This window comes from Thalassotalea fonticola, from assembly GCF_032911225.1.
Classification (GTDB): Bacteria; Pseudomonadota; Gammaproteobacteria; order Enterobacterales; family Alteromonadaceae; genus Thalassotalea_A; species Thalassotalea_A fonticola.
Genome location: NZ_CP136600.1, coordinates 4,440,705 through 4,498,375 on the forward strand (window position 1 = coordinate 4,440,705; position 57,671 = coordinate 4,498,375).

The following is a 57,671-nucleotide window of genomic DNA, read 5'->3' on the forward strand; positions in this document are numbered from 1 at the left end:
AATAGGTTTATTGATATTAACTAACCTAAACATACCACTTTTAGAGCAAATTTTCCAAAAAACAATTCCACTATTTGAAATATCTACTAACTTAATGGTTATATTATAGTAAGTATTTATTAAAAATTAGCCGTTACCATGAACCAAACTTTTGTCGTATCGGTTGCATAATCGTCAGAAGAGTAACTTGCAGCTTTTAATAAACCAGATACTTGCTTGTTAAATTTATACCCTGCAGCAATGTTAATTTCGCTGCCGTATTCATCGTTACCTTCATCAGCTTCATAAATGTGGTATGCCGCAGATAAACCAACAGGACCAACTTTAGTTGCCGCTTTTAAATAAGTATCAACAATACCGTCAGCTGGAGTGCCTAAGAACTTATCAGCAAAACCTTGGAATTTATGTAGGGTTGCAAGCGGAGTAGAAAATGCAACGTTGCCATCATCGCTACCTAATACTTCATAACCACCACCAACACTAAAGCTTTTGAATTTCGCCATAGCTTCTAAAACCATATAACTCGCTTCAAAACTTGTTGGGTTATCCCCAGCATCTTCCTGGTTAGCAAAACCTGCTTTAACAGCTAAGCCTGTGCCACCAAGGTCGAATTTACCATTATAGGTAGCCCCTATAGTGTTGCTAGAAGTACCAGCTGCAGCGCCATCAAACTCAAGACTATAGTTGAAAACCGTTAAAGCATGTTGCTTGTTGAATGCATACTTAGCGTTTACTAAAATTACATCACCATGTAAGTCAGATTTTTCGCTGTCTTCACCAAAAATACGGTTCACGTTATATACATAACTGGCGTCAAGTGTAAGGCCATCGATAGGTTTAGCCTGTAAACGATAACCATCGTAAGTTTGTTCATTTTGACGCCATGCTACACCACCAACAAAACGTTGATCGTCTAGTACAATGCGTTGGCGACCGGCAGTTGCTGTAAGCATGTCATTTGAGTATTGCAAATAAGCTTGATTAACTTCACTACCTTCAGGATCAGCAACCGTTGGGTAATCTGTTTTACCATTAACCGTTGAGTTATAGCTGTCATTGCCTATAGCCGTTACATCATCAACTTCTACTTTAGCGCTGAAATTAGAAACTTTTCCTGTAGTTACCGTTAAACGACTTTTAAGTGTTGATGCCATTGCATCTTCGCTTACACCATCTTGATCAACAGTTTCTACGCGATAACGTAAAGATACATCAACTTTTGAATCTTTTACTGCTTTAGATACATCTTCACCAATATTGGCTGATACATTAAAGCTGCTCGCCACTGCTAATGATAAAAGGCTAAGCTTGATTGTGTGAGTTAAATTTTTGTTCATAGTTTGCTTGTTCATTTTATTATCCTTACGGGCTTATCTTCTAAGAGTTAATGCCCAGATTTAATGTCAATTGACTAAAGTTGTATTGTAATTTTAATGGGGTAATGATCGGCTAAAAATTGAAGCAAAACATTGATTGAAATCATAGTTTGTGATTTTTTGTAAACAATTATTGAAAAAATGTTTGGAATTTTATGAGTATAGATTAGGATTGATGAAAATACTTTAAATGGTTCACTATTTTATGTCTGATTGTTGCTCTGCTCCCGGATTAATGCCTTTTGAAACTGCCTTGGGGCAGTTACTTGATAACGTACAAGCTCCTAGAAAAACTCAACTTATTGCAATTGAAGATTGTTTAGACCGAGTGTCAGCTAAAACGATTATCTCTCCTATTTTTGTACCGCCGAATGATAATTCTGCAATGGATGGTTATGCATTTTCTTTTGCATCGATTAATGAAATTTCTAATACTGAATTAGAAATCGTTGGCCGTTCTTTTGCCGGAGAGCCTTTTACCGCGAGTACTAAAATAGGGCAATGTATTCGTATTATGACCGGCGCGAAAATGCCTGATTGTTGCGACAGTGTGGTAATGCAAGAAAATACCAAAGTTGTTGATGGCAAACTTACTTTTACAACGTTACCAACAGCAAGCGGTAGTAATGTGCGCAATAAAGGTGAAGATATTAGTGTTGGCCAACAAGTGTTTGAGCAAGGGCATAAATTTGCTGCCATTGATATTGGTTTATTGGCTTCTTTAGGCGTGGCTAACGTTGAAGTATATGCACCAGTGACAGTCGCTTTATTATCAACTGGTGATGAACTTCGCCGCCCAGGAGAATGTTTAGGGGATGGTGACATATTTGAAAGTAATCGCTATGCGTTAAACGCGCTGTTACAACGCTTGAATGTTAATGTAATAGATCTAGGTATTATTCGCGATGATAAACAAGCCATACGAGAAGCATTTATTAAAGCGGATAAAGAAGCTGATGTTGTTATATCAAGTGGCGGCGTTTCAGTAGGTGAAGCTGATTACACTAAAGATATTTTAACTGAACTGGGAGAAGTCGGCTTTTGGAAAATAGCAATGAAGCCTGGCAAGCCCTTTGCCTTTGGTAAGCTCCCTAATAGTGTATTTTTTGGATTACCAGGTAACCCTGTTTCAGCTTTAGTTACGTTTTATAAGTTGGCTATTCCGGGTATTGAGAAAATGCAAGGTATGCCATTTAAACAGGCGGCAAAATTTGCTGCAATTACCACTACTAGGCTGAAAAAATCACCAGGCCGAATGGATTTTCAACGGGCAATTTTTACTTATGATGAGCAAGGTGTTGCTCGAGTTACATCAACTGGAACCCAAGGTTCAGGCGTGTTATCTAGTTTAGGTAAAGCCAACTGTTTTATCGTGTTAGAAGAAGAACAGGGTAATGTTGAGCAAGGTGATACTGTATTTGTTGAACCATTTGATTTTGCATTTCAATAAATTGCTTTTTTTGCAACTTTGCCATTTATTAGCCAAACTATTAATACTAGTTAAAGTGTTAATCGTTTGTTTGGCTTAATTAAATTTGGAAATCCCATGAAATTCATCCCATTACTTGTTTGCTTATTTTTTTTAAATCCTACCTTTGCTGTAGCCCGTGACAAGCCGCAAGATTTTGCTGAACCATTAAGAATGTTTAGTAAGTTTATTGGTACTTGGGAGTCAGCTTTTGCAATGATGGATGGCAATCCCCACGTAGTGGATGTAGCTATTTGGGAAAGGGCTTTGAACGGTAAAGCTATACGATCATTACATTCCATTAATGACGGCATGTATGGCGGTGAAATGCTGATGTTTTGGGATAAAGAGCTTAATTCATTAGTTTTTTATTATTTTACTACTGCCGATTTTTATACCAAAGGAACCATTGAGGTTGTTAACGAAAACAGCTTCATAGCTTATGAAGATGTCAGTGGCTCTGATGATGGTATTAGCAAGGTTAAATCTACCAGCACTTTAGTTGATGGTAATATTAAAGTGACAACGGCTTATCTAAAGCATGGAAAATGGACTGAGCCAGAAGCAAGAACCTATACCCCAAGTACAAAAACGGTAAACTTTAAATAGACGGAATCATTGAAAATGAAATCTCCTTTAGTAATTGATTACTATACTGATATTTTATGTATTTGGGCCTGGATAGCACAACGGCGCATTGATGAATTAAATAATCAGCTTGGTGACAGTATTGAAATTCGTTATCACTACATGGACATTTTTGGCGATGTTGAAAATAAAATGACTCATCAGTGGGGAAAACGAGGCAAATACCAAGGGTTTGCTGAACATGTAAAGCATGCTGCTAGTCCATTTGATGATGCTATCGTCAGTGATGATATATGGCAACATGTGCAGCCGACAACATCTGCCAATGCACATTTATATATTAAAGCCGTTGAGTTGGCTTTTGATGCTAATGTCAGTAGTGATTTTGCTTTAGACATTCGTAAAGCTTTCTACATTAATACGCTCGATATATCGAATTTAAAAGTTTTAAGTGCTTTAGTGGTAGAACATAAGCTCGACTTAGAAGCCGTGCAATCGAAAATTGAAACTGGCCAGGCCATGGCAGCCTTAATGAATGATTACAAGTCAGCCAAAGATTTAGCGCTAAAGGGCAGCCCTTCATATATTATCGACAACGGCAGACAAGTACTGTTTGGTAACGTTGGTTTTCGAGTGTTATTGGCCAATGTAGAAGAGCGCCTAAAACGGCCGAGTAATGAAGCCAGTTGGTGTTAACAACAGCAATCAAAAAAATCAAAATTACCGCCCCATTAACTACTTTCTGAAACTCTATGGGGCCAGTTTGTGTCATAAACAGTCGTTTATTAAATTTGTGAATTTAGGGCGCTACTAATTTACATAACCCTACACGTAAAGTATGCCCATAATTTATCAATTACCTATGGTCTACACATTTTACATAGTGTTAGCGCGATAAGACTTATTCACCACTTCTAATGAAATATTATTGTTTCTATTCTGACCAACAATGCGATTAATTTTTAATTGTTTATTTCGTACAAAATCAATGAATAATTTGCTGTAACTTGGAAGTATATTTGCAATCGTATTATCGTGAGCTACTTCCAAGAAGTCTGACTGATATATTGTTCCGCTTTGTTTAAAATATGCAAAACTTTGGCGCTTTGAGCGTGAGTTTTCTAAAACGTAAAAGTGAACACCATCAATCGCTTGCTCATGGCTAATTGTTTCAAACGTAAATTTTTCAATTTTCTTTGCGAAACGAGGGTATGCTTTTATTGCTTTAATCGTATAAATATCAGCATAAATTTTAATGCCTTGTTCTACATACGGTAATAGGCCTGCTATATGCTCACTATATGGATGAGTGACAAAAACTCCATGTATTGATTTGTTTGGAAACTTTTTATTGATTATTTCGAGTGTTGCTTTAGATAAATTACTATTCGAAGGTGCTCCAAAAATCATAATGTTGTCACCATTAACTTTGAACAAAGTATTTGTTTTTGCTGACGCATCCGTAACTAAATAAAGGTCTTGTGATATTTTTGTTGAAGCAAGTGTTAGATTTCTTTTCGGAAGTGTTTTTTGATAGGTATTTGGTATAGTTAACTTTTCTGGCTCTATTTGCTCAATAACATCAAATTTCTCTATTAGAGTAATAAAGCTAGGAATAGAATCTCCATTGTAGTGCTTAATCAATGAGTGAGCAAAATGGAAACCGTTACTTGTTTGGTAATCGCTATAAAGGTAAATTCGCTTTCTAGCTCTATTATTAATTGATTCTAGTTGCAATGGAGCTGTATTAAAAACATATTCCATGACTTTATTATCAGAGTATTGATGAGTTAACGTGACTCTTCCCGACTCTTTGTCTAATTGGTAGTCAACTTTCCCATTTATATCAGTTTCTTGTAACAATGGTCTAACAGCAAAAAAATCCAAATTCATAAAAGTCAGATTTTTAAACCGAGTAAAGCTATTCATGTTCTGCTCAATGGCTCTTTTACCTAAAGAAATTCCATTACGTTCATATCGCACACTTTCTTCACCATTTTGAAAATGGACTTCATCAAAATACAAGCCACCTGTGTAGTGGTGTACGACATTTTGATAGTAATACTGTTTTTCTAAATCAATATCTGTAACCTTAAAAGCCTTATATCGACTGGGAGCTTCGAAATCCCATGATTGATAAGGTTCACTCCTGCCTAAGTAGCTATGTGTTAGTGAAAAAGCTTTAATTGATGAAGTTTGTTTGTAGTGCTTATTGAGCAGTTCAATAAATGGTATTGCATCATTGATGTGCGTACTTGAAGCAAAGGCTACATGAGATAAAGCAAGTAAAACCGTAATGATATAAATTCTCATAATAAATCCTTTTTAAATTCGTGCGAGTTTGTTTAGAAAGACCTAAAAAATTTAATTGAAACATCTTTCCACACAGTCTGTATAAAAGTCAACGACACTCTTTTTTTTAATTTTATTATCAAGTGCTTACAACTTTTTTACTAACTAAGTCTTTTCAAAAATACAAGTTACTAAATTTATGTGGTTCAGCGCAAAACAAATACTCGACTATTGCTAAAATAAGCCTTAGATATTTAAGGCACTTGAGCGTCTGTTGAACTCACAGCGAGCAGCGGTCGTTGAACGCACAGCTCGAAACAGTCTTTATTAAAAATCGGATTTACTTACCTTTTAAACTAAGCCAAAAACAAGAAAAAGAAATAAGAAACCAATAGTATGTGCATTAAACACCATGTGATAGATGATATCCTCAGATTGCATTGCAGATTCTTTAATTATTTTGATGCTTTCAATATCAGATATTTCGATTTTTAGTTCTTTACGAGTTTTGCTTTTATCGATTGCTTTGGTGTTTGATATATGTTCAGAAGTTACTTCTCTAACCCAAAGCTCTATAACCTCTCCATCAACTCTTGTAATGCTAACTTTATTACCAGCTTTAACGGAATCAATAATGATATTTGTGAATTGAGTATTGTTTATTTTACCGCGCTTAAATGTTGGTTTATTGCCGTTAGTAGCACACCCAGCTATTAGCGTTAAGGCTATTAATAATATTAAATGTATATAAAGTGCATGTTTCATAAGTTATGATTTTCATAAGGGCAGTAGTATTACTTTAGTTCATTTCATAGATAAGGGTAGCCTCAGATATTGAAGGGGTATTTAGGTATTCCTATTTCCGCTATTGGCACAAAGGAGCCGAAATAATGGATTCCCGCCTTCGCGGGAATGACGGTGTTTTAGCACATTCAATAGATCCTGAAACAAGTTCAGGAAGTCGAGATTTTTATGTTATCAATGCACTTAATGAGGTCCCGATGTGGCTTGTTCTCCTCGAGGATGGTGTTCATAGAAGCACTAATATCGTGATGCCAAGGATGGCAAAGAGCGATGACGGTGTACTTTCTCTACTTCTCCTTGTGGCAATTTGCATTCCTTCTCCATGAAGTAAAAAAAAGGGCTAACTTCATAAAGTTAACCCTTTTAAATTGCTCTAGTTTCTAGTTTCTAGTTTCTAGCTTACCAACCTTCAACGCCTTCCATATCCGGCAGCTCATGAGCAATACCTTTATGACAATCGATACAGGTTTTTTCACCACTAGCTAACGAGGTAGAATGCTGTTCTTCAGCCCGAGTGCTTTGTGCAGTAAAGTCCATGTAGTCAAAGTTGTGACAGTTTCGACATTCGAGCGAGTCATTGGCCTTTAACCGTGTCCATTCATTTTCAGCTAAATGACGGCGCTTACCTTCAAATTTTTCACGGGTATTAATAGTGCCGAATATTTTGCCCCAAACCTCTTTTGAAGCTTGCATTTTACGGGCGATTTTATCAGTCCATTTATGTGGTACATGACAATCAGGACATGTAGCACGAACACCTGAGCGATTCGAAAAGTGAATCGTGGTTTTTAACTCTTCATAAGGGTTATCTTCCATTTCATGACAAGAAATACAAAACTCTTCGGTGTTGGTTATTTCTAAGGCGGTGTTAAAACCACCCCAAAAGATGATCCCGGCAACGAAACCGCCAATAACTAAAAAGCCTAAGCTGTAATGAACGCTGGGTTTGCGCAGTGTAGTCCAAATTTTAACTATTAAATTTTTCATAACCAAATCTACTCTTTTTCAGCTTTAGCTTTTTGTGCTTTTTCTTTCATTAGAGTATTCATGTCTTCAAAGGTGTTTTCAACTAACGGATCTGTATCTAGTTGAGGCACATGACATTGACTACAAAAATATCTGCGTGGTGACACTTCTGCTAAAAAGTTGCCATCTCTATCCATGTAATGGGTCACACTCACCATAGGAGCTTGTGATTCCTCAGTACGATTACGAGAGTGACAAGACATACACTTATTTACTTTTAAATCTACTTGATAGTTACGCACCTTATGTGGAATAAGAGGCGGCTGCATAGGGTAGTTTCGCTTTTGTTTAATATCGGTATTGGCAACGTTCGGCATAGCTTTAGGTTGCTTTTGCTGCTCAATACTAGTGTTATCTCTTAGCGTTGCTACTTCCGCTGCGTGGCTAAACGCAGCAATGGTAGAAAGTAATACACTTGCAGAGAATAAGGCCATAATTGATTTTTTCATTGTTATTCTCCTTACGCTTTAACTATTTTAATGGCACATTTTTTGAAATCCGTTTCTTTTGAAAGCGGGTCGGTTGCATCTAATGTGACTTTATTTACAAGGCGGCTTGCATCAAACCAAGGCATAAATACTAAGCCTCTTGGTGGCTTGTTTCTGCCTCTGGTTTCTACTCGGGTTTCAACTTCACCACGACGGGAAATAAGTTTAACTAAATCGCCACGACGTAATCCGCGTTTTTTAGCATCATCTGGGTTCATGTAAACAACGGCATCTGGCATCGCTTTATAAAGCTCAGGTACACGTTGTGTCATTGAGCCTGAATGCCAGTGCTCTAATACTCGACCGGTTGATAACCATAGATCGTACTCAGCATCAGGAAACTCTGCAGCTTGTTCGTAAGGTAAAGCAAAAATAACTGCTTTACCGTCTGGTTTACCATAAAAGTCGTAATCTGAGCCCGGTTTCACATATGGATCTGAACCTTCTTTGAAGCGCCATTTGGTTTCTTTACCATCAACCACCGGCCAACGTAAACCACGCTCTTTATGATATCGGTCATATGGAGCTAAATCATGTGCATGGCCACGACCAAATTCTGCATACTCTTCAAATAAACCTTTTTGAATATAGAATCCAAAATCGCGAGATTCCTGGTTTAATCTATCGTCTGGAATTTCTGCTAATGGGAATTCATTAACATTGCCATTTTCATACAAAACGCTAAACAGTGATTTACCACGATGCTCTGGCATTTTCGCCAATAACTCTTCAGGCCACACATCTTCAATTTGGAAGCGTTTTGAAAATTCAACCAATTGCCATAAATCTGAAAATGCTCCTTCTGGTGCGCTAACTTGTTGATACCAAGATTGAGTACGGCGCTCAGCATTACCATAAACACCTTCTTTTTCTACCCACATAGCGGTAGGTAAAATCAAATCTGCAGCTTGCGCGGTCACTGTCGGGTATGGGTCAGAAACAACGATAAAGTTTTTCGGGTTGCGATAACCAGGTAAACCTTCCTCGTTAATGTTCGCACCGGCTTGCATGTTGTTATTACATTGCACCCAGTAGAAATTTAATTCTCCATCTTTAAGCTTACGTGTTTGTAAAACTGCATGGTAACCAGGTTTTGGTGGAATAGTACCTTCAGGTAATTTCCAAATCTTCTCAGCGATTGCCCTATGTTTAGGGTTAGCCACAACCATATCTGCAGGTAAGCGATGAGAGAATGTGCCAACTTCACGGGCAGTACCACAAGCAGAAGGTTGCCCTGTTAATGAGAACGGACTGTTACCTGGAGTAGATATTTTACCGGTTAATAAATGAATGTTATAAACCAAATTGTTCGCCCAAACACCACGGGTGTGTTGGTTAAAGCCCATGGTCCAAAGTGACGTTACTTTAGTTTTTGGATCAGCATATAGCTCAGCTAAAGCGTTTAGTTTATCAACCGGAACTGTAGATAGTTCTGATACATACTCAGCAGTGTAAGTGCTAACGAACTTCGCGTACTCGTCAAAGTTAATTGGTTTAGAACCACCAGCTGTTGAACCATTGTTCTTTGCTTTCTTCTCAAGCGGATGCTCTGGTCGTAAACCGTAACCGATGTCAGTGTTACCTAAACGGAAGTTGGTATGCTTATTAACAAAATCTTTGTTAACTCGGTCTGTTTTAATAATGTAGTTCGCAATAAAGTTTAAAATTGCTAAATCAGTTTGTGGAGTGAAGATCATACCGTTATCAGCAAGATCAAAACTGCGATGTTCAAATGTTGATAACACTGCAACCTTAACATGCGGTGCACTTAAACGACGATCAGTTATGCGAGTCCATAAAATCGGATGCATTTCAGCCATGTTTGAGCCCCACAGTACAAAGGCATCGGCCGCTTCAAAATCATCGTAACAACCCATAGGCTCGTCGATACCAAAGGTGCGCATGAAGCCACCAACCGCTGACGCCATACAGTGACGGGCATTTGGATCAATATTGTTGGTTCTAAAGCCTGCTTTCATTAGTTTAACTGCAGCGTAACCTTCTTGTACTGTCCATTGACCAGAGCCAAACATGCCAACCGCTGTCGGGCCTTTTTCTTTCAGGGTCTTTTTAGCTTTTTCAGCCATGATGTCAAACGCGGCATCCCAAGTGATTGGAGTGAAGTCACCGTTTTTATCATATTTGCCATCTTTCATTCTAAGTAATGGCTTAGTTAAACGGTCTTTACCGTACATTATTTTTGATAAAAAGTAGCCTTTAATGCAGTTAAGACCTTTGTTTACCGGTGAATTAATATCGCCATGGGTAGCAACAACTTTGTTATCCATAGTGGCAACATTAACACTACAACCAGTACCACAAAAACGACATGGGGCCTTGTCCCATTTTAATTTGGTCATTTCGCTACTGGTAATTAAATTTGATGCAGTTGCAGGTACTGCTACACCTGCTGCGGTTGCCGCAACAGCAACAGCATTAGCCTTTATAAATTCTCTGCGATTAAGTTTCATAGCAATTCCTACTTATTCTTCTAAATATTGGTGGTAAACCGGAGCAAGTGTAAAAATGCCCGATTGATCTTTGATTTGGTCTGCATAGTTACCAATAATTCGTTGATTATCTGCTTCTATGGTAAATACTATTTTTCCAGTGTCGTTACTGGCATGAATTTCTGCGCCAGGTGTTGCTTCGATGCTTTTTCTTACTGCATCTTCTTTACTAACATCAACTTGCGCAATAAAGCTTGCTACATGATATTCAGTTGTTTCAGTCATTATTTAAGTTCCTTAAAAAGGAGTAATTCAGTTGAATTTGTTGGACAAGGTTTGATGCATGCACCACAACCTGTACATAAATCTTGAGTTATTTGTGGTTGCGGAATTGCACTATCAACATAGGCAAAGGATATTGCCCGGCTTTCACATACATCTTTACAGCTTTGACAATACACATTGTTTTTAGCCAAGCAGTTGTCTTTAATATTAAATTTACTTGGCCACGCTTGGCCTGTTTTATCTGCTTTAAAAAATGGCTGACTACAACTGGTGATGCAATCTTGACAGAATGTACATTCACCTTGCTCAAAATCAATTCTCGGATAGCCATCGCTGCCTTTAACTATAATGTTTTCAGTGCAAGCTGATAGGCAATCATTACACTTTGTACAGTCATTTATAAACGCACTTTCACTCGTGATCCAAGGCAGTCTGAAGGCTGGAGCGATAGTTGGTTTTTTACCTCTTAAAAAGTTACGACGTGATTGGTCGACATAAATTGTCATAAAACTTACTTAAACTCCTGGAGGGCCCAATATCAATTGACTGATCCAAATGGCAAATCCCAAACCACCAACAATAGCAACGGCTAAGATGGGAGCTAGGAAAATTGTAAGGAATAAAAAGGTATTGCGTTCATCTTTTTTTTGTTGCTCTGAACTTGCTATTTCACTCATGTTAATTCTAATATTTCTGTAACGTTTAAATGAGTATAGTAGCTGCTCAAAAAAAGGTGTTGATTTGAGTCAACTTTTAAAAAAAAATTTGTTAAAAAAGTATGTTTTTATGCTTGTAGTTAAGAAATTCACTTGATGAATATAAATTTTTTACTATTACCTGTTAAACTGATAAAAATATTTATAAATATGAAATGGTTAGTCAAATTAAATATCAGCAGTTATTCACCCAAATTCAGCAGATAACATTAGAAAATAAAACTCGCAGTTTGCTTGTTTTATCAGGTGATTATCAATGGCTTGAACAGCAGAAAAATTTAATGATTAAAGGGTCATTATCTAAAGGATTATATTTTTCTTTTTCCCCTGTATTGGATGAAAATTTAGACACCATTTATGTCAACAATAAAACCTATCGTCAGTACCTTGGTACTGAACAAAAACATGTTATTTTCGATGCTGAGAATACCTTTAATGTTGATGCATTTGCGGCTTTGTCAGGCACATTGGTTGCGGGTGGACAATGTGTGTTGCTGCTAACTAAAACGCAATTAGAAAATAGCCGTTTTAGTCAGAGGTTACTTACATTCTGTGATAAGTTTGAGCAAATTTATCGCTACCAACAATCAGATAAAAAACTTCCTTTAATACAAACATTTAACTCTGTAGTTACAAAAGTGGTTGCTGCTGAAAAGCAGCAAAACCGTTTTGGTTGTATTACCAATGAACAAGAAATTGCGGTCGATAAAATTATTAATATCGTTAAAGGTCATCGTGATAGACCATTGGTTATTACAGCGGACAGGGGGCGGGGAAAATCAAGCGCATTGGCCATTGCTGCAAGTGAAATCCTAAAACAAGATCAAAAGAATATTATTATTACCGCACCGCATCCTGATGCAGTTAATATATTTTTTAAGCAGCTGAAAATAAGCTTACCTGATGCAGTACAAACTGGCTTAACGGTTAACTACCAAAATTCTAAACTATTATTTTTACCGCTAGATGTGTTGATTAAGCAGCAACCAAGTTGTCACTTACTATTGGTAGATGAAGCGGCAGGCGTTCCACTGCCTTTACTGACAACATTGCTGCACAATTATCACCGGCAAGTTTTTGTTTCTACCATTCATGGTTATGAAGGGGCGGGGAGAGGCTTTAGCGGTAAATTTTTAAAACAACTGAGAAAAGCTCGCCCTAACGGTAACCACTATCACATGCATGAGCCTATTCGCTGGGCAAACAATGACCCTTTGGAGCAGTTTACTTTTGCCAGTTTATTGTTAAATAGTGAATTACCAATAGCTCAGTTTTGTGAGAGCACTGCGATTCAATATAAAGTACTCGCCAGTATAGATTTAATTAGAGATGAAGAACTTTTAAATCAGGTGTTTTCCTTATTGGTAACAGCTCACTACCAAACAAAGCCTAGTGATTTAAGAATGTTACTTGATGATCCGAATGTGAGCGTGATCATAACGCAGCAAAATGAACACATTTTAGCTGTAGCTTTATTACTCGCTGAAGGTGAAGTTGACAGCAGTTTAGCAATTAAAGTGAAGAACTCGTTAAGACGACTGAAGGGGCACTTTATTCCTCAATCATTGTTAGTGCACTGCGGGGTTGAAGATGCGTTTAATTATCGTTTTCTGCGCGTGATCCGAATTGCGGTTCACCCTGAATTACAAGCTAAAGGTTTGGGCTCAAAATTGTTAGCTTATTGTGTTTTTGAGAGTCAAAAACGGGGTTTTGACTTTATTGGTTCAAGTTTTGGCGCTAATCAACAATTACTCTCTTATTGGTTTAAAAGTAAATTTCACTTAGCGCGCATAGGGTTTAGCAAAGATGCTGCCAGCGGTGAACATTCAGCATTAGTCTTAAAACCGCTGAACTGTCGGGCCGAGCAATTAAGTAAGCAACTCAAACATCAGTTTTACCAAGACTTAAATTATTTTGCTAGCGATGAATATAAATATTTAGATACACAATTAATGTCTGAAATATTTATACATGCTGATAATCTAGATTCCCATTTAGCGCAAGATTTACAAGCGATAAAAGATTTTGCTGAAGGTAACCGAGTATTTTCCTGTTGTGCACCAGCGATAAAACGTTGTTTAACGACGACGCTTTCTCAGAATGATAATGTATCTCAGCTTGCCTCGTTAGAATTAGATGTTGCAATCAGAAAAGTAATTCAACAGCAAAGCATTAGCGAAATTTGTGTGGAATATAAGTTAACCGGCAAGAAAGCTTTGTTAAAGTTATTACAGAAACTATGCTCTGGATTGTTAACGCTAAAATAAGTAATTGAAGGCTCATTTATTATGAAGATAATTACGGTAGAGAATTTAACTAAACATTATAAGGATGTGAAAGCAGTAGATGATGTAAGCTTTGACATTATCAAGGGGCATTGTTTTGGTCTGCTTGGGCCTAATGGTGCAGGTAAAACTACTACTATTGAAATAATGGAAGGCATCATTAATAAAACTTCAGGCGAGGTTAAATATAATACTCAGGCAAATGCTGATGTAAGCCAGTTGATTGGTATTCAATTTCAAAGTACTGCCTTACAAGATTACCTGACTGTAACCGAAACGCTCAATTTATTTTCCTCGTTTTATGAAAAAACATTAAGCAATGAAACATTAATCGAGCTGTGTGATTTAAGCGAGTTTGTCAATCGTGATAACCGGCTTTTATCAGGTGGGCAAAGACAACGCTTACTACTGGCTTTGGCATTAATAAATGATCCTGAAATTGTCTTTTTAGATGAGCCTACTACCGGGTTAGATCCACAATCACGTCGACACTTTTGGCAGTTAATTAAAAACATTAAAGCACAAGGTAAAACAGTAATTTTAACTACCCATTATATGGATGAAGCCGAACAGCTTTGTGACAATATAGTGATAATGGATAATGGTAAAATTATCGAACAAGGCTCTCCTAAACAGTTATTAACCCGCCATTTTAAACAGGTTTTTATTTACCTTCCTGTTGAAAATGTTGGTAATGAACTTGCAACTAAACAACGGTGGAATATTGAAGAAACCTATGTTGAAATTAAGTCAGTTAACGTTGAGAAAACGGTTAAAGAGTTGATCGAACTAGCTGTGCCATTAACCGGTTTACATATTAAATCAGCTAATTTAGATGATCTATTTTTAAAGCTCACTGGTCATTCGCTCGGAGGCACATCCCATGTTTAAATTTTCACGATTTGCTGCTGTGGTTAAAGCCCGTAATTTAGAGTTTTTTCGGGATAAATCATCATTAGCATGGAATTTATTATTCCCGGTTTTGTTATTGGTTATTTTTTCATTTGCCTTTTCTGGTGATGGCAGAGCCGTTTACAAAGTCGGTGTTGTAACGCAACTAATTGAAAATATGAATGATTCCCATCCATTTATGCAAACCAAATATATTGATTTTGTCCAATACCAACAGCCTGAAAAAGCAATGATCAAGTTAGAGCAACATGAAATTGATATGATCATTGACTTAGCCAATAACCATTATTGGGTGAACGAGCAATCACCAAAGAGCTATATGGTTGAAAAAATATTTTTGCACGATGCTGGTGGCTTAAAACGTATGGTAACTACCGGCGAACCTATCCGTTATATTGACTGGGTTTTACCGGGGATTTTTGGTATGAATATGATGTTTAGTTGCTTGTTTGGTGTCGGGTATGTCATTGTTCGGTATCGAAAAAACTCAGTATTAAAGCGCTTAAAAGCCACGCCATTATCGGCCTTGGAGTTTATTTCTGCACAGTTGCTTTCTCGTTTGTTTATTGTGTTGTTTATGGTTTCTGTTGTTTATATAGGCTGCAATTTCTTCTTCGATTTTATTATGTTGGGTAGTTATTTAAATTTATTCCTAATCGCGGTCGCAGGAGCTATGAGCCTGATAAGTCTTGGCTTATTAATCTCTACTCGCAGTAAATCAGAAGAGCTGGTTGGCGGGTTATTAAATATGGCAACATGGCCAATGATGTTACTTTCTGGTGTATGGTTTTCATTGGAAGGTGCACCACAGTTTGTGCAGAATATTGCAGAAGTATTTCCTTTGACTCACTTAGTTAGCGCTGCGCGAAGTATAATCACTGAAGGCGCAACGTTACAAGATGTGAGCTATCAACTTACGGTTCTATTATCTATGACCGCAGTATGTTTATTATTGAGTGCTAGGTTGTTTAGTTGGGATAGTGAAAGATAACAGCGAGCAGGTAGAGTCTCTGATTTTATAAAGCAAAAATGAGCTGTTAAGCTCGTTTTTGCTTTATATAAGCTGAAAAAATGGTTAAGAATTATTAGTACAATGTTTAATGGCAACGGCTAATAACTCTTTTGCTGTTTTATCAACGTGTTGCTCTTCTTGGATGTAGTCATTTTTAGGCGTGACATTATTCCCCCATTTTATGTAACCCGCCCCCCAAGTAAGGCCAGCCCCAAATGCTGCTGACATAATAGTGTCGCCAGGTTTTACTTTTCCTTGTTCTAATGCTTCACAAAATGCAATAGGAACGGTCGCTGCAGAGGTATTGCCGTAATTTTGAATATTGACCATACATTGCTCATCTTTTAATTTTAATTTGCTCTGCAAGGTTTCAATTATTCTTAAATTCGCTTGATGGGGTACAAGTAAATCAATATCTTCAATGGCTAAATTTGCTTTTTCCATGACGGTTTCAGTGGCTTTGCCCATACCGCGAACGGCGCGTTTGAAAATGTCAGGCCCTGAGAAGGTGATTTGCAGTGCACTTGGGAAATTTTCATAGCGGTCGATGTCAGTACCAAAATTATCAATACTTAAAATTTGTCGTGATTTTGAGTCACAACCAAGTTTAGCCTGTAATAACCCACACTCTTTATCTGTTGCTTCCAAGACCATGGCGCCAGCGCCATCGCCAAACAGTACTGCAGTATCTCGAAGTGACCAATTTATAAACCAACTCATGCGCTCGGCGCCAATCACTAATGCTTTATTAATCATACCCGCTCTTATTTGTGCGGTAGCACTTTGCAGTGCATATAAAAAACCAGTACAGGCTGAGCTTAAATCAAAACATGCGCTGTTGTTGGTACCTAACAAGTTTTGTACTTTCGATGCGGTATTTGGCACTAATGTATCTGGAGTACAGGTGGCGACAATTATTAAATCAATGTCATCGGCATCTACACCAGCTCGGGCAAGAGCTTGCTTACCGGCCAGTGCTGCCATGTGAGCGGTATTAATATGAGAAATACGGCGCTCTTTTATACCGGTGCGAGATGAAATCCATTCATCACTGGTATCGATAAATGTTGCTAAATCATCATTGCTAAGTTTGGCCGGCGGGGTGTATTTCCCCCAGCCGGTAATGTCGGCATATTGCATAGTTATTCCTGAAAAAGGTTTGTTGTCACCGGATAAAAATTATTCTTAATTTTAAACAGGTGTTTAATTTATTCACTTTACCTTAGCTGACTAATTTATTCATTGCTTTTTATCGACTAAATAATCAATTTTTAAAAGGGAAGGTTATTCTATGACGTACAAGTATATCGCTAAAAAGTGGCAGATGCTGCCGGCTAAAACAAAGACGTGCCAAATGGCATGGTTGAAAGGGATTTTTTTATAGGCGTAAAATATGGCGCCTAAACTGTAAGCTGCGCCGCCACTGGCTAGCAAAATTAATCCTCCAGTTGCGACATTAGCGATCATTTGAGGTGCGGCTATAACAATTAACCACCCCATAGCTAAATAAGTAAATAGCGATACTTTAGGAAAGCGCTGTTTATAAACAATTTTGAAATATATCCCTATAATCGCCATTGTCCACACGATTGACAAAATGGAGTAACCCCAAGCACCTTTGATGCTAATTAACATAAAAGGAGTGTAGGTGCCGGCAATTAATAAATAAATGGCGCAATGATCGAGAAGCTTAAGAACCTTTTTAGCTGATGCGTTGGTAACACTATGATAAAGAGTCGAAGCTAAAAACAAGATGATCATACTGCTGCCATAAACAATCGCACTGGTAAGTTCAAAGGCATCGTTAGCCACAATAATCATTAACGTTAATGCAGCAACGCTCAACATCGCTCCTACGCCATGGGTGATAGAGTTTAGTAATTCCTCAACGAATGAATATCCTTGGGAAATCTTCTGTTTAATTACTTGTGTAGCCATTGCGCGTTTACTTTATATTTTATCGAGTTGTGTAATTTTGATGAACTAGTATGACCAGTTAAAAGAACTAATTCAATCAAAAAATGTAAAACAAGTGTACACTGAAATCTCACTCTAGTCATTCGAATTGCTTTATTTGATATGATCCATTTGAAATCAGTGGCTTAAAGGTTATGTTGTTTGGTTTTGTGACTTTTTGGTATGATTTGTTCTTGTTTTTAATTATGTTTTAATGGTTATTTGTGTACGTGTGTTCACTGGAATTTGTAGGTGTTATATAAAATAATCATTCATTTATGGGCATTAAAAAACCCCGTAAACGGGGTTTTGAATAATAAATTTTATTAACGAAGGTTACTTGTATTAATATTCTTCTAGTAAGTGCTCTAGAGAACCGTCATAAAATTCAATTTGTTTTTCTAGTTCTAATTTTTCTTTAAGTTGCTCAATCTCACGCCATTTGCATTTTGCTTTTGTTGTTTTGGCTTTCGATTTACCTTCAATTAACTGAATTAAATTATCAATTGGATCCATGTTAAAGCTCCTTATTTATTATTATTTTTTAAAACGCCTCTTCTTAATATCACAGCAAATTTAAAAATGGAACACTTTAGTAACAAAAAAACAATAAAAAAGTCGCACTTGGCGACTTTTTGAGCAGGTGTTGTTTTTTGAAGGTAAAAACAACAGATATCGAATTAAATTAAAACAAATCGGCGAGTTTATCTTCAAGTTTAATTTGATCGACAGTAAACCCGCGGATACCTTCGGCCAGTTTTTCGGTAGCCATAGCATCTTGGTTCATCTGCCAGCGAAACATTTGCTCGCTTAAGCTTTGTGGACGTTGTGTTGAAACCTCGCCTGCAATTAGCTTTTGTTTAACTGCCTCATCGCTTTGCTCTAGCTCTTCTAATAGTTGCGGGCTGATAGTTAAGCGGTCACAGCCAGCAAGCTCTAATATTTCGTCTTTATTTCTAAAACTTGCGCCCATGACAATTGTTTTATAATCAAACTTTTTGTAATAGTTAAAAATGCTTGTTACTGAAACAACGCCAGGATCTTCTGCTGCAGGGTAGCTATCTTTACCGCTACTTTTCTTATACCAATCAAGAATTCGGCCTACAAATGGAGAAATTAAAAATACGCCTGCTTCGGCGCAAGCTTGTGCCTGACAAAAGCTAAATAACAGTGTTAAATTGCAATTAATGCCTTTACTTTCTAATATCTCTGCAGCTTTGATGCCTTCCCAAGTTGACGCCATTTTGATCAAAATTCGATCTGTAGCAATGCCAGCATCATTATATAAAGATATTAACTTCTCTGCTTTTGCTACGGTAGCGTCTACATCAAAAGATAAACGTGAGTCTACTTCGGTTGAAATACGTCCTGGTATCACTTTTAAAATTTCTAAACCTATTAGCACTGATAACTTATCGCCAGCATCAATAACTTGCTGCTGTTTATCGTTTGATTGTGCTTTTGCCCACTCTACAGCTTGAGCAAGTAATGGTTGGTAACTTTCAATGCTTGCTGCTTTTAACAAAAGAGAAGGGTTAGTTGTTGCGTCTTCTGGTTGGTATTGTGCAATTGCGCCAACGTCGCCTGTATCGGCAACTACTGTTGTCATCGCTTTAAGCTGAGATAATTGAGAGGTCATGAATGCCACCTAATAAGAATAAGTTGTAATAAAATTTCAGTAAAAGCCAAAGCTTGCGTTGTATAATGCGGTAAATTGCGATTGTACTTGCCTATTTGTAACAAAATTACCAGATATGGCAAGAGCTAAATTGCTTTTTAGAGTAAATAATCGAATATATTTTAATAATCTCGGTAAAAAAGTTAATTTTGTTAGTTAAAATAAGTGTTCTATACATGATATAGTTTTAGCAGTTATTTTAATAAAACTTGTGAATTATTATGTTATTAGTTGTGTCTCCGGCAAAAAACCTCGATTTTGAATCTGAACTTCCTACCAACGAGTATAGTCAACCTGAATTATTAGACCATAGTGCTGAGCTTATTAAACGCTGTGTAACTTTAACACCAGCTGATCTTTCTTCACTAATGGGAATTAGCGATAAACTAGCAGGTTTGAATGTGGCAAGGTTTACCCAATGGCACATGCCTTTTACCCCTGAAAATGCAAGACCCGCAGTATTAGCTTTTAATGGTGATGTTTATACTGGCTTAGATGCAAAATCATTTACTGGCGCTGATTTTAAATTTGCTCAACAGCACCTCAGAATTTTATCTGGTTTATATGGCGTGTTAAAGCCGCTTGATTTAATGCAAGCTTATCGCCTTGAAATGGGTACTAAGTTGGACAATACTCGCGGCACAAATCTGTATCAGTTTTGGGGGAGTGTGGTAACTGATAACATTAATGCAGCATTAAAAGCGCAAGGTGATGAGATATTAATTAATCTTGCCTCTACTGAATATTTTAAGTCGGTTAAAAAGAAAGATCTTAACGGCACAATTATTACACCTGCATTTAAAGATTGGAAAAATGGTCAATATAAGATGATCAGTTTTTTTGCCAAAAAAGCGCGTGGATTTATGGCGCGTTATATTATTGAAAATCAAATTACCGATGTAGAGCAACTGAAATCTTTTGATGTAGCAGGCTATGGCTATAACGAAGCTTTATCTACCGAAAGTGTACCTGTATTTACGCGTAAGCAGGTGTAAAGTTAACCACGAAAGACAAAGATAAATTTTTAATTTATACCCGTTACCATTCAATATGCAGGTTTCAGAGCTCTTGAGCTTCTTCGATGGGTTTAAAAGCAATTTATGTCGCGTTATTAAATTGAACAATGGAACAACCATTCTCTAAATTTAATGCCTTACCTAAATTGCTTTTAACTCCCACTGAAATCCCGCACTTTGAATGGCAGCGGGTATGATATATGCTGTATAACAAAGAACAAGGATGAATTAAGGAGTTCAATTGTTAACCCTACTAGCAAAATTATTCAAAGCGTTAAATTCTGAAAGCTCACCAAGGCAAATTGCATTGGCAATTGCCCTGGGGATGATCATCGGCTTAAGCCCAACACTCAGCTTGCATAATCTTATGGTGTTGTTTATCGCTTTTATTGTACGAGTAAATTTAAGTGCGTTTTTTGTCGCATTTGCGGGTTTTAGTTTATTGGCGTTGGGATTATCACCAATATTTGCCAGCGTGGGTGAGGGGGTACTTACCAATCCTGGATTAGCAAGTTTGTGGCAGGGTTTTTATCAATCCAATATATTTAAGCTCGCTCATTTTCATAATACCCTGACGCTAGGATCATTTATTTTTTCGCTAGTTTTATTTATCCCTACGGTCTTTATTAGCCAATATCTTATTAAACGTTATCGTCACCATGTAAAAGCTTTTATTGAGAAGTTTAAAATTGTACAGGCATTAAAAAGCTCTCGTTTTTACCGTATTTATCAAAGTTTAACAAACTCGGGAGTGGCGTAATGACAAAGTATTTTCGTTGGCAAGGTATTCTTGGTTTTATTGCAACTTGTGTGATCTTATTTTCGCTATTATTTATTTTTGCGCCTTCAATTATTAAGTTAAGTTTGGAACAAGGTGGCGGCTGGTATTTAGGTGCTGAGGTAAATGTTGGTGATGTTGAAATTAATTATTCACCGCTATTAGTGACCGTTAACGATTTACAAGCTACTGACAATAAAAAGCCAAGCCACAATATAGTTGCTTTTGGCTCTGCCAGTGCAGGCGTAGATGTTTGGCAATACTTATTTGGTAAAATACTTATTGAAGAACTGTCTATTACCGCTTTAACGTTTGATAGTGAGCGTTCAAAGGTAGGAGAAATATATCGTGATTCCGATACTTCTCTGGTTGAGGCTACAGGGCAATCAATTGAAAAACAAATGCCGGCAATTGAGGAGCAGTTCCCCGACGTTAAAGATATTTTAAATGACAGTAATTTATTAACTGTTAAAGCGTCAAAGCAATTAGAGCAAGCGTATAAAACAGAAAAGAAAAAACTAAAACAACTAGTAAACAACTTACCGTCTAAAGATGTTTTAAAGTCTTACGAATCACAAGTTAAGAAGTTGTCGAAGACCAAAGTTAAATCGATTGAAGATTTCAATAAGCTTAAAAGTGACTTTGAGGCCCTGAAAAAACAATTTAAACAGGATAAAGCATTAGTTAAGCAATCGCAGCAGCAACTGAAACAAAGTAAAAATGTATTGGCTAAGGCGTTAACTGATGTGAAGGCTGCACCAGACAGTGACTGGCAACAGTTAAAAAGTAAGTATCAGCTAGATAAAGTTGATAATGCTGACTTTGCTCATATTTTATTTGGTGAGCAAGCGAGAGAGTACTATGAATCGGCAGAACAGCTATATGCCCGAATAAAGCCCTTTTTAGATTCCAATAAAGAAGCAAAACTTGCTGAGCAGGCCGAGAGAGAAAAAAGTTTAGCTTATGGGCGTTTCATCCACTTTATCGATGAAAACCCATTACCACCTTGGCTCATTAAAAAAGCATTATTTCAAGTAGAGCTGGTACAAGGTAGCTTTAACTTTGAAATTAATGAATTAACTGCTGAGCATTGGCATAGAAATAAACCAACAATCATAAAGGTTAGTAGTAATAACTTATTAAAAAGTGGTGACGCACTGATAAATACGCAAGTGTTTAATGATAATGTTGCTATTACCAGTAAAGGTGATTGGCAAATCTCTCAAGTGCCAATTGATGATGCAAAGTTGCGCGATAAAGATAATTTCTCTTTGGCAATGCAATCAGCAAATCTTGCTGGCGTTGGGCAATTTAATTTAGTTGATAGCTCATTAAATAGTATTAATAAATTCGAGGTAAATCAGGCTAGATTTACTGGCGCATCAACGTCAAGTGTTGGCCGTTCATTATTGGCTGCAATTGATACTGTTAAACAATTTTCGCTGAATATTGATATAGAAGGTCAATTAAACTCGCCTAGTTACCGCATAAAATCTGATTTAGACAACATAATTACCAAGGCTATCGCTGAGCAACTTAAAGCTAAACTCTCTACCTTTCAAAAGCAATTGCAATCAGGCTTAAATCAGAAAGTCGCCCAGTCGTTAAAAATAAGTGATAGTGAGGCTGCAGAGTTTGCTGATGCTGAGGCATTATTGACCGATACTGATAAAGCATTGGATAATCTACTGAAATCGGATGTAGTCAAGAAAAAGAAAAAAGAGTTAGAAAACAAAGCTAAAGATAAGTTAAAGGATAAGCTTGATAAGTTATTTGGTTAGCTTTTACGAAGTTAAAAGATAAGGCTTTAATAAATATTTTAAAGCCTTATCTTAAATAGTTATTTTAATCAGACTAATCAACGGTCCAGGTTACTTCATCTTTTACGCCATTACGTAAATAAACGAACTTAACTTTATCCCCTTTTTTATAATTTGAAAAACGTTGTCTAAGTTTCATCGCATCTTCTAGTTTTTTAAGTTTGATACCGTCCACTTCTAATATGATATCACCACCAAGTAACACTGGTGTACGGCCTATCATTACGTTTAAGTAGCCACCTTGAAAGCCAAGCTTATCTGCTAACGTTGCTGGAACAACATGTTGAATCAACATCCCATAACCAAACTGGTTATTAATTGCTTTTGACTGCATTTCATTCAACAAGTGTGGAATAAGTCCAACAAATGCACTAGGTTCAGAAGCGATAATTTCTTTAATAGTATCAACTGAAACAACAAAGCCTAAACCATTACTGCCACCAGACTGAGAAAGTATATGACTTACAATACCAATAATATCGCCGTCTAAGTTAAACAAAGGACCACCTGAGTTACCTTGGTTAATTGATGCATCAGTTTGTAATAAACGTGGTGTAATATTTGTACCTGGAATGGTTTCTCTGTCTCTAATCCCACTTAGGTAGCCAACAGATAAACTATGGCTTACGCCATAAGGTGCACCAATAGCAATAACTTGTTCGCCAATTGTGTAACCACCGTTGTCAGCAAGTTTTAAAGGTTTAATGCTATCAGGTATTTTTCTGGCGCGGATCATTGCCAGATCAATTAAGTTATCAACCCAAAGAACGTGGCCTGAAGTTTTACTACCATCGGTAAATATCACTTCAATGTTTGTGGCTCTGCCAACAACATGAGCTGCGGTTAATATATTACCTTCTTTGCTAATTATTGCGCCGGAGCCTAATGATTTACTCGATGTTTCTTTATAACTTACTTGCCCAGGTTTTGGATTTGCAATTGACGTTACGTGTAATTCAACCACACCGTCATTAACTTTTTTGAAAAGTTGCTTTACTGAACTGTCAGCCTGAGCTGATAAAGATAAGAATACAAAAATACTTAAACAAAAAATACGGAACATATGTTTTCCAATTTGGGAACTGAAATTTGAGTGTACGTATTTTGTTAATAAAAGAAAGGAGTATTTCAGCTTGATATGTTTTTTTTGATATGAAATTAACTTCTAATGAGGAGGAGTTGAAAAAATTAAGGCTTTAATAAGATGATTAAAGCCTTAATGAAATAAGAGTATCACTTACTAACTAGCAGATTTTTTTCTCGCCTTTTTCGCTTTCTTAGCCTTTTTAGCGGCTTTTGCTTTACGGGTTAGACCCGCATTTTTCTTAACGACTTTTTTGGTCTTATTTTTTTTAACTGGAATTCTTGCTTCTTTATAAGCAGGTCGCAGCTCATCAATAACACGGCGACGCAGTATTTCTTCGGTAAAGCGTTCAATTTTACCAACCGAAAGCATATCATGTGCTTCAACTAGTGAAATGGCTGTTCCTTTTTTACCTGCTCGCCCTGTACGGCCAATACGGTGTACATAAATGTCAGCTTTGCGCGGCATATCAAAGTTAATTACATGAGTTATGTCATCAATATCTAGGCCACGAGCTGCAACATCGGTCGCAATTAAGATGTTCACTTTGCCTGTTTTTACACGAGATACTGCATTATTACGCTTGTCTTGCGGCATTTCACCTTCAAGCCATGCGTTACTCAATTCTTCACTTTGTAAAACCCCGGCAAGCATCTGTACTGTTTCGCGTTTGTTAGCAAACACAACCGCACGTTTAACATCTTTTTGTTTGAGGATATGGCAAAGCAACTTTAATTTATGTTCTTTGCTATCGGCTAAATGCAACCATTGGTGAGTTTTGGCTTTTTCTTTACGAGAAGGATCTGATTCAACAAATACAGGCTCGTTCAATAAGTCTTTCGAAAAACGAATAATTCCGGCACCAGCTAAAGTTGCAGACAATAATAACGTTTGTTTTCTCCAGCGTGCTTCACCCGCAATACGATTGATACTGTCAGAAAAACCCATATCCAACATACGATCTGCTTCATCTAACACTAATATTTCAATGTCTCTGGCATCAAATTGTTCGTTATCGATGTAATCCATTAATCGTCCAGGTGTCGCGATTAACATGTCAGTAGTTTGCGTTAAAATTTCTTTATGAGAACCATAATTTACACCACCGGTAATTAAGCCAATTTTGATGTCGGTAAATTCCGTTAATAATTCAGCCTGCTGAAATATTTGGGTGGCTAATTCTCTTGTTGGCGCAAGAATTAATACTCTAGGAAAGCCTGGCTTTGTTCTTGGGTAATCTAATAAATGCTGAGCACAAGGCAAAATAAACGCTGCAGTTTTACCTGTACCAGTTGGTGCAGATGCTAAAACATCTTTACCGGCCATGGCTTCTGGCAATACTAAATTTTGGATTGATGTTGGTTTTTTAAAGCCAGCCTTAACAGTACCGGCAACAAGTTCATCATCAAGATCAAATTGTTTAAACATGGAGTATAATTACCTTAGAGTCTTAATAGAGTTGTATTCGTTTCGAATGTAAAACGTATTCTATTATATAGTATATTTTATGAGCACTTAGCGATATTGTTTTTTATATTAACTTCGCGAGTATTAAGCGAGCAGCTCACTCATTTCTTCAAGTATTTGTTCGGACCAATTCTCGATGCGTTGCTCAGATAAATCATATTGCGTTTCATCATCAAGCGATAGGCCAACAAAAAAATCTTTATCTGGTGTTAGTGCCTTTGATTCTTCAAATTCATAACCTTGATTTGGCCAGTAGCCAATTATGTTGGCTCCTTGGGGAATGATTTGATCGTGCAACATCCCTAGTGCATCCTGAAACCATTGACCATAGCCCACTTGGTCACCTAAACCAAACAAAGCAACAATTTTGTCTTGTAAATTTAAGCTGGTAATATCATCCCAGCTTGATTCCCAATCTTCTTGTAATTCACCAAAATCCCAAGTGGAAATTCCAAATATAATAATGTCGTATTGCAAACAATCAGATAATGGTACATCTTTAATGTTAAATATTTCAACAAGATCTGTACCCATCGCAGCCTGAATTTTTTCAGCCGCCATTTCGGTATAGCAAGTAGTTGAACCATAGAACAAACCGATTTTCATTATGTTGATATTTCCTGTACTTTATTTGCCCGCGATTCTAACAGAAAATTCAGCTTAAGCTAAAGTGAAATACAGCTAAATGTTGGCATTAATGAACTATAATGTGTTAATAACACGTTAATTTAGGTGTAAATAGGCAAAACTGTTATCAAATACTTTGGTTTATCTTGCATTTGATGGCATAAGTCAGTAATTTTACCCGCCTGAATCCGGTCTTATTTTTATGCGCTCTTGAACAATGGTAAGAGAACTCTAATAAATACAGTTAACACGGAAAGCATATTAGGAATTGAAGTTATGTTAAAAAAATTAATTGCAGTGGTAGTGACATCGTTTGTGTTGCTTACATTGCCAAGTCAAGCTGTTGAAAACAACGAAGCTAAAATCAAAGCAAGTTTAGGCAAGTTAGGTTTAGAAGTTGAGTCTATTGCTCCTTCTAAAATGGATAATTTATATGAAGCTTTTACTAACCAGGGCATGTTTTATACCAGCGCTGATGGTAAATTTTTAATTCAAGGTAAAGTTTACGAAATTTCAGCAGATGGCATCAGTAGTTTAACCGAAGAAAGTTTAGCTAAAGTTCGCATCGAAGGCATGGAAAAATTTGAAGGTTCAATGATTGTTTTTCCGGCGAAAGATGAAAAATATCAAATGACAGTATTTACCGATTTAACCTGTGGATATTGTCGTAAATTACATAACCAAATGGGATCATATAACGACTTAGGTATTACTGTTCGTTACTTGGCATACCCACGTGGTGGCCTACAAAGTCAATCTTTCTCTGATATTCGCAGTGTATGGTGTAGCGATGATCAACAAAGAGCGATGACGAATGCTAAAGGGGGCTCACAAGTAGAACAAAAGGTCTGTTCATTACCTGTTGCCGATCAATACGATTTTGGTAAAAAAATCGGTGTTTCAGGCACCCCGGCAATTATGCTTGATGATGGCATGATGCTACCTGGATATAAAACACCAGAGCAAATGCAACAAATATTTCAAAGCTATTCAGTGAAAAAATCAGGTTAATACAAATCCGTTTTTTATGGTAAGGCGCCTCTTTGGCGCCTTACCTGCTTTTACGACTTTATAATTTGATTAATCCGTTTGGTATAATAGATTAAATACGATACTCTAATACCACTTCACTGCTACATAGAACACCTTAATGGACAAGCAAATCAGTCGACGTGCAATCTGCGACACTTCAACATTACCTGAACATTTACACCCTGTATTAAAGCAAATTTATGCATCTCGTGGCATTTCTTTGCCAAGTGAATTAGATCAAGGCGCAGCAAGTATGCATAAGCCTTCACAATTAATGGGGTTAGATCTTGCCTGTGAATTATTATTTGCTGCCATTAAAGAAAATAAGCGCATTATTGTAGTAGGTGATTTTGATGCTGATGGCGCAACATCAACAGCATTAATGATGCAAGGACTAAGCTTACTCGGTTCAACAAATCATGACTTCATCGTGCCGAATAGATTTGAATATGGTTATGGATTAACACCTGAAATAAGTGAAATAGCAGTTGCTCAAGGCGTTGACGTTATTGTTACCGTCGATAACGGCATAAGTTGCATTCCAGGGGTTGCCAAAGCAAAAGAGTTAGGTGCTATGGTGATAGTTACCGATCATCACTTACCGGGAAGTTCCTTACCTAATGCTGATGCCATTGTTAACCCGAACCAACATGGCTGTACTTTTCCGAGTAAAGCCTTGGCAGGGGTAGGGGTCGCGTTTTATTTGATGGCTGCACTTCGTCAAACAATGCGCAGCAATGGCTGGTTTGCAAGCAAGCAGATCCCAGAGCCAAATATGGCACAACTTCTCGATTTAGTTGCTTTAGGAACCGTCGCCGATGTGGTGAGTCTGGATCAGAACAACCGAATTTTGGTTGCTCAAGGTTTAAAGCGCATTAGAGCCGGTGCAACACGCCCGGGTATTCAGGCGTTAATTGAAATTGCCGGTAAAAACCAACAAAAAATGGTTGCTAGTGATTTTGGTTTTGGATTAGGTCCAAGGTTAAATGCTGCAGGTCGTCTAGATGATATGGGGCTGGGTATTCAATGTTTACTCGAAACTGACTTAAATAAAGCCCGAGTAATGGCAAAAGATCTGGATGACTTAAACAAAACCCGCCGTGAAATTGAGCAGGGTATGCAGTTTGAGGCTGAAAATGTACTTAAAAAGCTTAATTTTAATGACAGTAACTTGCCTTCTGCGTTGGCGTTATTTCAAGAGGATTGGCATCAAGGTGTTATCGGTATTGTTGCTGGGCGATTAAAAGAAAAGTACCATCGACCAACAGTTGTTTTTGCAAGTAGCAATCCTGACGACAATAGCGACACTGCTGAAATCAAGGGGTCGGCGCGCTCAATTCCGGGGTTACATATTCGCGATTTATTAGAGCATATTGATTCACAACATCCGAATATCATATTAAAATTTGGCGGACATGCAATGGCTGCCGGACTTTCTATAAAACTTGCCGATTTTGACAAGTTTCAAACACTGCTTAATGAATATGCACAAAAGTGGTTAAGCGCAGAAATGCTACAAGGCAAGGTACTTTCTGATGGCGAATTAGCAAAAGATGCCTTTAATTTAGAGTTTGCTAGCTTATTAAGAGAATCTGGACCTTGGGGGCAAAACTTTCCTGAGCCTGTGTTCGATAACCATTTTAAAATTATTCAACAGCGAATTGTTGGTGAGAAGCACTTGAAACTCATGGTACAAATTGATGATTTAGCCATTGATGCTATCGCTTTTAATGTTGACACATCTCTTTGGCCTAATAATCAATGTGAGTGGGTACACTTGGCGTATAAACTCGACATTAATGAGTTTAGGGGCAAGCAAACTGTGCAGCTTTTAGTGGATCATATTGAAGCTGCTTAAAACAGCCCTACGAAAAATCACAAAGATATCGCTCTGCTCTTTTATGTAGGGCGTTATTACGCTACAATGCGCGACTATTTTTCTAAGTTTTTGAGCTAAGTTTTTATTGATGTTTGAAGTCAATCCTTTACATAACCAAATCAAAGACATTCGCGAACGCACTGATGTGCTTCGGGGGTACCTTTGACTATGACCAAAAAGCTGAACGTTTAACCGAAGTTAATCGTGAATTAGAATTACCTGATGTATGGAACGAACCTGAGCGCGCACAAGCGCTGGGTAAAGAACGTTCGTCATTAGAGCTTATTGTAAAAACTATCGATGATATGGATAGCGGATGTGAAGATGTTAGCGAATTAATCGAACTTGCTGTTGAAGAAGATGACGAAGAAACGTTAAATGAAGCAACCGATGAACTTATTGGCCTAGAAGCTCAATTAGCGAAGTTAGAATTTCGCCGAATGTTTAGTGGTGAGCAAGACGCAAATAATTGTTATCTTGATATTCAATCAGGCTCTGGCGGCACTGAAGCACAAGATTGGGCACAAATGATCCAGCGTATGTTTTTACGTTGGGGTGATGCAAAAGGCTTTAAAGTTGAAGTGTTAGAAGAAACTGATGGTGATGTCGCTGGTATTAAAGGCTGTACTATTAAGTTTTCAGGTGAGTATGCCTATGGTTGGTTACGTACCGAAACAGGTGTACATAGATTAGTGCGAAAGTCACCGTTTGATTCCAGTGGTAAGCGTCATACGTCATTTGCCTCTGCCTTTGTTTACCCAGAGATAGACGATGATATTGAAATTGATATCAATCCAGCTGATTTACGTATTGATACGTTTAGAGCATCTGGCGCCGGTGGGCAGCATGTTAATAAAACCGACTCGGCGATTCGTATTACCCATGTTCCTACTAATGCGGTGGTGAGTTGTCAAGCCGACCGCTCGCAACATAAAAACAGAGCTACGGCAATGAAGCTGTTAAAAGCTAAATTGTATGAGCTTGAAATACAAAAACAAAACGCTGATAAACAAACCTTAGAAGATGGCAAATCAGATATAGGGTGGGGCAGTCAAATTCGTTCCTACGTGCTTGATGATAGCCGCATTAAAGATTTACGAACTGGGGTTGAGTCGCGTAATACGCAATCGGTACTCGACGGCAGCTTAGATCAATTTATTGAAGCCAGCTTAAAATTTGGCCTGTAAGAACAAATTAAGAATTTACGTAATACTGAGAAATTAAAATGACAGAACAAGCTAAAGACGAAAACAAATTAATCGCTGAACGTCGCGGTAAATTAGACAACATTCGTGAAAACTGCCCAGCTAATGGCCACCCAAATGATTTTAATCGTGAGCATTACGCTGCCGATATTCAAGCTGAACATGGTGATAAAACCAAAGAAGAGCTGGAAGAGTTACAAGTAACTTATGCTGTAGCTGGTCGAGTGATGGCTAAGCGTGGCCCGTTCTTAGTGTTACAGGATATGTCTGGCCGCATTCAAGCTTACGCTGAAAAGGCCGTACAAAAAGATATTAAAGCGCGCTGGGGCTTATTAGATATTGGCGACATTATCGGTGTTAAAGGTGTGCTACATAAATCAGGTAAAGGCGATTTGTATGTGAATATGGAAGAATATTCACTATTAACTAAGTCATTACGTCCATTACCAGAAAAATTCCACGGTTTGTCAGATCAAGAAATGAAATATCGTCAGCGTTATGTTGATTTGATCATTAACGAAAAAACTCGTGATACCTTCCAAGTGCGTTCACAAATAGTTAGCGGTATCCGTAACTTCTTAACTGAACGTGGTTTTATGGAAGTTGAAACGCCAATGCTACAAGTGATCCCTGGTGGCGCAACGGCCAAGCCATTTGAAACATTCCACAATGCATTAGACATTGATATGTTCTTGCGTATTGCACCAGAGCTTTATCTTAAGCGTTTAGTGGTTGGTGGTTTTGAAAAAGTATTCGAAATTAACCGTAACTTCCGTAATGAAGGTTTGTCTACTCGTCATAACCCAGAATTCACTATGATCGAATTCTATCAGGCATACGCTGATTACAACGACTTAATGAACCTTACCGAAGACATGTTACGTACATTGGCAGAAAATGTAATGGGTAATTCAGTTATTCGTAATACAGTTAAAAATGCTGAAGGCGAAGTGACTGAAGAGAAGTTCTACGATTTCGGCCAACCATTTGAGCGTTTATCTATGATGGATGCAGTCATTAAACATGGTCCTCACTTAGATGCAGATGTAATTAAAGATCCTGAAGGTCGTTTTGACGAGCTTAAAGCAATTGCTAAACAAGTAGGCGTTAAAGAGCCTGAAGGTAAAAACGTTTGGGGCCCTGGTAAGTACTTATGTGAGATCTTCGAAGAAGTTGCTGAGCATAAACTTGATCAACCTACTTTCATTACAGAGTACCCTTGGGAAGTATCACCACTTGCTCGTCGTAATGATGACAACTCATTCATCACAGACCGTTTCGAATTCTTCGTTGGCGGCCGTGAATTAGCAAATGGTTTCTCTGAGCTTAACGATGCTGAAGATCAAGCCGCTCGCTTTAAAAAGCAAGTTGAAGAAAAAGATGCTGGCGATGATGAAGCAATGCACTTTGATGAAGACTACATCACGGCCCTTGAGTATGGTTTACCACCAACTGCAGGTGAAGGTATCGGTATTGATCGCTTAGTTATGTTATTTACTGACTCTCCAACAATTAAAGACGTTATTTTATTCCCACATATGCGTCCTGTTGCTGAATAAATAGGTATAACCGTAAATTGAAAAAAACCACCGCAGGGTGGTTTTTTTATGCCTAATAACTAGAATGATGCGTTAGCTTTCACTATCTGCTTATTTAAACCGCTAATATGACTTAGAAAATTCGGCAGATTTCCCTTATCAAGGAGATTACGTTTCAGGTACTAACTTATAAATTCCCTGCCCATCAACAGCAACGTAAATGTAACCATCTGGACCCTGTTTAATATTCCTAACACGAGTAAGCTTATCTTTAACTATCTCTTCTTTGACAACGTTATTGCCATCCAAAGTTAACATGACCACATAACCAAACTTCAATGAGCCTATAAGTACATTCCCCTGCCATTGAGGATATTTATCACTGGTAACAAACGCCATACCTGATGGCGCTATTGATGGATCCCAGTACCACAACGGTTGTTCCATGCCTTCCTTTTTGGTTAAGTCGGTGAATGATGTACCTGAGTAATTAATACCGTAGCTAATTTCTGGCCAACCATAATTTTTACTTTTGCCGATGATATTAACTTCATCGCCGCCACGGGGTCCGTGTTCATGAGTCCAGATTTCACCTGTGACGGGATGCTTTGCCATACCTTGAGGGTTTCGGTGACCATAGGAGTAAATAGCTTTTTTAGAAAGACTATTCTTAATGAATGGGTTGTCAGCAGGAATGCGGCCATCCGCATGCAATCGATATACTTTACCTGCATCACGATTAATATCCTGTGGATTAACATCTCTTTGCCCTCTGTCACCAATTGAGAAATATAAATAGCCTTGGTTATCAAATGCTAACCGACTGCCAAAGTGAACACCTTTATCGCTATAAGCGTCAGCAATATATATATCTTCTTGCTCTGTTAACGCCATACCTTTTAATTTAGCGCGCATGATGGCGGTGCTCTTACTTCCTTTACCGTCAGCTTTGGCATAAGAAATATAAATCCAGCCATTATTGACATATTCAGGGTGTAAAACTATATCAAGCAAACCACCTTGTCCGCCTGCTTCGATATCTGGTAAGCCGGAAATTTTATCGGCTTTGAGCTTTCCTTGCTTCACTACTTTTAACTCACCACTGCGCATAGTAATTAACAAGTCGCCATTTGGTAACCAAGCCATTCCCCAAGGTATCCCAGAATCTTCGATGTATAACTGTGCATTAAACTTTTGGCTTGATTTACTCATTTGTATTTCACCCTTATCAAAAGAGTTTGTCCAAAATGGAGTAAATGCAATGCAAGCGATTAAAGGTAAAAGAGCTTTTCGTATCAGTGACATTGTATTTCTATATTTATATATTAAACCTTGATCATAATAGTCAATTCCGTCGTGATTGAAAACTAAACTCAAGTTAAATTGGTTCATCTCTTTTATACGTTTGTATTGGCAGGGGAAATAACGTAATTTAAGTAGAGCCTAAGGGCAACAAAGAGCGATAACTAGTCGTTGAATAACGGAATTTTTCCACTTATTAAAACTATGGCAAGGATGCATATGAATTATAAATTTTTAATACTCGTACTTAGTTTATTTGTTCTCATATCATGTAACTCAACTACTGCAAAAATTGATAAAAGTTGTTTAGCACAAAACTCAGAACGATTTGTAGAACCAGAGCAATCAAAATACAATCTACCTTTTGGTGTAGGTGAAAGTTATGAATTGCGCCAAGGAAATTGTACATTCCATACGCACTCTGTAGAGTACAAAAGTGAATTTGCTTTTGACTTTGTAATGGATGTTGGTACTCCTATCCATGCTGCTCGCTCAGGTCAAGTTGCCGCAATAGAAGATCGCTTTTTTGATAGTAATAATAAAGAAAGTGATTTCAATTACATTGCAATAGCTCACAAAGATGGGACATTTGCTTTTTACATTCATCTCACAAACAGTGGTGTAACTGTTGAATTAGGAGAAGTGATAAACCAAGGGGATGTAATTGGCTATAGCGGTGACACAGGGATGGAGTCAATTCCTCATTTACATTTTCATGTTATAGAAACAAATGAAGGTTGTTTTAAAAATGATGTTATCGGTTCATGCTCTACGATTCCAATATCTTTTAAAAATGCTAATCCAAATGACAAAATACTTATGCAAGGGATAATTTACACCGCAATGTAGGTTGCCTAACAAGCTATTGACGCGTTAATAACCTATCACTCATGGTACATTTGCACCGTTCAGTGAATTTATGTAATGTAATCAAAAGCTCACCGACAGGTTTGAGCGAAAAACAGCCGCTTTATGCCCTAAATTAGTTCGTTTAATGGGGATACTTTAATTTTACTTAAAGCACCACTTAAACTATATTCAATCCCATGACTATTCGAGTTCAAACGACATCCCCATTAAAGCTTTTTGCACTACTTGGCTTTATTTTTATTACTGCTTGCGGCGGAGGTAACTCTTCTAAGGAACGTTTAAAGATAGCAGATTTAGATATGGATGAGTCATTGAAGAGATGCATTGGGTATTCTCGGCATAGTGATGATGACCCTTGGGAATATGCTGATGAGATCGAAAAAATTGAATGTGATCATTTAGATGGCATTAAAGGGTTACATTATTTAACCAACCTCAAACTTGTTGCTATTGAAGACTCGGGACTTACTTCTATAGATCTAAGTGAAAATCGTCAGATTATAAATTTAGATCTTTCAAATAACCTCTTAAGAACTATAGATCTTAGTCAGCAAGAGAACTTGATGATACTTGATATATCAAATAACAAAATCTCAACATTAGACCTTACTGATAATAGTCAGCTCACCTCTCTATATTTTAGTGACAATCAAATTGCTAATCTAGACCTAAACAATAATACGTTGCTAAGAGGCGTTTCAGGTGGAGGAAATATCATAACAAGTATTTCTTTTTCCAATAACTCGAAATTAGAAACCTTAGATCTAAGAAACAATAAAATTCAGCACATAGACTTAACACATTCCCCTCTTTTATGGAGGCTTAATTTAACGTTTAATCAGTTGAATACAATAAATATTACTCAAAATACTAGTTTAGAAGAGTTTTTTATCAACCATAATAATCTGACGATATTAGATACTAGTAATAATTACAAACTAAGGAATCTTGGTCTAAGTAATAATAAAATTGAATCATTAGATATAAGTGAAAATCAAAATTTAGGCGGTTTACATCTCAATAATAATAATATTTTTACCATAGATATAAGCAATAATAAAAAATTAAGTATACTGGGATTGAGTAATAATAATTTAAGTGACATAGATTTAAGTCAAAATGTTGATATTCAAGGGCTTAGCTTATCACAAAACCAATTAACTGAGATTGATATACAATATAATATCAATTTGGAAGGAATTGACATCAGTAATAATCTACTAACGAATATAGTAACTACTAACAATCAAAAAATAGGGCTTATTAATGTAGAAAACAATCAACTAGTTTCAATTGATGTTAGCTTTAATTCTCAATTAAATGAATTAAATATAAAGAACAACCCTTCTATTCCTTGTAGTGACATAGTAGCCATTAAAGAACAGTTTCATCAATTGTTGTTTTATTATGATGAACAAAATTGTTCATTATAAAATAATTAAATATTGAACTCCCACTGTCGGCCATTATAAGTCTGCTTATGGCACAAAGCAGCCGAAATCATGGATTCCCGCCTTCGCGGGAATGACGGTGTATTTTTTCTATCTCTGTTAATGGCACAAACCAGCCTATTTTAGGCACTTCAAAACTGGAGGAGATTCAATCCAACAACATGATGGAATGACGACGCTTTTTTTTAATTCTAAGAATGTCTCACAATGATACTAAAAAGCCCTGAATATAATCTTTATATTTAGGGCTTACTTTAAATTGAGGTAATTGCTAACAGTAATTAGTGGTCGTGACCACAGCCGCCTTCAGCGTGTACATGGCCATGAGCAATCTCTTCTTCTGTTGCGTCACGTACTTCTAATATTTCAACATCAAATTTTAAATCGATACCGGCAAGAGGATGATTACCATCGACGGTGATTTCGTCATCTTCCATACCAATCACAATAACGGTTTGTTCACCGTCATCAGTTTGAGCACGTAACTGCATGCCAACATCTAAGTCTTCGATGCCTTGGAATAATGATTTTGGTACTGTTTGAACGTACTCATCATGGCGTTTACCGTATGCATTTTCTGCATCTACATCAACAACAAATTTATCGCCTGCTGCTTTGTCGTTTAATTCTGTTTCTAAACCAGGAATTAAAAAACCAGCGCCTTGGATAAAAGCTAGAGGCTTTGAGTCGTGAGAGCTGTCGATTAATGTTTCTTCGCTGTCCATTACTGCGTAATGCATAACTACAACTTTATTGTTCGCTATTTTCATAAATTTTCCTGACTATGTTTAAGTATTAATTTCTAAGATTGTTCAAGTACTGAATAAGGTAATGTCATTAAGTTAAATTTAATGCCATTGTGGTGTTTTAAGCGTAAGTTTGCACCTTGCTCTGTATCATTAGCAAGTACAGCTTGAATATAAATAGTGCCGTCATCGGCCTCATAGTGGCTAATAATGTCGCCACCTTTACGCCAGTTTTCACCCATTTGTTTTTCTAAAATTGAGCCGTCATTGATCCCTGCTTCTTCTTGCCATTTGGCTTCACCTTCACTTTTAAGGATAAATAATGCTTTTTTATTACGCCCTAAATACTTCATCCGTGCTACGGTTTCTTGGCCAAGGTAGCAACCTTTGCTAAAGCTTATGCCATTAACAAATTGTAGGTTTAACATTTGCGGTACGTATTCACTGACAGAGCTTTCGTTCATATGAACAAAACCGGATTGAATCTCTGTTAGCGTCCACAAGGTACTTGGAAAAATGTCTATTGTTAATGACTCAGCCAGTTTGTTAATACTAGCTGTTGGCGCAACTACCAAGTAGCGATTTGTGGTTCCGCACACATAAATAACAGATACTTCATTATGAGTTATTACTGGTGTAAAAGAGTCTGGTACGGCGTTAAAGTTGTTTTGTATAAATTCCACACCTTTGCTGCCCGTTAACGCGAGATAGCTCAAGTCATTAGCTTCGCTTATATCTACTTTGGCAAAGACACCAAATTTTTGCAGCTCTTTCATTGAGCTCGCTAATGAACCTTTGCTTTGAATGAGCAGACGGCGATCTGCATGATTAATTAATCGAAATGCGGAAAACATTTTACCTTTAGCATCACAATGTCCACCAACCAGTAACTTATTATTAGCTAATTGCGCTACATCACATGTCAGTTGACCTTGTAAGTATTTATCTGCTTCATCACCCGTAACTGATATGGCACTGATGTTATCAACAATAACGGCAAAGCTTTCTGGTAGTTGTTCAATATTTGGAAGAGAAGTTTGAAGATTCATAAGGTTCTACTATTGTTTAATTAGTATATAAATAAGGATTGTAGTGCTTAAATTCAAGCAATAACAGCAAATTTAACATAATTTGTGGCTAGTCAGCAGGTTTTTGAAAAGCTACAATAGCGCATCAAATAATTCCTTATTTAAATGTTGGATTGAAAATGTCGTTATCCGAAAATAAACCTAGATTACGTTGGGCGTGCCGTCGTGGCATGTTAGAGCTAGATGTATTATTTATGCCGTTTGTTGAAGAAGCATGGGATGATTTGACTAAACAACAAAAACAAGACTTTGATCGTTTACTCGAATGTGATGATCCTGAGTTGTTTGCTTGGTTTATGGGTCACGAGGAATGCAAGGATGAAGCCCTCAATGCAATGGTGCAAATTATACTCAACCGAGTCAAAGTATAATTTTACCTTACGAAATTCTGCCAAAATAAAACAAGTCCCGTATTACCTAGCGGGGCTTATATTCATTGTTTCCTTTATAATTTTAAGCCACTTTGGTTTACATCTAAGTCATAATACTAATTTTTTATGCTCGGCGGCGGCTGCGCTTTATGCGTTCATTTTATATAGACACTTACCGTTAAACATCTTTGCTATAAATGCCTTTGTTATTAGTGATAATGGCTTATTAACCCTAGCAGCAGACAAACATTATAGTTTAGCAAAAGGTAGTCTTGTATACAGCTTTGGTTGTGCATTGAAGTTAACCGAAATAAAGCCCCAAATGTTAGCCCCGCAAGAAACAAGTAAACCGCTATACAGGTTTATATTCAAAGATGAATTAAATAATAAAGACTACCGCCGATTGTGCCGAATAGTACAGCGGTACAATCGTTAGGCAGAAAATCGATTGTTAACAATCACTATTTACAACGGGGGCCGTTTATTTGCTTTTAGAGACGGCTTCAGAATTGTAGGGCCTGAATTGTCAAGCTGTTCAGGATAATCCAGAGTGTAATGCAAGCCGCGGCTTTCTTTGCGTTTCATTGCGCAAAGTATCATTAGTTCGGCTACCTGTACCAAATTACGTAATTCAAGTAAGTTATTACTTACTCTAAAATGGCGATAATATTCTTGTATTTCAGCCTGTAGCAGTTTAACTCTGGAAAGTGCTCTTTCTAATCGTTTGGTAGTACGAACAATGCCGACATAGTCCCACATAAACAGGCGCAGTTCATGCCAATTGTGTTGGATAACTACTTCTTCATCAGAATTTGCTACTCGGCTTTCATCCCAGGCTGGTATGCGCTTTATTTTTTGCTTGCTAACAAGATGCTCTTTAATATGACTAGCAGCTGCTCGGGCAAAAACGATACATTCTAATAATGAATTGCTGGCCATTCTATTCGCGCCATGTAAACCTGTATAAGAAACCTCACCTATAGCGTATAAATTATTAACATCTGTTTGACCATGTTTGTTTATCATAACTCCACCACAGGTATAGTGTGCAGCGGGTACTACTGGTAAAGGTTCTTGCGTCATATCAAAACCAAGCTTACTGGTTTTTTCAAAAATAGTAGGAAAGTGGTCTTTGATAAAGTCTTTCTCTTTATGGCTTATGTCTAAAAACATACAGTCGGCGCCAAGGCGTTTCATTTCAAAATCTATTGCTCTGGCAACCACATCACGAGGCGCAAGCTCCGCACGTTCGTCAAACTCAGGCATGAACCTGCTGCCATCAGGGCGTCTCAATATTGCCCCTTCGCCGCGCAATGCTTCGGTAATCAAGAATGTTCCTGCTTTGGGGTGAAATAAACAAGTTGGATGAAATTGATTAAATTCCATATTCGCAACACGACACCCTGCGCGCCATGCCATAGCGATACCATCACCACTGGCAATGTCAGGATTTGAAGTATATTGATAAACTTTACTGGCACCACCGGTTGCTAAAATAGTTTTTTGGGCGTGAATAGATTCCACTTTTTCACTGTTTCGGTTCCATATATAGGCGCCAATACACACTGATTCACCGTTAACGTCATTATTAATCAGATCAACCGCATTCGATCGTTCAAATATTCTTATTCTAGAGTGGCGTTTTACTTTTTCAGCTAAGGTTAACTGAACTGACTTTCCGGTAGCATCGGCAGCATGTAGAATTCTGCGATGGCTATGACCGCCCTCACGAGTTAAGTGATAATGAGTATCACCATTGCTATCTTGTTCTTGGTCAAAATCAACACCTTGAGAAATCAACCATTGCATTGACTCTTTTGCACTTTGTGCAGTAAAACGCACTACATCTTCATCACAAATGCCGTTTCCTGCAATTAAGGTATCAGACACATGTGAATCTATAGAATCATTTTCATCAAATACTGCGGCGATACCACCTTGGGCATAATAGGTAGAACCTTCATTAATAGGGCCTTTACTTAACAGAATAACATCTGCATTGGCAGCAAGTTTTAATGCTAAAGTTAAACCGGCAGCACCACTGCCAATGATCAGAACGTCACAGTTATGTTGTTGATTCATAGATTGGTTTTTTGTGTTGGTCTTGTTAAAGATTGAATTTTAACTTACTTTAAAGGGAATTGGCAAAAATAGGCTGAAATAATAGCTTAATGATGAATAATTCAACAAATTTGCTGTTTTTTTAGTTTTTTTTCATCTTTATGCGAACTTTTTCGAAAACACTCAGTCCTAATTGATGTGTTTGCCTGAGCTGGAACAAACATTGAGATAAGTTTTTAACCAAATAGTATTTGGTTTTTTAGGAGTAACGGCTCAGATGAGCGAACAGAATGTAGACCAAATGTTGGTTCAACAGGTACAAAATGGCGACAAAAATGCGTTTAACCTGTTAGTAAAGAAGTACCAGCAAAAGGTAATGAATCTGGTATCGCGCTATGTAAAAAACCAGGCGGATGTAGCCGATGTGACTCAAGAAGCGTTTATTAAAGCGTATCGAGCGTTAGGAAACTTTCGTGGTGAGAGTGCATTTTATACTTGGCTATACCGAATTGCGGTAAATACAGCAAAAAACCATTTAATGGCCGGTTCGAGAAAGCCGCCAGGAAGTGACATAGATGTTGAAGAAGCCGAATTTTATGATAGTGGCGACGCATTACGAGAAAATGCATCACCAGAAAAATTATTGTTAACCGATGAAATTCGTCAGTTAATTTTTAAAACCATAGAACAACTGCCTGAAGAATTGCGCACAGCAATTAATTTGCGAGAGTTGGATGGTTTAAGCTATGAAGAAATAGCTAACGTAATGGATTGCCCGGTAGGTACCGTTCGTTCTCGAATATTTCGAGCTCGAGATGCGGTAGATAAAAAAATAAAACCTTTATTACAAAAGTAGGTTACCCATCTTTAGTAAGTTTAGGTTAATGTATAACAGCGCTATCAATGAGTACTATATATGAATGAAAATAAGTTTGAATCACTATCTGCGTTACTTGATAACGATAATGTCGAACAAACATTATTAGATGAAGTATCGCATGATGACAAACTGAGTGACACTTGGAGCCGATATCATTTAATTGGTGATATTATGCGTGGTGACAGTAGCGACTTTATCGACCGCGAGTTAAGTGAAAATATTGCTGTTGCAATAGCTGCAGAGGCCACCGTATTAGCACCGGTTGCACGTCCAACAATTACTCAGCGGGTAAAAGCCAAAGTTATTCAATTATCTAGACCGGTAGGGCAATTTGCTATTGCTGCATCTGCAGCTGGGCTTATGGTTCTCGGTGTACAACAAGCTAACGTTGCTGAAGAGGGGCAAGTTGTTCCTACGCAAGTATGGCAACCATTGCCTATGGGCGGCGTTGCTAATCCGGTAAGCTATAACTATTCAACCCAAAGTTTACCGACTCAAAAACAGTCAACAATCGATCGTCATCAACGTTTACAAGCCTTACTAGCTGATCATAATATGCAAATTAAATTGCAATCAAAAGTTGCACAAGAAAGCGCTGAAGAATTAGTTGAAACCCAACCTGAATAGAATTAATGAAAATATTTAGCACTTTATTTCTGCTGGCGTTGATTTCAACGCCTGTTTTATCGCAAGAGGCAGAGCCTGCCTTAGCCACAAATACCCCCCAAACTGAATTAGATTCTGAGTCGTCAGAAACGATTAAGGCGCCCACCGCCTTACAATGGTTACAACGATTATCACACTCAATGAAGACGTTAAATTTCGATACGTCTTTTGTGGTTGTTAGAAATAATAGAGCCGAGCCTTATCGTTGGTTACATGGTATTGAAAATAATCAAGAACTGGAACTTATAACCTTATTAAATGGGCCTCGTAAAGAAGCGATTAGAATTAATAATACTGTCAGCTATTTTGAATCTGATCATTCACCTTACTCAGTTAACAATAACAGCATTAGTGGGCCTATTCCTACTGCATTATTCGGTAACATCGAAAAATTACAATTAACTTACGATTTTATTGGCGTTGGTAAAAGCCGAATTTTGGGCAGGCCAGCACAATTAGTGCGGTTAGAAAGTAAAGACAAGCAACGATTTGGTTACTGGCTTTGGTTAGACATTGAAAGCGGCTTGTTATTAAAAGCTGCAGTGATCTCTCGTCAAGGTGAGTTATTAGAACAAATTCAATTTACTCATTTAATGATAACCAAGCAGTCGAATGATATTTTAACCCAAATTACTAGTGCTAAACTTCCTGAACCGCATATGTTGAATGCCAGCGATATTAAACTTCCTTGGCAAGTTAACTGGTTACCAGACGGGTTCGAATTGGTAAAAACCAGTAAGCGATTAATACAAAAGGTTGAAGGTCAAGTAGAGTCGTTAATGTTTAATGATGGTCTGGTTGATGTATCAGTATACGTTATTGCCAGCGATGATCCGCCAAGGCAAGTTACCGTGAATCAAACCGGTGCAACTGTGTTATTATCAAGTTTACGAGAAGGCTATGAAATAACTGTAGTGGGGCAAGTACCTGCTAAAACTGCTGCAAGTATTGCTCAATCGATTAGCTTTAACTGATATAACATTAACCTGAGCATTTATATGATCGAAGAAACTGCCACTGTGGTTGCGATAGAAGGCAACCAAGTTATTGTTAAAAGCGTGATAAAATCTACCTGCCATAGCTGCAATCAACAAGATGATTGTGGCAGTGGCCAAATTGCCAAAGCTATTCCCCATAAAGCACTGACTACTCGCTTTGAAAATACTACTGCTCAGTTAAAATTAGGCGACGAAGTTGTCATTGGTTTATCTGAAAAAAGTGTTATTAGTAGTGCGCTACAGGTTTACATGTTGCCATTGTTCGCGATGATTGTGTTTGCTGCAATAGGGCAGTTTATTTTAGTTGAGCAACAACAAATGCATGAATTACTTGCTTTAGTTTTTGCTGTTTTAGGTGGTTACTTAGGGCACTTAACCGCTAAAGTCTTACAAGCGAAGCAACAAGTCCAATCTAACTTACAACCTAAATTGCTGCGTAAATGCAGTGATGTTATCACTTCCAAACCAGTCTAAAGTTTAATAATTTAAATGTTTGAAACATTATTTAACGGTTTTAACGATGAATTATGTTTAAAAAGGCAACTAAAGATAGCGACACTCGCGGAAATTAGCTAAAATCACGGCATTATTATTTAAATTTAATTATCAGTATTTAAGCTCTTTATGAAGCACATTCGAAATTTTTCAATTATTGCCCACATCGATCATGGTAAATCAACCTTATCGGACCGTTTAATCCAACATTGTGGTGGCTTGCAAGCCCGCGAAATGGAAGCTCAAGTTCTTGACTCTATGGATATTGAACGTGAACGTGGTATCACGATTAAAGCACAAAGCGTAACGTTAGATTATAAAGCCAGAGATGGTGAAACATATCAATTAAACTTTATCGATACTCCAGGGCACGTAGATTTCTCTTATGAAGTATCACGCTCTTTAGCTGCCTGTGAAGGGGCATTGCTTGTTGTAGATGCTGGCCAAGGTGTAGAAGCGCAGACACTAGCAAATTGTTATACCGCTATCGAAATGGATTTAGAGGTTGTGCCAATTTTAAATAAAATTGACTTACCGCAAGCTGATCCTGACAGAGTAGCCGAAGAAATTGAAGATATTATTGGTATTGATGCGACTGACGCTGTGCAATGTTCTGCCAAAACCGGCATTGGTATTGAAGAAGTACTTGAAAGCATTGTAGCCAATGTACCACCACCAATTGGTAATAAAGATGATAAATTACAAGCGCTAATTATTGACTCATGGTTTGATAATTACCAAGGTGTTGTGTCACTGGTACGGGTGATGCACGGTGAAATTAAAAAAGGCGATAAAATGACTGTTATGTCTACCGGGCAAAGTCATATTATCGATAAAGTAGGTATATTTACGCCTAAGCAAACTGATACTGGCGTTTTAAAAACAGGTGAAGTTGGTTTTATCATTGCTGGCATTAAAGAAATTCACGGCGCACCAGTTGGTGATACTTTAACGCTAACAAAAGATGCTGCTAGCGAACAACTACCTGGATTTGAAAAGGTAAAACCACAGGTTTATGCCGGAATATTCCCAATCAGTTCAGATGATTTTGAAAACTTCCGTGATGCGTTAAATAAGTTAAGCTTAAATGATGCGTCACTATTTTTTGAACCAGAAAGCTCAGGTGCATTAGGTTTTGGTTTCCGTGTTGGTTTCTTAGGCATGCTGCATATGGAAATTATCCAGGAGCGATTAGCTCGTGAATATGATCTTGATCTTATTGCTACTGCACCAACAGTTAACTATGAAGTTTTATGTACTAATGGCAAAGTTGTTAGTATTGATAATCCTGGCGAATTGCCAGCGGTAAACGAAATAGAAGAAATTAGAGAGCCAATAGTTGAAGCCAATATATTGGTGCCACAAGAGCATTTAGGTAATGTAATTACACTGTGTATTGAAAAACGTGGCGTACAAAAATCGTTAACCTATCATGGTAAGCAAGTCGCGGTTAAATACGAACTACCTATGGCTGAAGTGGTAATGGATTTCTTTGATAAATTAAAGTCTACCAGTCGTGGTTATGCCTCACTTGATTATAGCTTTGTCCGTTTTGAAGCATCAGATATGGTTCGCTGCGATGTGCTGATTAATGGCGACAGAGTTGATGCATTAGCAATGATAACTCACCGTACCAATTCAGTATCACGTGGCCGCCAATTAGTTGAAAAATTAAAAGAGCTTATTCACCGTCAAATGTTTGATGTGGCTATTCAAGCTGCCATCGGTAATAACGTGATCGCCCGTACAACAGTTAAGCAGTTACGTAAAAACGTAATTGCAAAATGTTATGGTGGCGATATTTCACGTAAGAAAAAATTATTACAGAAGCAAAAAGAAGGTAAAAAACGGATGAAACAAGTTGGTAATGTTGAAGTACCACAAGAAGCGTTTTTAGCTGTTTTAAAACTAGGGAAGTAAATATAAATTATGGCGATGTATTTTTCATTATTTTTAGTCATTATCACAATTGTAACTGGCGTAGTGTATTTTTTAGATAAATTCATTTATGCGCCTAAACGACAGTTGAATTTGCTGGCAACTCAAGAACAATGTGCGCAGCCTCTAGATGACGTTGCTATCGAGAAAATTACCACGCCAAATGCTTGGATTGACACATCGGTACAAGTATTTCCTGTTATTGCTTTTGTCTTAATTTTACGTTCATTTATTTACGAACCATTTCAAATACCATCAGGTTCGATGATGCCAACGTTGCTCGATGGCGATTTTATTTTAGTTAACAAGTTTAATTATGGTCTGCGTGAACCTGTTGCTCGCAATAAATTTATTGATATAGGTGCACCTGAACGTGGTGATGTAGTTGTGTTTAAATACCCACTACAACCTGAAATTGATTACATCAAACGTGTTGTTGGTTTACCTGGCGATAGAATTATTTACCGCAATAAATCTCTTTTTATTCAGCAAAAATGTACAGATACCACAGTTGCATGTCCTAAAATGGAACAAGTGTTAACTACGTTTAAACAAACCGGTGAATATCAACAACAGGGCATGCCATTAACTCGATATGAATCGGCAATGCCAAACAAAACTCATGAAATTCTGGTGAACAATAATACCTATCCGCAAAATCATCGCTATTTCAATCAGCCAGGCCTGAAAAAAGGTGAATGGTTAGTACCTGAAGGGGGCTATTTAGTGATGGGTGATAATCGTGATAACAGTACCGATGGCCGTTTTTGGGGATTTGTTCCTGAAGAAAACCTTGTCGGTGAAGCTGTCGCAATTTGGATGAGTTTTGACTTTGAACGTAAACAAGAAGACTTTATCCCAACTTGGGTTCCTTCAGGCGTTCGTTTATCACGTATAGGTGGAATTAATTAATTGGCTAAACCATTGCACTTAAATCGCTTGCAAGGCAGGCTTGGCTATCAATTTAATAATGATCAGTTACTTGTTCAAGCATTAACTCATCGTAGTGCCAAAGGTGAAAATAACGAACGTTTGGAATTTCTCGGTGACTCTATTCTTGGTTATGTAATAGCTCGAGTTTTATTCGAAAAATTTCCAGCAGCAAGCGAAGGTGAACTTACTCGTATGCGGTCCACTTTGGTTAGGGGAGTCACTCTTGCTGAAATTGGCAGAGCCTTTGATTTAGGTGATTATTTAATACTCGGGCCGGGAGAATTGAAAAGTGGTGGGTTTCGCCGTGATTCAATTTTAGAAGATGCTATTGAAGCAATTCTTGGGGCAGTATTTTTAGATTCAGACTTACCAACCTGTAGAGCATTAGTATTAACTTGGTTTACTGAGCGCTTAGAAAAAATAAATCCTGGGCAAAGCCAAAAAGATCCAAAAACTCGCTTACAAGAATACCTGCAAGGGCGTAAGTTACCACTTCCGCTTTATGAAGTAATAGCAACAACTGGCCAATCACATAATCAGCAATTTACCATTAGCTGTGTGATAGAAACAGTAGCTGAGGCTATTATTAGTAAAGGTACGTCGCGCAGAAAAGCTGAACAAGCGGCCGCACAACAGGCGTTGGAGCTACTCAATGTTAAATAAAGATGATTTTTTAAATGATAGCCAAAGTGATAATCATTGCGGCTTGGTTGCGTTAGTAGGCCGTCCCAATGTTGGAAAATCTACATTACTAAATGCCTTGTTAGGCCAAAAAATAAGTATTACTTCACGTAAACCGCAAACCACGCGTCATCGTATTTTAGGTATTTTAACCGAAGGGACTCGTCAAGCTGTTTTAGTTGATACTCCAGGGCTTCATACGGAAGAAAAACGTGCGATTAACCGTTTAATGAATCGTGCAGCAAGCAGCTCTATTGCCGAAGTTGAGCTCATTATCTTTTTGGTTGAAGGTACAAAATGGACAGAAGATGATGACTTGGTGTTAAGTAAAATAAAACAATCTGGTCGCCCAACAATTTTGGCGGTCAACAAAATTGATAACGTGCAAGACAAAGAAGAGCTTTTACCGCACCTACAAAAAATAGCTGCTATGCATGACTTTCAAGATATTGTACCTATTAGCGCAGTTAAAGGTGACAAGGTAGATAAAATTCGTGAGCTATGTTTATCTTCATTACCTGGAGGAGACTTTTGGTTTCCTGAAGATCACATTACTGATCGCTCTTCGCGTTTTATGGCATCAGAAATTGTACGTGAAAAACTTATTCGTTTTACCGGCGATGAATTACCATACTCCACAACTGTTGAAATAGAGCAGTTCAAATCGGATCAAAAAGGTATTTTACATATCAATGCCTTGATCCTTGTTGAGCGAAATTCACAAAAGCGCATGGTGATAGGTAATAAAGGCGAAAAACTAAAAGTTATTGGCCGTGAAGCACGTAAAGATATGGAAGCGTTATTTGAACGACAAGTGTTTTTAGAGACCTGGGTTAAAGTTAAATCAGGCTGGGCAGATGACGAACGAGCATTGCGTAGTTTAGGTTATGGTGATGACTATTCTGGCTAGCAGTTAACTAAATGGCAGCCAACAAGGACATTAACTTACAGCAAGCATACCTTCTGCATTCAAGGCCATATCGTGATAGCAGCATGTTAGTAAATTTACTTACTGAACAAAACGGTCATGTGAGTGCTGTTGTTTATGTTGGAAAAGGCAAGAAATCAAATAAAAAAGGGCTATTGCAGCCCTTTGCTAATTTACAGATAGAGATAAAGGGTAAGAATGATTTAAAAAATTTATCTCGAATTGAGCATGCAGAAAAAAGCATGCAACTGAGTGGCAATTATTTATTTAGCGGTTTTTACCTCAACGAACTTATGGTTCGCCTTCTTCCTGAAAATATTCCATTAGAGAATCTGTTTAGTCTTTACCAAAATAGCCTTGCTCAGTTATTGGCGCAAAATGACTTAGAGCCACTATTACGTCGCTTTGAAATGAGTCTATTGGCTGAGTTAGGTTTGTCTTTAGATTTTTCTGAACTTACCGCAAAGCCACTCGATGTTAATGAACCTTTCTGTGAAGACGTTTATTTTATTCAGGAGCAGGGGTTTGTTAGCGCAGATTATCAATGTAATTTGCCCAGTTATAAGCGCTCGCATTTAATTACTATCGGTGATGGAAAATTAGAGCAAGCCGACGTATTATTAACCTGTAAACGCTTGATGCGACAAGTATTAAAGAGTTATTTAGGGAATAAACCATTAAATAGCCGAAAACTTTTTATCAATAAATTAGCTAGATAACCAAGAAAGGAATTTTTATGAGTGATATTTTATTAGGTGTAAATGTTGACCATATTGCAACACTACGCCAGGCACGTGGCACAACGTATCCTGATCCTGCGCATGCAGCATCGGTTGCCGAACATGCTGGTGCTGACGGTATCACCATCCATTTACGCGAAGATCGCCGTCATATCAATGATCGTGATGTTGAAGTGATGGCTAACACCATTCAATCACGGATGAATTTAGAAATGGCGGTTACCAATGAAATGTTGGATATTGCCTGTCGCATAAAACCGGTATTTTGTTGCTTGGTTCCTGAAAAGCGGGAAGAGTTAACCACCGAAGGTGGCTTAGATGTTGCGGGGCAAATGGATAAAATATCTGACGCTGTAGGACGTTTAGCTGAAGCGGGTATTTTAGTCAGTTTATTCATTGATGCCGACCCGATACAAATCGAAGCCGCAAAAGCTTCTGGGGCGCCTTTCATTGAAATTCATACAGGCCATTATGCAGATGCAACTACAGAAGATGAACAATTAAAAGAATTGCTTCGTTTAACTGACGGAATAAAATATGCGGATAGTCTGGGCTTGAAAGTCAATGCTGGCCATGGTTTGAATTACTTCAATGTAAAACCTATTGCTGCCATTGAAGAAATTATTGAGTTGAATATCGGACATGCAATTATAGCTCGTGCGGCCATTGACGGTTTAGACAAGGCTGTACGTGATATGAAGCGATTAATGGTCGAAGCTAGACAATCCGCTCGAAGCTAGCAACGAGAGACGAGAGACGAGAAACGAAGAGCAGGCCTTGTAATCAACCGACACACTAGTGTCGTCCTGAACTTGTTTCAGGATCTAATTCAGGATCTGTTATTAACATAAGGTAGTTCATGTCGGTAGTTGGAATTGGTAATGACATTGTACAAATCAGCCGTATTGCAAATATGGCTGACAAAGCACGAGCACGCTTAGCGATAAGAGTGCTAACACCAAGAGAGCATGCTCATTACCTTACTTTAAAACAACCTGAGCGATTTCTGGCAAAACGATGGGCAGGCAAAGAGGCTGCTGCGAAGGCGTTAGGACGAGGTATAGCCGATGGTATATCTTTTCAACATTTCGATATTATAAGTTTACCTTCTGGTCAGCCAATACTTGAGATCTCTGGCCGAGCACTAGAAATTGCTAAAACCCTTAACGCCAATTCATGGCATATTAGCTTATCTGATGAACAAAAATATGCGTTAGCGTTTGTTGTTTTATCTAAGTAGCTCATTCATATGCACTTTCTAATGAGAAAAGATTAGCAAAATGAAAAAAATTCTAGTGATTGGTTATGTTTGGCCCGAGCCAAATTCGTCTGCTGCTGGCACTCATATGATGTCAATTATGCGTTTATATAAACAGCAAGGTTGGCAAGTTGAATTTGCTACCCCGGCACAAAAAAGTGACCATATGATTGACTTGGCTAATGAGAACATTTCTAGTCAGTCGATAACCCTAAACTGCGACTCTTTTGATACTTACATTAGTGCCTACGAACCCGATATTGTGATGTTCGACCGCTTCATGATGGAAGAACAATTTGGTTGGCGGGTTGAACAAAGTTGCCCCTCAGCGTTGAAAATATTAGATACCGAAGACTTACAATGTTTACGGCAAGCCCGTCATCAAGCACTTAAAGCGAATCAAGAATTAGACCATTCATTGTTATATAGTGAATTGGCCAAACGTGAAATAGCGGCAATTTTACGTTGTGATATTTCATTAATTATTTCCAGTTTTGAAATGGATTTATTAATCAATACCTTTAATATTGATGCTGAGCTATTACACCATTTACCATTTATGGTTGAGCTTAATAAGCTGCCAAAAGACACATTAGGCTACGCTGAACGTAAAAATTTTATGACCATTGGTAATTTTCGTCATGCGCCAAATTGGGACGCAGTACTTTATTTACAAACCATTTGGCCGTTGATCAGAAAACAGTTACCGCAAGCTGAATTACACATTTATGGCTCTTATCCGCCACCGAAGGCTACTGCGCTGAGTAATCCTAAAACTGGATTTATTGTCAAAGGCTGGTGCGAGAGTGCACTTTCAGTTATGGAACAGTCACGTGTATGTTTAGCCCCGATTCGATTTGGTGCTGGCATCAAAGGTAAGCTTTTAGACGCTATGATAATGAAAACACCGAGCATTACCACATCGGTTGGTAGTGAAGGAATGCATAAAGGAGGATTATGGCCTGGTGTTATTAACGATGATATAAATGATTTTGCCAATGCTGCAGTTGCATTATATAAGGATGAAGAAGCTTGGCAAAATGCTCAAAATGTAGCGCACAGTTTACTCATCTCAAATTATGATAGCGAGTCATTGGGTGAAGCATTGATTGATAAAATAATCGATGTCGAGCAAACCTTAGCGGCTCATCGTCTGAAAAATTTTACTGGTGCAATGCTAAAACACCATTCAATGGCGAGTACCAAATACATGTCACAATGGATTGCCGCTAAAAATTTAAATCAACAACAGTGATACCACTGTAGTTTCGAATACGCTGTCGCTTCGATTATGCTGAGCTTCGAATACATTGCACTTCGATAGTTACTTCGTGATTCGAAATGCAATGTATTCGTAACTCGTTACTGAATAACTCAACAGCCGCTAATAAACGGCTTGAATATTCTCTAGGTAGTCATCAGAGTTTTCTAACACAGCATCAATTTCATCAAACAATTCAAAAAATTCTGGCTCAAGCGTTTCTAAAGAAACATGCTGTTTTACTTGTGATTCTAAGCTTTTTACAATTCTTTCCAGCCTAGGAACCCCAACGTAGCAACAAGCACCGTTTAGCTTATGTACTAACGCACTGGTTGTAGATAAGTCTTCTAGACGGATATTATTTTGTAAGGCAACTTTCATTTCTGGTAATGACTGAATAAGCATAGTGAACATTTCAAGGGCTAAATCAATCTTATTGGCAGAACGGGTTAATGATAAATTCCAGTCATAAATACCGTTAAAAGTATTAGGCTGTGCAATGTTTTTATTTGCGACCGAGTTAACTTGTTCATTTATTATTGGACTAAGGTTTTCAATGCCCGAATGATCAAGAAGTATATTTTCTAACAATGACTCATCAATCGGTTTGGCTAAATAGGTATTGAAGCCTTCACTGATAAATTTCTCTTTTTCACCTGGCAATGCATGAGCTGTTACAGCTGTGATACACGTGTCTGCATTTAGTGAGTCTTCCTTGATTTTTTTCATTGCCGTAATGCCATCCATTACTGGCATTTGAATATCCATTAAAATTAAATCATATTTGTCCTGACAACATAAATTGAATGCTTCTCGCCCATCTTTTGCTAACGTAACGTTTGCAACTTTTTGAGTGAGTAAGCTTTGAATTAACTTTAAATTTGCTTGGTTGTCATCGACAGCAAGTACGGTTAAAGGGAGCTTTTCATTAATGCTTTGCTTGCTTTCATCTGCTGTTTTTTCAATTCTCTTCGTATTAACCAACATTGCATTTTTTAAGTTTTTGTTAGTAATTGGTTTATTTATGCAAGATTGTGCACCAGATTTAATAAATGTATTTTTAAGGCTTAAAGAGTTGCTGTTTATGGCGATAATTACTTTTGCAATTTTTATCGATAATCGCTCAATGAGCTTTTTAATATCTTCGATATTTGTAGCGGTAACTTGTTGGCCGATTAACGCGTAGTCAAAGTGTTGATTTAGCTGCGATTCGTTTAATTGTGAAATATCTTCTACCGAGGTGAGTTGCATATTCCAATGGCTTAAAACTGCCTCGGTTGCTTTCCTACTATGGGTATTTTTCTCAATATATAAGATTGATTTATGTTCAAGTTCAAAAGGTTCAACAATATTATCAACTGGCAATTGATTGAGCTCAGTTTTAAAGGTAAAGGTAAAACTAGAACCTTTGTGGGGTTGACTGGTAAATGTAATGTTACCTCCCATTTCAGTCGCTAACCGTTTAGCAATAACTAAGCCTAACCCCGTGCCACCATATAAGCGCGTAATACTTTTATCTGCTTGTGAAAACGCTTCAAACAAAGTTTCTTCTTGCTTGGTGCTTATGCCTATACCTGTATCAGTAACCGTTAGAGAGATCATAACGTCTGAATTATCCTCTATGGCATAGTCTACATCTACCTTGATAAATCCTTGGTTAGTAAATTTAATCGCATTACTTAATAAATTAATTATTACTTGTTTCACCCTTAAAGAATCACCGATTAAAGAGTTTGGTAAGTGCGGGTTTATATCTAGAGATAATTCGAGGTTTTTACTATGTGCAGAAGCAGACACCAGAATAACCGCTTCATCTATAGTATCTCTAAAACCAAAAGGTATATGCTCAAGTACCATTCTGCCTGAGTCTAGCTTGGAAAAATCAAGGATATCGTTAATGATAGATAGTAAATTATTGGCGGAATTGTCTATGGTACCAAGGTACTCGCGTTGTGTTTCACTTAGTTGGGTTTTTAATATTTGTCTGGTAAAACCTATGACTCCATTTAGAGGGGTACGTAGTTCATGACTCATATTAGCCAAAAATTCAGACTTCACTCTGTTTGCGTCTTGGGCTTTTCTTTTGGCGAGATCTAATTGTACGTTTTGAATTTCAAATTGCTCTAACGCCGCACGTAAATCTCTTGTTGCTTGGTCGATGTTGGACTCTAAATCTAATTGGTAATCTTCAATCGCTTGCGCCATATTATTGATACCAATTCGCAGAATATCTAGTTCACCTTCAAATGGGTCATCTATACGTGCGCCCAAAACGCCCTGACGAATTTGCAACACAATATCATTCATTTCCTTAACCGGGCCGGAAATAATTAATACCAATCGATTAGCAAAATTTGATGATAAAAATACGCCAAAAAAGACAGTAGATAAAGTGATTAAAATGATAAGTTGTTTGTCGAATAAAGTCCCTGCTTTGCTTAGCTCTATAACAAAATAGCCGTAATATACAGCATCTTGATCCTCTTCATCTTCATCAAAATTTTTAACAAATACTGGGTTGTATAAAATGAAGCTGCCAGCCGTTTCTTGCACAATTGCTTCATTCAGTTGATAAACATCTTTGAGTTTATATTCTGCTGAATTGTTTGAGCCGTTATTGTTATATAAATTTATATTGGCGTGATCAAATAAAAGCAAATTAAGAATTTCGGAGGAGTTACTACCTTGTACGTAGCCGAGCAATTGCTGCAAACCATATTGTTCACTATCGTTTATATTCTTGACGACACTAACTGACAACGTTTCTGCAATATGCTTGCCCTTATTAACTAAGGCATTGTCTACTTCTGTAACACGAGTTTGAGCAAAATAAACACCTAAAATTGTGCCAATTATTAATGTTGGTAAAACAGCAAATAAAATAACCCAGTCCTTGATAGTTATTTTGATCATAATTAAGCTCTTATTCGTGTTAAAATTATTTTTTATGGTTGTTTCCAATAATGGCACCTTTTTAATCAAACTTGTAGAGTATCTGGATAATAAATGGTTAATTTTTATAAACCCAAAGCTGTCAAAAAAAGCATTAATCAGCAATTAACTGTTGAAATTAAAAGTCTCGATATGAATGGTGATGGAGTTGCACGTCAAGGGAAGAAACCTATCTTTGTTGAATTAGCCTTGCCTGGTGAAACAGTCGAAGTCAAAGTCACTGAAGAAAAGTCTAAATACTTACGAGCTAAAGCAAAAAAAATATTAGTTGCTGCCAGTACTCGAATTAAACCTGTGTGTAAGCATTTTTATCAATGCGGTGGTTGTGATTTGCAGCATTTAGACTACGAGCAGCAATTAACTTTCAAACAGCAAAAAATCAGCGATTTATTTCGTCGTAACTCTAATATTGAGCACTTACCCTGGGAGACCGCACTACATGTTGATATTTGGCATTACCGCCGTAAAGCAAGAATTGGTGTGCAATATAATAAATTAAATCAGGCCATTGTTGGTTTTCGACAAAAAAGTTCTAATGTGTTGACGCCGATAAAAAGTTGTCCTGTATTGCCAGACGTTTTTGCCGATGAATTTTCTGACTTCTCTACATTAATAAATAGCTTTAGTAGTAAACAAGCTATCTCACACATAGAAGTTATTGCCGCTGAAGAACCGCTAGTCATTTTTAGGCAAGTCAGAAAATTGAGCACCGAAGATCAGCAAAAACTGCTTGAATTTAATCAACATAAACCTTATCAAATAGCCTTACAGCAAGATGGTGGCTTACATTATCTTGTAACACAAAACAGTCCTTATTTAAGTTACAAAGTAAATGGGTGTGATTTACAGTTTTCCCCGACAGATTTTGTGCAGGTTAACATTAACTTAAATACCAAAATGGTTAACCAAGCAATTCAATGGTTAGCACTTGAACCTCAGGATAATATTCTCGATTTATTTTGTGGTTTGGGGAATTTCAGTTTACCGATTGCCAAGCAAGTTAACTCTGTTATTGGCGTCGAGGGTGTGCAAGATATGGTTGAACGAGCAGATATGAATGCTCAGGCTAACCAGTTAACGAACTGTAAATTTTACCAAGCAGACTTAAATGCCGAAACGAATGACTGGCCTTGGTTAACGGCAGATAGCGAAAATATGGTTAACAAAATTGTATTAGATCCCGCTAGAGCTGGTGCATATAATGCAGTAAAAAATATAGTAGAACTAAATGTAAATACCGTACTCTATATATCTTGTGACGCTGCCACAATGGCCAGAGATGCGAAAGTATTACTTGATAATGGCTTCACCCTTAGAAAAATATGTTTAATGGATATGTTTAGCCATACCAGGCATGTTGAAACAATGGCACTATTTTGTCGTTGATAGTTTGTAACAATTTTAGTTTAGTATTTTATTAAAAAATCGATAGGAAAATTAATGGTTTCAGTACGGAAATCTCATCAGCTATCTGCAGAAAATTTTGATACTTGGTTGGCAGAGTTAGACCTTAATGAACAAAAATACAGCGCCCTTGAACTATTGTGGGCAAAGTTACATGTTCATTTTAATAAGAATTTATTGTGCCAGCAAAAAGCCTTAGAGATGGTAGAAATTTTAGCTGGTTTGAATATGGACAAAGATTCATTGTCAGCCGCAATGATTGTGCCGCTAATCGAGACAGACATTATTGATTTAGATACGGTTGAAGAAACTTATGGCAAAGCAATTTACACCTTAGTTAAAGGGGTAAATCAAATGGATGCAATACGTAGCTTACAGCAACCAAGCGGCGTTCATTTAGCCAGTGGTCAAATTGATAACTTGCGTAAAATGTTACTGTCAATGGTTGAAGATGTTCGTGCAGTAGTGATTAAACTGGCTGAACGAGTATGCAATTTACGCTTTGTTAAAAATGCCGATGAAGAAAGCCGGGTATTAGCAGCCAAAGAAAGCGCCAGTATTTATGCACCTTTGGCTAATCGCTTAGGAATAGGGCAGTTAAAGTGGGAACTCGAAGATATATCATTTCGCTATTTACACCCCAATACCTATAAAAGAATAGCAAAGCTGCTCGATGACAAGCGCTTAGTTCGTGAACAATACATGAGTGATTTTGTTGCCAACATCCAACAACAGCTAGATAAATTAAATATAAAAGGCATTGTTTATGGCCGCCCTAAACATATCTACAGCATTTGGAAAAAGATGCAGCAAAAATCATTAGATTTTGACCAGTTGTTTGATGTTAGGGCAATTCGAGTTGTCGTGGATGAATTACAAGATTGTTACGGCGCCTTAGGTGTTGTACATACTAGTTGGAAACATTTGGCGAGTGAATTTGATGATTATGTTGCTACGCCAAAAGCTAATGGTTATCAATCCATACATACCGTTGTTCTGGGGCCTGAAGGCAAATCAGTAGAAGTGCAAATTCGTACTCAGCAAATGCACGATGATGCTGAACTTGGGGTTGCTGCACATTGGCGTTATAAAGAAGGCAATGCTAGTGGCAAAGCAGGAAGCTTTGATGAAAAAATAAACTGGTTACGTAAATTACTGCAATGGCAAGAAGATGTGTCAGGCTCAGATGAGTTGGTTGATGAACTACGCAATGAAGTGTTTGAAGATCGAATTTATGTATTTACTCCTAATGGTGATGTTATTGATATGCCCAATGGCTCTACACCGTTAGATTTTGCCTATTACATACACTCTAATGTTGGTCATTGTTGTATAGGCGCTAAAATCACCGGAAGAATAGTCCCTTTTACTTATAAATTAAAAACAGGCGAACAATTAGAAATACTAACCAGCAAACAACCAAACCCTAGTCGTGATTGGTTAAATCCGAGTTTAGGTTACATACACACAGCTCGAGCTCGCTCAAAAGTGCAAGCTTTTTTTAAGCACCTAGATAAAGATAAACACATTCAGGCAGGGAAAGAAACTTTAGAGTTGGAGTTACAACGCCATGAACTTAGCGATGTTGATTTTAACCCAATTTTAAAGCGTTTTAATGTACATAACCTTAATGATTTATATGCGGTAATTGGTAGCGGCCAAGTTAAAATTTTGCAAGTAATACATCAATTGCAGTTTCAGCTTGATAAATTAAAGCCTGCGGCTGAAGTCGACCCTAAAATGGTGATCCGCCAACAGTCAGAAAAACAGCAAGTTGATAATAATGGCATTACGGTTTCAGGAGTTGGTAACTTACTAACTCACATGGCCAAATGTTGTCAACCAGTGCCGGGGGATAACATTCAAGGGTTTATAACTCAAGGACGCGGTATATCAATTCATCGTGGCGATTGTGAGCAACTGCAAAATTCGTTAAAGCAATCCCCTGAGCGGTTAGTTGACGTGCAATGGGGTGATAAAGTTGGTCATAACTATAAAGTTGCGATTCAAATTACTGCTGGTGATCGACAAGGGTTATTGCGTGATGTAACGACAATTATTGCCAATGAAAAAGTAAATGTGTTGGATATGTCATCACGCATGGATAATAAACACCGCTTATATATTATGGATTTTAAATTGGAGGTTGCCAGCGCACAGCTGCTGGATCGGCTTGTGAGTAAGATTGATCAACTTGATGATGTTGTTGCGGTAAAACGACTTCGCAGCTAAATAACAAAATAATAATAGATAATGAGTAATAAGGTAGTGCAATGCTAAATAGCCCTGGTTCAATTGAAAAGCTAATTTGGATCATGAGTCAATTAAGAGATCCAGTTAAAGGCTGTCCTTGGGATCTTAAGCAAAGTTATGAAACGATTGTGCCTTATACACTTGAAGAAGCGTTTGAGGTTGCCGAGGCGATTGAAAGTAATGACTATGATGAGCTTGAAAAAGAACTGGGTGACTTGCTCTTTCAAGTCGTTTTTTATGCGCGTTTAGGCGAAGAAGAACAAAAGTTTAATTTTTCTGACATAGTAAGTGCTATTTGTGAAAAGCTCATCCGCCGCCATCCGCATGTATTTGCCAATTCAGTGGGTCTTTCAGAGCAAGAAATAAAAGCTAACTGGGAGAATGAAAAAGCCAAGGAGCGTGTGCAAAAAAATAATCAAACATCAGTTTTAGATGACATACCTAAAGCATTACCGGCTTTGTCACAGGCGGCAAAAATTCAAAAGCGCTGTTCTCATGTTGGCTTTGACTGGGACAATATTGAAGATGTTCTAGCGAAAGTGAAAGAAGAAGTATTGGAAGTCGAAGAAGAACTTTTAGCCCAAAATATAAATAACGCTCTCGTCGCCGAAGA

Annotated in this window: 52 protein-coding genes and 1 riboswitch (2 of these 53 cut by a window edge); of the genes, 31 read left to right on the forward strand and 21 right to left on the reverse strand. The window is 37.5% G+C overall.

Annotated elements, in window-relative coordinates; all coding sequences use genetic code 11:
* A riboswitch (molybdenum cofactor riboswitch) is annotated at positions 1-3 on the reverse strand (it extends 149 nt beyond the left edge of the window).
* 116 nt (positions 4-119) lie between these two features.
* Positions 120-1,352, reverse strand: coding sequence for a porin (locus tag RI844_RS18295; protein ID WP_348396079.1), 1,233 nt, complete (start codon positions 1,350-1,352; stop codon positions 120-122).
* Between the two features lie 229 nt (positions 1,353-1,581).
* On the opposite strand from RI844_RS18295, the gene moeA reads away from it, so the two are divergent.
* The 3 genes from moeA (at position 1,582) to RI844_RS18310 (ending at position 4,128) form a co-directional block, all read left to right on the forward strand.
* Positions 1,582-2,826 (forward strand): molybdopterin molybdotransferase MoeA, encoded by a 1,245-nt coding sequence (gene moeA, locus RI844_RS18300; protein ID WP_348396080.1) that lies wholly within the window; start codon positions 1,582-1,584, stop codon positions 2,824-2,826.
* A gap of 96 nt (positions 2,827-2,922) precedes the next feature.
* Positions 2,923-3,453 (forward strand): hypothetical protein, encoded by a 531-nt coding sequence (locus RI844_RS18305; protein WP_348396081.1) that lies wholly within the window; start codon positions 2,923-2,925, stop codon positions 3,451-3,453.
* 15 nt (positions 3,454-3,468) lie between these two features.
* A complete protein-coding gene (locus RI844_RS18310; RefSeq protein WP_348396082.1) occupies positions 3,469-4,128 on the forward strand; it encodes a DsbA family oxidoreductase in 660 nt (219 codons plus the stop codon).
* Positions 4,129-4,308: 180 nt separating this feature from the next.
* Here the strand turns inward: RI844_RS18310 and RI844_RS18315 are convergent, their stop codons facing one another.
* The 8 genes from RI844_RS18315 to napE all read right to left on the reverse strand — a co-directional run bounded on the left by RI844_RS18315 (position 4,309) and on the right by napE (position 11,454).
* Complete coding sequence (locus RI844_RS18315; protein WP_348396083.1) at positions 4,309-5,745, reverse strand: MBL fold metallo-hydrolase; 1,437 nt, start codon at positions 5,743-5,745, stop codon at positions 4,309-4,311.
* Positions 5,746-6,075: 330 nt separating this feature from the next.
* Positions 6,076-6,489 (reverse strand): hypothetical protein, encoded by a 414-nt coding sequence (locus tag RI844_RS18320; protein WP_348396084.1) that lies wholly within the window; start codon positions 6,487-6,489, stop codon positions 6,076-6,078.
* Between the two features lie 438 nt (positions 6,490-6,927).
* Entirely contained in the window at positions 6,928-7,515 is a 588-nt protein-coding gene (locus tag RI844_RS18325) for a cytochrome c3 family protein (protein ID WP_348396085.1), read from the reverse strand.
* Positions 7,516-7,523: 8 nt separating this feature from the next.
* Complete coding sequence (locus RI844_RS18330) at positions 7,524-8,003, reverse strand: nitrate reductase cytochrome c-type subunit (protein ID WP_348396086.1); 480 nt, start codon at positions 8,001-8,003, stop codon at positions 7,524-7,526.
* A gap of 11 nt (positions 8,004-8,014) precedes the next feature.
* Positions 8,015-10,513: a nitrate reductase catalytic subunit NapA gene (napA, locus tag RI844_RS18335; RefSeq protein ID WP_348396087.1), complete on the reverse strand. Its 2,499-nt coding sequence runs from the start codon at positions 10,511-10,513 to the stop codon at positions 8,015-8,017.
* Between the two features lie 12 nt (positions 10,514-10,525).
* The gene (locus tag RI844_RS18340; RefSeq protein ID WP_348396088.1) at positions 10,526-10,777 is read right to left on the reverse strand and encodes a chaperone NapD; all 252 of its coding nucleotides are present in this window, start codon (positions 10,775-10,777) and stop codon (positions 10,526-10,528) included.
* The gene (gene napF, locus RI844_RS18345) at positions 10,777-11,283 is read right to left on the reverse strand and encodes a ferredoxin-type protein NapF (protein ID WP_348396089.1); all 507 of its coding nucleotides are present in this window, start codon (positions 11,281-11,283) and stop codon (positions 10,777-10,779) included. Before napF ends, RI844_RS18340 begins: the two co-directional genes overlap by 1 nt.
* A gap of 9 nt (positions 11,284-11,292) precedes the next feature.
* On the reverse strand, positions 11,293-11,454 hold the full coding sequence (gene napE, locus RI844_RS18350) for a periplasmic nitrate reductase, NapE protein (protein WP_348396090.1): 162 nt from the start codon (positions 11,452-11,454) through the stop codon (positions 11,293-11,295).
* A gap of 194 nt (positions 11,455-11,648) precedes the next feature.
* On the opposite strand from napE, the gene RI844_RS18355 reads away from it, so the two are divergent.
* The 3 genes from RI844_RS18355 to RI844_RS18365 are packed head-to-tail and all read left to right on the forward strand — an operon-like array spanning position 11,649 to position 15,681.
* Positions 11,649-13,760, forward strand: a complete 2,112-nt coding sequence (locus RI844_RS18355) for a GNAT family N-acetyltransferase (RefSeq protein WP_348396091.1) — start codon at positions 11,649-11,651, stop codon at positions 13,758-13,760.
* A gap of 21 nt (positions 13,761-13,781) precedes the next feature.
* Entirely contained in the window at positions 13,782-14,669 is an 888-nt protein-coding gene (locus RI844_RS18360) for an ABC transporter ATP-binding protein (RefSeq protein WP_348396092.1), read from the forward strand.
* Complete coding sequence (locus RI844_RS18365) at positions 14,662-15,681, forward strand: ABC transporter permease (protein ID WP_348396093.1); 1,020 nt, start codon at positions 14,662-14,664, stop codon at positions 15,679-15,681. The genes RI844_RS18360 and RI844_RS18365 overlap by 8 nt, the downstream gene beginning before the upstream one ends.
* A gap of 84 nt (positions 15,682-15,765) precedes the next feature.
* Here the strand turns inward: RI844_RS18365 and RI844_RS18370 are convergent, their stop codons facing one another.
* The 4 genes from RI844_RS18370 to tal form a co-directional block, all read right to left on the reverse strand.
* A complete protein-coding gene (locus RI844_RS18370; RefSeq protein ID WP_348396094.1) occupies positions 15,766-16,842 on the reverse strand; it encodes a ketoacyl-ACP synthase III in 1,077 nt (358 codons plus the stop codon).
* 144 nt (positions 16,843-16,986) lie between these two features.
* A complete protein-coding gene (gene trhA, locus RI844_RS18375) occupies positions 16,987-17,640 on the reverse strand; it encodes a PAQR family membrane homeostasis protein TrhA (protein WP_348396095.1) in 654 nt (217 codons plus the stop codon).
* 363 nt (positions 17,641-18,003) lie between these two features.
* Positions 18,004-18,174, reverse strand: a complete 171-nt coding sequence (locus RI844_RS18380; RefSeq protein WP_348396096.1) for a DUF3545 family protein — start codon at positions 18,172-18,174, stop codon at positions 18,004-18,006.
* A 169-nt stretch (positions 18,175-18,343) separates the two neighbouring features.
* Positions 18,344-19,297 carry a transaldolase gene (tal, locus tag RI844_RS18385; protein ID WP_348396097.1) on the reverse strand — a complete coding sequence of 318 codons (954 nt, stop codon included), beginning with the start codon at positions 19,295-19,297 and terminating at the stop codon, positions 18,344-18,346.
* A gap of 260 nt (positions 19,298-19,557) precedes the next feature.
* Here tal and yaaA point away from each other — a divergent pair, with 260 nt between their 5' ends.
* The 3 genes from yaaA (at position 19,558) to RI844_RS18400 (ending at position 22,911) form a co-directional block, all read left to right on the forward strand.
* The gene (yaaA, locus tag RI844_RS18390) at positions 19,558-20,331 is read left to right on the forward strand and encodes a peroxide stress protein YaaA (protein WP_348396098.1); all 774 of its coding nucleotides are present in this window, start codon (positions 19,558-19,560) and stop codon (positions 20,329-20,331) included.
* A 262-nt stretch (positions 20,332-20,593) separates the two neighbouring features.
* Positions 20,594-21,112 (forward strand): TIGR03546 family protein, encoded by a 519-nt coding sequence (locus RI844_RS18395; protein ID WP_348396099.1) that lies wholly within the window; start codon positions 20,594-20,596, stop codon positions 21,110-21,112.
* Positions 21,112-22,911 (forward strand): TIGR03545 family protein, encoded by a 1,800-nt coding sequence (locus tag RI844_RS18400; protein ID WP_348396100.1) that lies wholly within the window; start codon positions 21,112-21,114, stop codon positions 22,909-22,911. The genes RI844_RS18395 and RI844_RS18400 overlap by 1 nt, the downstream gene beginning before the upstream one ends.
* 73 nt (positions 22,912-22,984) lie before the next feature.
* Here RI844_RS18400 and RI844_RS18405 read toward each other — a convergent pair whose 3' ends face one another.
* The 3 genes from RI844_RS18405 to fldB form a co-directional block, all read right to left on the reverse strand.
* Complete coding sequence (locus RI844_RS18405) at positions 22,985-24,013, reverse strand: S1C family serine protease (RefSeq protein ID WP_348396101.1); 1,029 nt, start codon at positions 24,011-24,013, stop codon at positions 22,985-22,987.
* 177 nt (positions 24,014-24,190) lie between these two features.
* Positions 24,191-25,462 carry an ATP-dependent RNA helicase SrmB gene (gene srmB / locus RI844_RS18410; RefSeq protein ID WP_348396102.1) on the reverse strand — a complete coding sequence of 424 codons (1,272 nt, stop codon included), beginning with the start codon at positions 25,460-25,462 and terminating at the stop codon, positions 24,191-24,193.
* A 123-nt stretch (positions 25,463-25,585) separates the two neighbouring features.
* Positions 25,586-26,107: a flavodoxin FldB gene (fldB, locus tag RI844_RS18415; RefSeq protein WP_348396103.1), complete on the reverse strand. Its 522-nt coding sequence runs from the start codon at positions 26,105-26,107 to the stop codon at positions 25,586-25,588.
* A gap of 297 nt (positions 26,108-26,404) precedes the next feature.
* Between fldB and dsbC the strand changes: the two genes are divergently transcribed.
* From dsbC to lysS, 4 genes are all read left to right on the forward strand, one after another.
* Entirely contained in the window at positions 26,405-27,139 is a 735-nt protein-coding gene (gene dsbC, locus RI844_RS18420) for a bifunctional protein-disulfide isomerase/oxidoreductase DsbC (protein WP_348396104.1), read from the forward strand.
* Between the two features lie 139 nt (positions 27,140-27,278).
* The gene (gene recJ, locus RI844_RS18425; protein WP_348396105.1) at positions 27,279-29,018 is read left to right on the forward strand and encodes a single-stranded-DNA-specific exonuclease RecJ; all 1,740 of its coding nucleotides are present in this window, start codon (positions 27,279-27,281) and stop codon (positions 29,016-29,018) included.
* A gap of 109 nt (positions 29,019-29,127) precedes the next feature.
* Positions 29,128-30,226 (forward strand): peptide chain release factor 2 gene (gene prfB / locus RI844_RS18430; RefSeq protein WP_348396106.1). Its coding sequence is split into 2 segments (ribosomal slippage): positions 29,128-29,202 and positions 29,204-30,226, totalling 1,098 coding nucleotides; the frame shifts between segments, so codons are not numbered across the junction.
* Positions 30,227-30,264: 38 nt separating this feature from the next.
* The gene (lysS, locus tag RI844_RS18435; RefSeq protein ID WP_348396107.1) at positions 30,265-31,803 is read left to right on the forward strand and encodes a lysine--tRNA ligase; all 1,539 of its coding nucleotides are present in this window, start codon (positions 30,265-30,267) and stop codon (positions 31,801-31,803) included.
* A 147-nt stretch (positions 31,804-31,950) separates the two neighbouring features.
* On the opposite strand, the gene RI844_RS18440 is transcribed toward lysS, so the two are convergent.
* The gene (locus RI844_RS18440) at positions 31,951-32,994 is read right to left on the reverse strand and encodes a PQQ-dependent sugar dehydrogenase (protein WP_348396108.1); all 1,044 of its coding nucleotides are present in this window, start codon (positions 32,992-32,994) and stop codon (positions 31,951-31,953) included.
* A 309-nt stretch (positions 32,995-33,303) separates the two neighbouring features.
* Between RI844_RS18440 and RI844_RS18445 the strand changes: the two genes are divergently transcribed.
* On the forward strand, positions 33,304-33,933 hold the full coding sequence (locus tag RI844_RS18445; protein ID WP_348396109.1) for a M23 family metallopeptidase: 630 nt from the start codon (positions 33,304-33,306) through the stop codon (positions 33,931-33,933).
* Between the two features lie 197 nt (positions 33,934-34,130).
* The gene (locus RI844_RS18450; RefSeq protein ID WP_348396110.1) at positions 34,131-35,387 is read left to right on the forward strand and encodes a leucine-rich repeat domain-containing protein; all 1,257 of its coding nucleotides are present in this window, start codon (positions 34,131-34,133) and stop codon (positions 35,385-35,387) included.
* A gap of 299 nt (positions 35,388-35,686) precedes the next feature.
* On the opposite strand, the gene RI844_RS18455 is transcribed toward RI844_RS18450, so the two are convergent.
* Both RI844_RS18455 and ygfZ read right to left on the reverse strand, forming a co-directional pair.
* The gene (locus RI844_RS18455) at positions 35,687-36,175 is read right to left on the reverse strand and encodes an FKBP-type peptidyl-prolyl cis-trans isomerase (protein ID WP_348396111.1); all 489 of its coding nucleotides are present in this window, start codon (positions 36,173-36,175) and stop codon (positions 35,687-35,689) included.
* Positions 36,176-36,207: 32 nt separating this feature from the next.
* Positions 36,208-37,200, reverse strand: coding sequence for a tRNA-modifying protein YgfZ (ygfZ, locus tag RI844_RS18460; protein ID WP_348396112.1), 993 nt, complete (start codon positions 37,198-37,200; stop codon positions 36,208-36,210).
* Between the two features lie 158 nt (positions 37,201-37,358).
* On the opposite strand from ygfZ, the gene RI844_RS18465 reads away from it, so the two are divergent.
* On the forward strand, positions 37,359-37,610 hold the full coding sequence (locus tag RI844_RS18465) for an FAD assembly factor SdhE (protein WP_348388548.1): 252 nt from the start codon (positions 37,359-37,361) through the stop codon (positions 37,608-37,610).
* Positions 37,611-38,075: 465 nt separating this feature from the next.
* Here the strand turns inward: RI844_RS18465 and nadB are convergent, their stop codons facing one another.
* Entirely contained in the window at positions 38,076-39,692 is a 1,617-nt protein-coding gene (gene nadB / locus RI844_RS18470; RefSeq protein ID WP_348396113.1) for an L-aspartate oxidase, read from the reverse strand.
* Between the two features lie 256 nt (positions 39,693-39,948).
* On the opposite strand from nadB, the gene rpoE reads away from it, so the two are divergent.
* From rpoE to RI844_RS18530, 12 genes are all read left to right on the forward strand, one after another.
* Entirely contained in the window at positions 39,949-40,527 is a 579-nt protein-coding gene (gene rpoE, locus RI844_RS18475) for an RNA polymerase sigma factor RpoE (RefSeq protein WP_348396114.1), read from the forward strand.
* Positions 40,528-40,587: 60 nt separating this feature from the next.
* Positions 40,588-41,178, forward strand: coding sequence for a sigma-E factor negative regulatory protein (locus RI844_RS18480; RefSeq protein WP_348396115.1), 591 nt, complete (start codon positions 40,588-40,590; stop codon positions 41,176-41,178).
* 5 nt (positions 41,179-41,183) lie between these two features.
* Complete coding sequence (locus tag RI844_RS18485) at positions 41,184-42,191, forward strand: MucB/RseB C-terminal domain-containing protein (RefSeq protein WP_348396116.1); 1,008 nt, start codon at positions 41,184-41,186, stop codon at positions 42,189-42,191.
* A gap of 24 nt (positions 42,192-42,215) precedes the next feature.
* Positions 42,216-42,689 (forward strand): SoxR reducing system RseC family protein, encoded by a 474-nt coding sequence (locus RI844_RS18490; protein WP_348396117.1) that lies wholly within the window; start codon positions 42,216-42,218, stop codon positions 42,687-42,689.
* Between the two features lie 150 nt (positions 42,690-42,839).
* Positions 42,840-44,630 carry a translation elongation factor 4 gene (gene lepA, locus RI844_RS18495; RefSeq protein ID WP_348396118.1) on the forward strand — a complete coding sequence of 597 codons (1,791 nt, stop codon included), beginning with the start codon at positions 42,840-42,842 and terminating at the stop codon, positions 44,628-44,630.
* Between the two features lie 9 nt (positions 44,631-44,639).
* Entirely contained in the window at positions 44,640-45,560 is a 921-nt protein-coding gene (lepB, locus tag RI844_RS18500; RefSeq protein WP_348396119.1) for a signal peptidase I, read from the forward strand.
* Positions 45,561-46,244 carry a ribonuclease III gene (gene rnc, locus RI844_RS18505; protein ID WP_348396120.1) on the forward strand — a complete coding sequence of 228 codons (684 nt, stop codon included), beginning with the start codon at positions 45,561-45,563 and terminating at the stop codon, positions 46,242-46,244.
* Positions 46,234-47,172 (forward strand): GTPase Era, encoded by a 939-nt coding sequence (gene era / locus RI844_RS18510; RefSeq protein ID WP_348396121.1) that lies wholly within the window; start codon positions 46,234-46,236, stop codon positions 47,170-47,172. The genes rnc and era overlap by 11 nt, the downstream gene beginning before the upstream one ends.
* Before the next feature lie 11 nt (positions 47,173-47,183).
* Positions 47,184-47,909 carry a DNA repair protein RecO gene (gene recO / locus RI844_RS18515; protein WP_348396122.1) on the forward strand — a complete coding sequence of 242 codons (726 nt, stop codon included), beginning with the start codon at positions 47,184-47,186 and terminating at the stop codon, positions 47,907-47,909.
* Between the two features lie 17 nt (positions 47,910-47,926).
* Complete coding sequence (gene pdxJ, locus RI844_RS18520; RefSeq protein WP_348396123.1) at positions 47,927-48,670, forward strand: pyridoxine 5'-phosphate synthase; 744 nt, start codon at positions 47,927-47,929, stop codon at positions 48,668-48,670.
* Positions 48,671-48,789: 119 nt separating this feature from the next.
* Positions 48,790-49,170: a holo-ACP synthase gene (acpS, locus tag RI844_RS18525; protein ID WP_348396124.1), complete on the forward strand. Its 381-nt coding sequence runs from the start codon at positions 48,790-48,792 to the stop codon at positions 49,168-49,170.
* Positions 49,171-49,210: 40 nt separating this feature from the next.
* The gene (locus tag RI844_RS18530) at positions 49,211-50,443 is read left to right on the forward strand and encodes a glycosyltransferase family 4 protein (protein WP_348396125.1); all 1,233 of its coding nucleotides are present in this window, start codon (positions 49,211-49,213) and stop codon (positions 50,441-50,443) included.
* Between the two features lie 129 nt (positions 50,444-50,572).
* Here the strand turns inward: RI844_RS18530 and barA are convergent, their stop codons facing one another.
* The gene (barA, locus tag RI844_RS18535; protein WP_348396126.1) at positions 50,573-53,362 is read right to left on the reverse strand and encodes a two-component sensor histidine kinase BarA; all 2,790 of its coding nucleotides are present in this window, start codon (positions 53,360-53,362) and stop codon (positions 50,573-50,575) included.
* 93 nt (positions 53,363-53,455) lie between these two features.
* On the opposite strand from barA, the gene rlmD reads away from it, so the two are divergent.
* The 3 genes in view from rlmD to mazG are tightly spaced (at most 54 nt apart) and all read left to right on the forward strand, a layout consistent with a single transcriptional unit that may run on beyond the window.
* Positions 53,456-54,787, forward strand: coding sequence for a 23S rRNA (uracil(1939)-C(5))-methyltransferase RlmD (gene rlmD, locus RI844_RS18540; protein ID WP_348396127.1), 1,332 nt, complete (start codon positions 53,456-53,458; stop codon positions 54,785-54,787).
* Positions 54,788-54,841: 54 nt separating this feature from the next.
* A complete protein-coding gene (gene relA, locus RI844_RS18545; protein WP_348396128.1) occupies positions 54,842-57,037 on the forward strand; it encodes a GTP diphosphokinase in 2,196 nt (731 codons plus the stop codon).
* Positions 57,038-57,078: 41 nt separating this feature from the next.
* Positions 57,079-57,671 carry the 5' portion of a nucleoside triphosphate pyrophosphohydrolase gene (gene mazG, locus RI844_RS18550; RefSeq protein WP_348396129.1) on the forward strand. It continues 208 nt past the right edge of the window, so 593 of the gene's 801 nt are visible here — the first part of the coding sequence; its start codon is at positions 57,079-57,081; the stop codon falls past the right edge of the window.

What these genes read in the sequence shown, in the direction of transcription:
- RI844_RS18400 (WP_348396100.1), top strand. Translation starts at nt 21,112, where the DNA reads ATGACAAAGTATTTTCGTTGGCAAGGTATTCTTGGTTTTATTGCAACT.
- RI844_RS18330 (WP_348396086.1), bottom strand. Translation starts at nt 8,003, where the DNA reads ATGAAAAAATCAATTATGGCCTTATTCTCTGCAAGTGTATTACTTTCT.
- RI844_RS18530 (WP_348396125.1), top strand. Translation starts at nt 49,211, where the DNA reads ATGAAAAAAATTCTAGTGATTGGTTATGTTTGGCCCGAGCCAAATTCG.
- RI844_RS18315 (WP_348396083.1), bottom strand. Translation starts at nt 5,745, where the DNA reads ATGAGAATTTATATCATTACGGTTTTACTTGCTTTATCTCATGTAGCC.
- recJ (WP_348396105.1), top strand. Translation starts at nt 27,279, where the DNA reads ATGGACAAGCAAATCAGTCGACGTGCAATCTGCGACACTTCAACATTA.
- barA (WP_348396126.1), bottom strand. Translation starts at nt 53,362, where the DNA reads ATGATCAAAATAACTATCAAGGACTGGGTTATTTTATTTGCTGTTTTA.
- RI844_RS18480 (WP_348396115.1), top strand. Translation starts at nt 40,588, where the DNA reads ATGAATGAAAATAAGTTTGAATCACTATCTGCGTTACTTGATAACGAT.
- napA (WP_348396087.1), bottom strand. Translation starts at nt 10,513, where the DNA reads ATGAAACTTAATCGCAGAGAATTTATAAAGGCTAATGCTGTTGCTGTT.
- RI844_RS18320 (WP_348396084.1), bottom strand. Translation starts at nt 6,489, where the DNA reads ATGAAACATGCACTTTATATACATTTAATATTATTAATAGCCTTAACG.
- RI844_RS18340 (WP_348396088.1), bottom strand. Translation starts at nt 10,777, where the DNA reads ATGACTGAAACAACTGAATATCATGTAGCAAGCTTTATTGCGCAAGTT.
- RI844_RS18380 (WP_348396096.1), bottom strand. Translation starts at nt 18,174, where the DNA reads ATGGATCCAATTGATAATTTAATTCAGTTAATTGAAGGTAAATCGAAA.
- pdxJ (WP_348396123.1), top strand. Translation starts at nt 47,927, where the DNA reads ATGAGTGATATTTTATTAGGTGTAAATGTTGACCATATTGCAACACTA.
- relA (WP_348396128.1), top strand. Translation starts at nt 54,842, where the DNA reads ATGGTTTCAGTACGGAAATCTCATCAGCTATCTGCAGAAAATTTTGAT.
- moeA (WP_348396080.1), top strand. Translation starts at nt 1,582, where the DNA reads ATGTCTGATTGTTGCTCTGCTCCCGGATTAATGCCTTTTGAAACTGCC.
- napF (WP_348396089.1), bottom strand. Translation starts at nt 11,283, where the DNA reads ATGACAATTTATGTCGACCAATCACGTCGTAACTTTTTAAGAGGTAAA.
- RI844_RS18370 (WP_348396094.1), bottom strand. Translation starts at nt 16,842, where the DNA reads ATGCAATATGCCGACATTACCGGCTGGGGGAAATACACCCCGCCGGCC.
- lepB (WP_348396119.1), top strand. Translation starts at nt 44,640, where the DNA reads ATGGCGATGTATTTTTCATTATTTTTAGTCATTATCACAATTGTAACT.
- RI844_RS18405 (WP_348396101.1), bottom strand. Translation starts at nt 24,013, where the DNA reads ATGTTCCGTATTTTTTGTTTAAGTATTTTTGTATTCTTATCTTTATCA.
- nadB (WP_348396113.1), bottom strand. Translation starts at nt 39,692, where the DNA reads ATGAATCAACAACATAACTGTGACGTTCTGATCATTGGCAGTGGTGCT.
- trhA (WP_348396095.1), bottom strand. Translation starts at nt 17,640, where the DNA reads ATGGCTACACAAGTAATTAAACAGAAGATTTCCCAAGGATATTCATTC.
- RI844_RS18295 (WP_348396079.1), bottom strand. Translation starts at nt 1,352, where the DNA reads ATGAACAAGCAAACTATGAACAAAAATTTAACTCACACAATCAAGCTT.
- acpS (WP_348396124.1), top strand. Translation starts at nt 48,790, where the DNA reads ATGTCGGTAGTTGGAATTGGTAATGACATTGTACAAATCAGCCGTATT.
- rpoE (WP_348396114.1), top strand. Translation starts at nt 39,949, where the DNA reads ATGAGCGAACAGAATGTAGACCAAATGTTGGTTCAACAGGTACAAAAT.
- RI844_RS18310 (WP_348396082.1), top strand. Translation starts at nt 3,469, where the DNA reads ATGAAATCTCCTTTAGTAATTGATTACTATACTGATATTTTATGTATT.
- RI844_RS18450 (WP_348396110.1), top strand. Translation starts at nt 34,131, where the DNA reads ATGACTATTCGAGTTCAAACGACATCCCCATTAAAGCTTTTTGCACTA.
- tal (WP_348396097.1), bottom strand. Translation starts at nt 19,297, where the DNA reads ATGACCTCTCAATTATCTCAGCTTAAAGCGATGACAACAGTAGTTGCC.
- RI844_RS18440 (WP_348396108.1), bottom strand. Translation starts at nt 32,994, where the DNA reads ATGAGTAAATCAAGCCAAAAGTTTAATGCACAGTTATACATCGAAGAT.
- RI844_RS18445 (WP_348396109.1), top strand. Translation starts at nt 33,304, where the DNA reads ATGAATTATAAATTTTTAATACTCGTACTTAGTTTATTTGTTCTCATA.
- RI844_RS18365 (WP_348396093.1), top strand. Translation starts at nt 14,662, where the DNA reads ATGTTTAAATTTTCACGATTTGCTGCTGTGGTTAAAGCCCGTAATTTA.
- RI844_RS18325 (WP_348396085.1), bottom strand. Translation starts at nt 7,515, where the DNA reads ATGAAAAATTTAATAGTTAAAATTTGGACTACACTGCGCAAACCCAGC.
- RI844_RS18490 (WP_348396117.1), top strand. Translation starts at nt 42,216, where the DNA reads ATGATCGAAGAAACTGCCACTGTGGTTGCGATAGAAGGCAACCAAGTT.
- srmB (WP_348396102.1), bottom strand. Translation starts at nt 25,462, where the DNA reads ATGTTTAAACAATTTGATCTTGATGATGAACTTGTTGCCGGTACTGTT.
- ygfZ (WP_348396112.1), bottom strand. Translation starts at nt 37,200, where the DNA reads ATGAATCTTCAAACTTCTCTTCCAAATATTGAACAACTACCAGAAAGC.
- RI844_RS18455 (WP_348396111.1), bottom strand. Translation starts at nt 36,175, where the DNA reads ATGAAAATAGCGAACAATAAAGTTGTAGTTATGCATTACGCAGTAATG.
- lysS (WP_348396107.1), top strand. Translation starts at nt 30,265, where the DNA reads ATGACAGAACAAGCTAAAGACGAAAACAAATTAATCGCTGAACGTCGC.
- yaaA (WP_348396098.1), top strand. Translation starts at nt 19,558, where the DNA reads ATGTTATTAGTTGTGTCTCCGGCAAAAAACCTCGATTTTGAATCTGAA.
- RI844_RS18360 (WP_348396092.1), top strand. Translation starts at nt 13,782, where the DNA reads ATGAAGATAATTACGGTAGAGAATTTAACTAAACATTATAAGGATGTG.
- RI844_RS18465 (WP_348388548.1), top strand. Translation starts at nt 37,359, where the DNA reads ATGTCGTTATCCGAAAATAAACCTAGATTACGTTGGGCGTGCCGTCGT.
- RI844_RS18485 (WP_348396116.1), top strand. Translation starts at nt 41,184, where the DNA reads ATGAAAATATTTAGCACTTTATTTCTGCTGGCGTTGATTTCAACGCCT.
- rlmD (WP_348396127.1), top strand. Translation starts at nt 53,456, where the DNA reads ATGGTTAATTTTTATAAACCCAAAGCTGTCAAAAAAAGCATTAATCAG.
- dsbC (WP_348396104.1), top strand. Translation starts at nt 26,405, where the DNA reads ATGTTAAAAAAATTAATTGCAGTGGTAGTGACATCGTTTGTGTTGCTT.
- fldB (WP_348396103.1), bottom strand. Translation starts at nt 26,107, where the DNA reads ATGAAAATCGGTTTGTTCTATGGTTCAACTACTTGCTATACCGAAATG.
- recO (WP_348396122.1), top strand. Translation starts at nt 47,184, where the DNA reads ATGGCAGCCAACAAGGACATTAACTTACAGCAAGCATACCTTCTGCAT.
- era (WP_348396121.1), top strand. Translation starts at nt 46,234, where the DNA reads ATGTTAAATAAAGATGATTTTTTAAATGATAGCCAAAGTGATAATCAT.
- RI844_RS18305 (WP_348396081.1), top strand. Translation starts at nt 2,923, where the DNA reads ATGAAATTCATCCCATTACTTGTTTGCTTATTTTTTTTAAATCCTACC.
- lepA (WP_348396118.1), top strand. Translation starts at nt 42,840, where the DNA reads ATGAAGCACATTCGAAATTTTTCAATTATTGCCCACATCGATCATGGT.
- napE (WP_348396090.1), bottom strand. Translation starts at nt 11,454, where the DNA reads ATGAGTGAAATAGCAAGTTCAGAGCAACAAAAAAAAGATGAACGCAAT.
- RI844_RS18355 (WP_348396091.1), top strand. Translation starts at nt 11,649, where the DNA reads ATGGTTAGTCAAATTAAATATCAGCAGTTATTCACCCAAATTCAGCAG.